This is a genomic window from Flavobacterium hauense (assembly GCF_054457175.1).
In genome coordinates this window covers 1-57,671 of sequence record NZ_JBTKVX010000024.1, presented here as the reverse complement: position 1 = coordinate 57,671, position 57,671 = coordinate 1, and the positions used below count along the sequence as shown (strand labels likewise).

43 protein-coding genes are annotated in these 57,671 nt (G+C 40.7%); 21 read left to right on the top strand and 22 right to left on the bottom strand.

Annotation, left to right across the window (positions count from 1 at the left end; translation table 11 throughout):
- Positions 1-6: 6 nt before the first annotated feature.
- The 6 genes from ACX0HA_RS15425 (at position 7) to ACX0HA_RS15400 (ending at position 13,476) form a co-directional block, all read left to right on the top strand.
- Positions 7-447, top strand: coding sequence for a T9SS type A sorting domain-containing protein (locus ACX0HA_RS15425; RefSeq protein ID WP_458846200.1), 441 nt, complete (start codon positions 7-9; stop codon positions 445-447).
- Positions 448-470: 23 nt separating this feature from the next.
- Positions 471-8,435 carry an RHS repeat-associated core domain-containing protein gene (locus ACX0HA_RS15420; RefSeq protein WP_458846199.1) on the top strand — a complete coding sequence of 2,655 codons (7,965 nt, stop codon included), beginning with the start codon at positions 471-473 and terminating at the stop codon, positions 8,433-8,435.
- 3 nt (positions 8,436-8,438) lie between these two features.
- Positions 8,439-9,128, top strand: a complete 690-nt coding sequence (locus ACX0HA_RS15415; protein ID WP_458846198.1) for a hypothetical protein — start codon at positions 8,439-8,441, stop codon at positions 9,126-9,128.
- A gap of 426 nt (positions 9,129-9,554) precedes the next feature.
- Positions 9,555-10,481, top strand: a complete 927-nt coding sequence (locus tag ACX0HA_RS15410; RefSeq protein ID WP_458846197.1) for a hypothetical protein — start codon at positions 9,555-9,557, stop codon at positions 10,479-10,481.
- Positions 10,482-10,491: 10 nt separating this feature from the next.
- Positions 10,492-11,136 (top strand): hypothetical protein, encoded by a 645-nt coding sequence (locus tag ACX0HA_RS15405; RefSeq protein ID WP_458846196.1) that lies wholly within the window; start codon positions 10,492-10,494, stop codon positions 11,134-11,136.
- A gap of 399 nt (positions 11,137-11,535) precedes the next feature.
- Positions 11,536-13,476: an oleate hydratase gene (locus ACX0HA_RS15400; RefSeq protein ID WP_458846195.1), complete on the top strand. Its 1,941-nt coding sequence runs from the start codon at positions 11,536-11,538 to the stop codon at positions 13,474-13,476.
- A gap of 53 nt (positions 13,477-13,529) precedes the next feature.
- On the opposite strand, the gene ACX0HA_RS15395 is transcribed toward ACX0HA_RS15400, so the two are convergent.
- A complete protein-coding gene (locus ACX0HA_RS15395; protein WP_458846194.1) occupies positions 13,530-13,868 on the bottom strand; it encodes a hypothetical protein in 339 nt (112 codons plus the stop codon).
- A 199-nt stretch (positions 13,869-14,067) separates the two neighbouring features.
- Here ACX0HA_RS15395 and ACX0HA_RS15390 point away from each other — a divergent pair, with 199 nt between their 5' ends.
- A complete protein-coding gene (locus tag ACX0HA_RS15390) occupies positions 14,068-14,538 on the top strand; it encodes an OsmC family protein (RefSeq protein WP_458846193.1) in 471 nt (156 codons plus the stop codon).
- Positions 14,539-14,582: 44 nt separating this feature from the next.
- Here the strand turns inward: ACX0HA_RS15390 and ACX0HA_RS15385 are convergent, their stop codons facing one another.
- From ACX0HA_RS15385 to ACX0HA_RS15345, 9 genes are all read right to left on the bottom strand, one after another.
- On the bottom strand, positions 14,583-14,828 hold the full coding sequence (locus tag ACX0HA_RS15385) for a hypothetical protein (protein WP_458846192.1): 246 nt from the start codon (positions 14,826-14,828) through the stop codon (positions 14,583-14,585).
- A 186-nt stretch (positions 14,829-15,014) separates the two neighbouring features.
- Positions 15,015-16,211, bottom strand: coding sequence for an NO-inducible flavohemoprotein (gene hmpA / locus ACX0HA_RS15380; protein WP_458846191.1), 1,197 nt, complete (start codon positions 16,209-16,211; stop codon positions 15,015-15,017).
- Positions 16,212-16,226: 15 nt separating this feature from the next.
- On the bottom strand, positions 16,227-16,520 hold the full coding sequence (locus tag ACX0HA_RS15375; RefSeq protein WP_458846190.1) for a hypothetical protein: 294 nt from the start codon (positions 16,518-16,520) through the stop codon (positions 16,227-16,229).
- A gap of 83 nt (positions 16,521-16,603) precedes the next feature.
- A complete protein-coding gene (locus tag ACX0HA_RS15370) occupies positions 16,604-17,197 on the bottom strand; it encodes a Crp/Fnr family transcriptional regulator (protein WP_458846189.1) in 594 nt (197 codons plus the stop codon).
- Positions 17,198-17,281: 84 nt separating this feature from the next.
- Positions 17,282-17,785 (bottom strand): DinB family protein, encoded by a 504-nt coding sequence (locus tag ACX0HA_RS15365; RefSeq protein ID WP_458846188.1) that lies wholly within the window; start codon positions 17,783-17,785, stop codon positions 17,282-17,284.
- A 605-nt stretch (positions 17,786-18,390) separates the two neighbouring features.
- On the bottom strand, positions 18,391-19,044 hold the full coding sequence (gene pdeM, locus ACX0HA_RS15360) for a ligase-associated DNA damage response endonuclease PdeM (protein WP_458846187.1): 654 nt from the start codon (positions 19,042-19,044) through the stop codon (positions 18,391-18,393).
- 105 nt (positions 19,045-19,149) lie between these two features.
- On the bottom strand, positions 19,150-21,615 hold the full coding sequence (locus ACX0HA_RS15355; protein WP_458846186.1) for a ligase-associated DNA damage response DEXH box helicase: 2,466 nt from the start codon (positions 21,613-21,615) through the stop codon (positions 19,150-19,152).
- A 75-nt stretch (positions 21,616-21,690) separates the two neighbouring features.
- Positions 21,691-23,295, bottom strand: coding sequence for an ATP-dependent DNA ligase (locus tag ACX0HA_RS15350; RefSeq protein WP_458846185.1), 1,605 nt, complete (start codon positions 23,293-23,295; stop codon positions 21,691-21,693).
- Complete coding sequence (locus ACX0HA_RS15345; protein ID WP_458846184.1) at positions 23,292-24,335, bottom strand: ligase-associated DNA damage response exonuclease; 1,044 nt, start codon at positions 24,333-24,335, stop codon at positions 23,292-23,294. Before ACX0HA_RS15345 ends, ACX0HA_RS15350 begins: the two co-directional genes overlap by 4 nt.
- Positions 24,336-24,510: 175 nt before the next feature.
- Between ACX0HA_RS15345 and ACX0HA_RS15340 the strand changes: the two genes are divergently transcribed.
- Positions 24,511-26,007 carry a tetratricopeptide repeat protein gene (locus tag ACX0HA_RS15340; protein WP_458846183.1) on the top strand — a complete coding sequence of 499 codons (1,497 nt, stop codon included), beginning with the start codon at positions 24,511-24,513 and terminating at the stop codon, positions 26,005-26,007.
- A gap of 93 nt (positions 26,008-26,100) precedes the next feature.
- On the opposite strand, the gene ACX0HA_RS15335 is transcribed toward ACX0HA_RS15340, so the two are convergent.
- Positions 26,101-26,313 (bottom strand): hypothetical protein, encoded by a 213-nt coding sequence (locus ACX0HA_RS15335; protein WP_458846182.1) that lies wholly within the window; start codon positions 26,311-26,313, stop codon positions 26,101-26,103.
- A gap of 150 nt (positions 26,314-26,463) precedes the next feature.
- On the opposite strand from ACX0HA_RS15335, the gene ACX0HA_RS15330 reads away from it, so the two are divergent.
- The 3 genes from ACX0HA_RS15330 (at position 26,464) to dcm (ending at position 28,767) form a co-directional block, all read left to right on the top strand.
- Positions 26,464-26,910 (top strand): hypothetical protein, encoded by a 447-nt coding sequence (locus ACX0HA_RS15330; protein ID WP_458846181.1) that lies wholly within the window; start codon positions 26,464-26,466, stop codon positions 26,908-26,910.
- Positions 26,861-27,421: a very short patch repair endonuclease gene (locus ACX0HA_RS15325; protein ID WP_458846180.1), complete on the top strand. Its 561-nt coding sequence runs from the start codon at positions 26,861-26,863 to the stop codon at positions 27,419-27,421. Before ACX0HA_RS15330 ends, ACX0HA_RS15325 begins: the two co-directional genes overlap by 50 nt.
- A 77-nt stretch (positions 27,422-27,498) precedes the next feature.
- Positions 27,499-28,767 carry a DNA (cytosine-5-)-methyltransferase gene (gene dcm / locus ACX0HA_RS15320; protein WP_458846179.1) on the top strand — a complete coding sequence of 423 codons (1,269 nt, stop codon included), beginning with the start codon at positions 27,499-27,501 and terminating at the stop codon, positions 28,765-28,767.
- Here the strand turns inward: dcm and ACX0HA_RS15315 are convergent.
- Positions 28,710-29,435 carry a PmeII family type II restriction endonuclease gene (locus tag ACX0HA_RS15315; protein WP_458846178.1) on the bottom strand — a complete coding sequence of 242 codons (726 nt, stop codon included), beginning with the start codon at positions 29,433-29,435 and terminating at the stop codon, positions 28,710-28,712. The genes dcm and ACX0HA_RS15315 overlap by 58 nt on opposite strands.
- A 135-nt stretch (positions 29,436-29,570) precedes the next feature.
- Positions 29,571-29,810 carry a hypothetical protein gene (locus tag ACX0HA_RS15310; protein ID WP_458846177.1) on the bottom strand — a complete coding sequence of 80 codons (240 nt, stop codon included), beginning with the start codon at positions 29,808-29,810 and terminating at the stop codon, positions 29,571-29,573.
- 405 nt (positions 29,811-30,215) lie between these two features.
- Here ACX0HA_RS15310 and ACX0HA_RS15305 point away from each other — a divergent pair, with 405 nt between their 5' ends.
- Complete coding sequence (locus ACX0HA_RS15305; RefSeq protein WP_458846176.1) at positions 30,216-31,565, top strand: ammonium transporter; 1,350 nt, start codon at positions 30,216-30,218, stop codon at positions 31,563-31,565.
- 42 nt (positions 31,566-31,607) lie between these two features.
- Positions 31,608-32,132, top strand: coding sequence for a nuclear transport factor 2 family protein (locus ACX0HA_RS15300; protein ID WP_458846175.1), 525 nt, complete (start codon positions 31,608-31,610; stop codon positions 32,130-32,132).
- Between the two features lie 67 nt (positions 32,133-32,199).
- Here the strand turns inward: ACX0HA_RS15300 and ACX0HA_RS15295 are convergent, their stop codons facing one another.
- Positions 32,200-33,150: an L-threonine 3-dehydrogenase gene (locus ACX0HA_RS15295; RefSeq protein WP_458846174.1), complete on the bottom strand. Its 951-nt coding sequence runs from the start codon at positions 33,148-33,150 to the stop codon at positions 32,200-32,202.
- A gap of 233 nt (positions 33,151-33,383) precedes the next feature.
- Between ACX0HA_RS15295 and ACX0HA_RS15290 the strand changes: the two genes are divergently transcribed.
- From ACX0HA_RS15290 to ACX0HA_RS15280, 3 genes are all read left to right on the top strand, one after another.
- A complete protein-coding gene (locus ACX0HA_RS15290; RefSeq protein WP_458846173.1) occupies positions 33,384-34,055 on the top strand; it encodes a hypothetical protein in 672 nt (223 codons plus the stop codon).
- 59 nt (positions 34,056-34,114) lie between these two features.
- Positions 34,115-37,423, top strand: a complete 3,309-nt coding sequence (mfd, locus tag ACX0HA_RS15285; RefSeq protein WP_458846212.1) for a transcription-repair coupling factor — start codon at positions 34,115-34,117, stop codon at positions 37,421-37,423.
- Between the two features lie 207 nt (positions 37,424-37,630).
- The gene (locus tag ACX0HA_RS15280; protein ID WP_458846172.1) at positions 37,631-38,023 is read left to right on the top strand and encodes a hypothetical protein; all 393 of its coding nucleotides are present in this window, start codon (positions 37,631-37,633) and stop codon (positions 38,021-38,023) included.
- Positions 38,024-38,077: 54 nt separating this feature from the next.
- On the opposite strand, the gene ACX0HA_RS15275 is transcribed toward ACX0HA_RS15280, so the two are convergent.
- The 6 genes from ACX0HA_RS15275 to ACX0HA_RS15250 form a co-directional block, all read right to left on the bottom strand.
- Complete coding sequence (locus ACX0HA_RS15275; protein ID WP_458846171.1) at positions 38,078-39,196, bottom strand: MBL fold metallo-hydrolase; 1,119 nt, start codon at positions 39,194-39,196, stop codon at positions 38,078-38,080.
- Positions 39,197-39,248: 52 nt separating this feature from the next.
- Positions 39,249-39,827, bottom strand: coding sequence for a TetR/AcrR family transcriptional regulator (locus ACX0HA_RS15270; protein WP_458846170.1), 579 nt, complete (start codon positions 39,825-39,827; stop codon positions 39,249-39,251).
- Positions 39,828-39,915: 88 nt separating this feature from the next.
- A complete protein-coding gene (locus ACX0HA_RS15265; RefSeq protein WP_458846169.1) occupies positions 39,916-42,072 on the bottom strand; it encodes a M12 family metallo-peptidase in 2,157 nt (718 codons plus the stop codon).
- Between the two features lie 19 nt (positions 42,073-42,091).
- Positions 42,092-42,751 carry an aspartate kinase gene (locus tag ACX0HA_RS15260; RefSeq protein WP_458846168.1) on the bottom strand — a complete coding sequence of 220 codons (660 nt, stop codon included), beginning with the start codon at positions 42,749-42,751 and terminating at the stop codon, positions 42,092-42,094.
- A 237-nt stretch (positions 42,752-42,988) separates the two neighbouring features.
- Positions 42,989-43,348 carry a YraN family protein gene (locus tag ACX0HA_RS15255; RefSeq protein ID WP_458846167.1) on the bottom strand — a complete coding sequence of 120 codons (360 nt, stop codon included), beginning with the start codon at positions 43,346-43,348 and terminating at the stop codon, positions 42,989-42,991.
- Positions 43,348-44,238: a S66 peptidase family protein gene (locus ACX0HA_RS15250; RefSeq protein WP_458846166.1), complete on the bottom strand. Its 891-nt coding sequence runs from the start codon at positions 44,236-44,238 to the stop codon at positions 43,348-43,350. Before ACX0HA_RS15250 ends, ACX0HA_RS15255 begins: the two co-directional genes overlap by 1 nt.
- 241 nt (positions 44,239-44,479) lie before the next feature.
- Between ACX0HA_RS15250 and metG the strand changes: the two genes are divergently transcribed.
- On the top strand, positions 44,480-46,543 hold the full coding sequence (gene metG, locus ACX0HA_RS15245) for a methionine--tRNA ligase (RefSeq protein ID WP_458846165.1): 2,064 nt from the start codon (positions 44,480-44,482) through the stop codon (positions 46,541-46,543).
- Positions 46,544-46,748: 205 nt separating this feature from the next.
- Complete coding sequence (locus ACX0HA_RS15240; RefSeq protein ID WP_458846164.1) at positions 46,749-53,627, top strand: T9SS type A sorting domain-containing protein; 6,879 nt, start codon at positions 46,749-46,751, stop codon at positions 53,625-53,627.
- Between the two features lie 77 nt (positions 53,628-53,704).
- On the opposite strand, the gene ACX0HA_RS15235 is transcribed toward ACX0HA_RS15240, so the two are convergent.
- Positions 53,705-54,538 carry an alpha/beta fold hydrolase gene (locus ACX0HA_RS15235; protein WP_458846163.1) on the bottom strand — a complete coding sequence of 278 codons (834 nt, stop codon included), beginning with the start codon at positions 54,536-54,538 and terminating at the stop codon, positions 53,705-53,707.
- Between the two features lie 111 nt (positions 54,539-54,649).
- On the opposite strand from ACX0HA_RS15235, the gene ACX0HA_RS15230 reads away from it, so the two are divergent.
- A complete protein-coding gene (locus ACX0HA_RS15230) occupies positions 54,650-54,967 on the top strand; it encodes a hypothetical protein (RefSeq protein ID WP_458846162.1) in 318 nt (105 codons plus the stop codon).
- Between the two features lie 37 nt (positions 54,968-55,004).
- Entirely contained in the window at positions 55,005-55,904 is a 900-nt protein-coding gene (locus tag ACX0HA_RS15225) for a histone deacetylase family protein (RefSeq protein ID WP_458846161.1), read from the top strand.
- A gap of 289 nt (positions 55,905-56,193) precedes the next feature.
- Here ACX0HA_RS15225 and ACX0HA_RS15220 read toward each other — a convergent pair whose 3' ends face one another.
- A complete protein-coding gene (locus ACX0HA_RS15220; RefSeq protein ID WP_458846160.1) occupies positions 56,194-56,526 on the bottom strand; it encodes a single-stranded DNA-binding protein in 333 nt (110 codons plus the stop codon).
- 193 nt (positions 56,527-56,719) lie between these two features.
- On the opposite strand from ACX0HA_RS15220, the gene ACX0HA_RS15215 reads away from it, so the two are divergent.
- A partial coding sequence (locus tag ACX0HA_RS15215; RefSeq protein ID WP_458846159.1) for a GNAT family N-acetyltransferase occupies positions 56,720-57,671 on the top strand: 952 nt, incomplete at its 3' end.

Below are 57,671 nucleotides of genomic sequence, written 5' to 3'. Positions count from 1 at the left end.
CACGTTATGAAAAGCCTTTTCCTAGTTTTCTTTTTAATAGCAGCTTTATTCGACAGCAATGCACAAACAGTAAGTTTCGATTATGACAGTGCAGGTAATCAAGTTGCAAGATATGTCTGCGTAAATTGTAATGGCAGAATAATTAAGGATACAATAACTGTTACTGAAGCTACTATCGATTCTGATGAAATTCATCAATCGAAAATAGTCTACTATCCTAATCCAGTTCAGGAAGAATTAAATATTCAATGGATGAATGGTATTAATGCTTCAGTTTCGAGTATCGAAGTATTTTCCATGACTGGCCAATTGTTAGGTATTTATAACGGGTTAGAAAATTTACAATCTACTGCTATTGGGTTCGGAAACTACCCACAGGGATTTTATAACCTTACAATGTATTTTACCGACGGAAAAAAAGAAACAATTAAAGTCGTAAAAAAATAATTAATATTCCTTTCACCTACTATATGAAGTCCATTTATACTTTTTTTATTTCACTTTGTTTTACAATCGCCTTAGCGCAAGACAGAATACCGACATTTTATCCTGTTATGGTAAAATGTGTGGGAGATCCTGTATCACCTTTACCAACAACTTCCCTTGAAGGAATAACAGGTATATGGTCACCGGAAATATATAGCTACGGAGAATTTGTTTACACCTTCACTCCTAATCCCGGACAAAACGCTAAAGATGCATATATGCAGATTCTAATACCCGAACTTCTATTACCAAGTTTTAATGAGGTTCCCACTATTTGTGCAGGTGATTATTTGTATGAATTACCAACAGTTTCAAAGGAGAATATCACAGGGTTTTGGGAACCGGCATTAAATAATCTGGAAACTACTACATATACTTTTACCCCTTATCCGGGACAATGTGCCTCGCAATCAACACTGACAATTTCAGTTAATCCTGCACTCATACCGTCGTTCTCTGAAATATACTCTGTATCTATATGTAGCGGCACTTATTTAAATCCCTTGCCAACTACTTCCTTAGAAGGTGTAGAAGGATCCTGGAGTCCCCCACTGGACAAATATGCTACTACAACGTATACGTTTACTCCTAATCCTGGACAATGTGCAGATAATGTTCAGGTTACAATAGTTGTTAATTCTCCTATAACACCTTCTTTCGAAGACATTTTTCCAATTTGTTCAGAGAATGACATAAACGTATTACCGAGTGTCTCTCTTGAAGGGATATATGGGAGTTGGTCACCTGAATTTGATAGTAAAAATTCCACATTATACACCTTTTTAGCCGATGAAGGCCAATGTGCGGGAACCACTACCCTAAGATTGGACGTTATCACTAGCGATATCCCGACCTTTGAAGAAGTTCAACCAGTATGCTCAGGTGAGTACCTTTCGGAGTTGCCAACAGTCTCGCTCGAAGGAATTTCAGGGTCATGGTCTCCTGAATTGGATAATACCGCGACAACAACATATACGTTCACGCCAGACGCTGGACTATGTACATCGAATGCAACATTAACAATAGTTATTGATCCTAACATACCACATTTTGATGAGATATTACCAATTTGTTCAGGTGATAACCTTTCGGAACTAACAACCTCTTCACAAGAGGGAATAACAGGCTCATGGTTTCCCCCCAATGTAGACACCAAGCTGACAACAACTTACACGTTTACTCCGGACGAAGACCAGTGCGCTTCTCCTGCATTTTTAACAATTGTTGTTAATCAGTATGAAGCGGATTTTAAAAATCTAGCTATATGTAGTGGTACACCAATTGAAGAACTTCCTTCCCAGTCGCCAAATGGGGTATCTGGATACTGGAGAGAATTAGATGAAAGCTCATACATTTTTTATCCTGATGAAAATCAATGTGCACAAAACAATGTGGTTGTTAAAGTGATATCACCTATTAAACCAGAGTTTATAGAAGTCAGCCCAATCGAAGTTGGTGCTATGACAGATGATTTATTGCCCAATATATCATTAAATGGAATAGCTGGTGAATGGTCTCCTGAACTAAATAATACTGAAACTACTACATATACATTTACTCCGAGTCCAGGGCAATGTGCAGAGGCTATACAAATGAAAATTTTAGTGGCATCGGCTAGATTTAATTCTCCTTTAGACTATTCAGAAGAACAATCAGAAGGACTTGCTAACGTTGTTTCTCTTATAACCTCAGCTACGGGTAACTCTGGCGAAGTCGGCATCACATCGGGTGAGGTTTCAGTTTCTCCGTCTGGTGCAGGTTTGTATAATATCCCAATAAATGTACCCCCGGGAATCAAGGGAGTAGCCCCTCAAATCTCTCTATCATACAATAGCCAGTCAGGAATGGGTATTGCCGGATATGGTTGGAATTTAGGTGGTTTGTCCGCAATTACAAGGATACCATCGACAAAATTTCACGATGATATTATCGATCCGGTTGACTTTGATGACTATGATCGCTTCGCTCTTGATGGACAAAGATTGATATTAAAGACAGGTGTCTACGGAGGAGCTAATTCAACTTATGAAACAGAACAATTCTCCAATATCAGAATAACGTATACGGGTTCCCATTTTAAAGTCGAATATCCTGATGGCGCAGTAGCTTACTACGGTCAAACCGCTGATTCAAAAGCCGCTATAACATATCATATTACTTACTGGGAAAATTTGCAATCCTTACGTGTTACCTATAACTATACAAAATCAGTAAATCTATCATACATAAATACAATTAAATACGGCTCAAGGGGAACAACTACGCCTATAAATGAAATTAAGTTCAATTACACGAACAGAGTCAGAGAAGAACAATATTATATTGCTGGTGTAGATTTCAAGGACAATAAAATACTAGAGTCAATAAATATAAAAGGAAATAATGTTCCCTATAAAAATTATGTTCTGTCTTATGATCAGGCTCTCAAATATCATAGGCTGAAAAAGGTAACTGAAAAAAATGGAAACTCTTCCAAATCATACAACCCTACTACTTTTGAATATGAAAATGAAAACTTTTCCATAAATACTGTAAGATCAACGACTCCAAATTTTATTGATAACGTCCCTTTTCAGAACAGTTATGAGTACTTTACAAGTGGATTTTGGTTTCTGGATCCGGGAGGCTTACGATTTAAACCGAAGGATGTCATAAACGGTGATTTTGACGGTGATGGAGACCAGGATTTTATTTATAAGAAAAAATTGTATAGAAAAATTGATGATTCTGGGGCGCAACCAATTGTAGTAGACTTTGCTGGTTTAATTGATTACGACATATTTTCACAATTCCCTATTAGGACGTTAAGTAAAAAATCAGTTGGGACTTATCAGGTACTCAACAGGGATACTTGGTGTTTCGAAAAAATTAAAGAAATTGGTTCAGACACTACAACGCTCGAATTTCTCATCTATGGTAAAAATGAAAATGATGATAGTGTAACCAAATTATATTCAAAAGAAGTTACTGTCAAAGGTAGTACTCCTGAAGAGCTTACAGGCGATTTCAATGGTGACGGATTTACCGATCGATTACTTCTTAAGCACAACACAGCTTCTTCACGGGAACTTTACTTTGTAAATTTAGACCCAAGGATTTCAGTCGATTATATTAAAAATTTAGGTGTTATTCATAATGTATCTCCGAAATTTAACTTAGAAAAAGAGTCACATATTTATATTGCGGATATGAATGCCGATGGGAAATCTGATATTGTTGTATTTCAAGGCACTACAAATAAAATAGTTATTTATTCATTGGGTGATAATGATAATTTAATCACTTTATGGGAAACACCAATTAATTACTTAACTCCGAATAATAAAATATTTTACGAACAAATTCTTGTCCGAAGAATTTATGAGGAAACACATTCATTCATGTACAACATATACGATAAGTATTATTATGATCCGATTTTTGCCGATTTGAATGGAGATGGCAACACTGACATAGTTCTACGCGGGCTCGAAAGAAAAGTCCTAATATCTACAGGAGTAGGTCTAAAAAGTGAAGCTCTTCCAAATACATTTCCTCCTTCAAAAGAAAGTAACATATTTATACCGACCGATTTTGACAATGATGGGAAAACAAATATTGTTGCCTTTAGAAAGATCGGAAATAGCAAATGGACTGTAAATAATCTTTCAAGAACATATAATGGTACATGGACTTCATATTGGGATACCTTTACTAATAGTGATCCGTCTCATTGCAGTTCTACAATTACGGATATGCTGCCTTTTATGGTAAAAACAAGTAAAGTGTATACTGACCATCCACAGATTTTAGGTATGGAATGTCAGTATAAAGACGGTTGCTATAGAAATTTCAAAATAGGATTCTATACCAATATGAACTCCTGTTCAACTAATAAATCGCTACAAAAAATTACTTCTGGTAATGGAATGAGGGATTATTTATACTATGATCAGTTGGTACCTGGAGGCGTTTGTTATAAACCAGCAGGTCAAATAGAGAGTTATCCTAATTATGACATAGGAGGAAGCTCTACATTGAGGGCGGTGGAGCACATCTCAAAAGAGGTAACACCTGGATCATTTAAACATCAATTCTTTAGATATATGGGTGCCACAGCAAACAGCGAAGGTTTGGGCTTTCTTGGTTTCCGATCATTAATAAAAACGAACTGGTTTTCAGATGTAACTAAAGTTATATCAACAATAACTGTAAACGATATGTCCCTTAGAGGAAATCCTGTAATGAGTTTTTCAATAAATGGATTAGCGTCACCGGATAAAGTATTGTTACCAGGCGATCCATATATCAGTAAAACTTTATACACCTACAATAATAATTTGGCGCAGAATCCGCTCCAAAGTAACAAAGTGTTTAAACTTAGAAACACTTTCACTCAGATTTTTAACGGGTTAGAAGGGACTATAAATGATATTACTTCTACTTACGATGAATATAACCTAAAAAGTACTAAGACAGTATTACGAGGTAATGACTCACCTGTAAATAAAACAATTGAAGAGGTATATAGTTACGATAACCTGATATCATCACCTTATCTTATTGGTAGGCCTAAATCTAAATTTGTCACATCTAAACTTGGAAGTGATACGTCTGTAAATGAAGAAGTATACACTTTTGAAAATGATTTATTAAAGGAAACAAAACAGAGAAGTACAAACTCTGGAGTCGCTACAATTTACCTGACAGAGAAAAATAGTTATGATGTTTATGGAAATATAATAAATAAGACAATTTCTGCACCCAATCTAACTGATAGAATCAGTTTGTTCGAGTACGATGCGCAAACCCATAGATTCTTAACTAAGACAACCGATATGGTTGGATTGGAAACTGTTTTTACTTATAATTTAAGTACTGGACAATTACTTTCAGAGATTAGTCCTTCAGCAACTGGATTTCCTAAAAAAAATATATACAGTTATGATACATGGGGCAAACTGACAAATACTACAAATTATCTCGGAAATACTACGGTTCTTTCGTCTACTATAACATATAAAAATATTTCAGAAGGAGTTCAACAAAGCGTCTGGGCGAATGACGGCAGTGAAAGTAAAGTAATTCTTGACTATTCGGGGCGAAAATTACACGAATTAAATAAGAATATAAATAATAAGTGGTCCTGCATATCTACTCAATACGACTTCAACAATCAACCCTTAAAGATAAGTTTACCTTATTTTATCGAGGGTAATAACTACGGAAATTTTAAAGTATGGAATGAATTTCAATACGACCGTTACGGCCGGGTAATACAATCAAATAATTTAAAGACATCATCCTCTAATGGTAAACAGACTTTATATAGTTATACAGGTTTATCTGTTATGGAAAATGATGGACAAAAACAAAAAACAACTCTAAAAAACAATTATGGCAGCATTAGCCAGATTAGTGAGTCAGGGGGTGAAACCATAAATTATAAATATTTTGCAAATGGAAGCCTAAAATCGACAGAAACAGGGGGTGCAGAAACACTTATTGAACAAGATGGTTTCGGTAGGAGGAAAACTTTAATTGATCCATCTGCGGGAACATATAGATATATGTATACTAATTTCGGAGATCTTGTGTCTGAAGAGATAGAAGATAAAGGTATTACCGAATACGTCTTGGATAATTATGGAAGAATAACTGAGAAAAAAATAAAAGGTTATGGAAATGATATTACTGATAGCAAAATTCAGTACGGCTATAATAATTACAATTTGGTAAATTCAGTATTGTTGATAGATGAGGCTAATGATTATAGAATTAGTTACAGCTACGAATATGATAACTTTTTGAGACTAAAAAAAACCAGGGAAGCTAGAACATCAAGTGTAAATTCTAAAAAATTCTTTGATTTCCAAAGAGAATATTTGTATGATGGCTTCAGTCGAGCGGATAGAGAAAAGTACTATGCTAAAGATGTACGCACTGGGAAGTTGCTCGAAAAATGGATTAAAACATATTACAAGAATGGTTCTAAACACCAGTTGTTTGATATGTTGAATAGTACAACCGTCGGTAACACCAAACTTTGGCAAACAAATTTAACGGAACCGGGAGGAAGAGTTACCACCGCAACCTTAGGAAATAATGTCGAGATCTTGAATGCAATTGGCAATAATGGGATTCCCATTTTAACGGTACATAGCAAAGGGGCAAACAATGTAATTTTTTTACATACAATTTTTTCCGCTACGACAGGAAACTTGTCTTCAAGAAAGTATATGCTGGGTAACACAAATTGGAATGAAAACCTTTCCTATGATAGCTTTGACAGACTAACCGAATTTAAAAATAATGCCGGATATCAATCTCAGTTATATAATGCTAATGGAACTATTTCAAAAAATAATGCGGGTGCGTATGAATACCATGCGCAAGGTAAGCCTTATACTCAAACAGCTCTAAGTGGTTCAGATCCTGCAACATTAAATTTCTACAGGAATAACCGACAAGATATTGATTATAATGTATTTAATAGCCCAGTATCTATATCTCAAAATGAAACCGAGCGAATCAATTTTGAGTATAACGCATTTAACCAAAGAGCAGTGATGTACTATGGGAATCTGGAAGAAAATAAAAATGACAGAATTATGCGTAAATTTTACAGCTCTGATGGGAGTATGGAAGTGCGTAGAAGAACTGTATCAGGTAGTAATACAAATGAATTTACATTTTATATAGGAGGGGATGGTTATACAGCCCCGGTAGTATTCAGAGGAGATGGTAGTAACAAGGCATACTATTATCTACACAGGGATTATCAAGGTAGTATATTGGCAATAACTAATAGCACCGGAAATGTAATAGAACAGAGACTATTTGATGTATGGGGCAATGTAATCGGCTATAAGGGCACTAGCACCACGATTCCGACTTCTAGTACATCTCTATTCCTTGATCGCGGTTATACGGGCCATGAGCATTTGTTAGGGGTTGATCTTATAAATATGAATGGCAGAATTTATGATCCGAAATTACATCGTTTTTTACAGCCTGATGACAATATACAAGATCCAACAAATCCACAAAATTTTAATAGATTTGGCTACTGTTTAAATAATCCGACCAAGTACTCAGATCCAACTGGAGAATGGTGGGATATAGCTCTAGGCTTTGTGTTCTCCGCTTATGTACATGGAGCGCAAGCTACAGGCCAGGCTAATCCGTTGAAATGGAATGCGGGACAAATTATCAATGCAGTAGGAGCCCCTGCATCTCAAGTATTATCGCTGGGAGCAACTAATTTTGCAAACGCATATGTAGATAATTATAATAAAGAATCGCTGCTGAGTGGCACAGTTGGAAGTATACCTGTAGATTACTCTTTTATTAAAGTAGATTACTCTTGGAGCCAGCTAAAAAGCGACTATCTCCGCATGGGACGTAGGGCTGACTCGTGGGCTGAAGGAGAAGGAGGACAAGCTTTTGGTCAATTTGTAGCAGGGATGAACCCTATAATAAGTGGTTACAATGCTTATTTAGGAGTGACGGAAGGTAAAGACATGTATGGTAACGAGATGGATAATGGAGATACTGCTCTTACAATAGCAAGTCTAATTCCATATGGAAAGTTTACCAAATATCTTAAATTTGGAAGTTTTACTGACGATGCTTTGAAAATGGGAAATGATTTTGCAGAAGCGATTAAATTTTCAACTTCATCCAAATCTTTAAAATACGCTAGAAACTACACTATTTATAATTCTAAAGGAGAACTTTATAAATTTGGTGTAAGTGGTGCTGATCTAGTTAGGTATAACAGGTCTTTAAAACAAGCTGGACCTGGAGCTTATGGTAAATATTCAGATGCAATTTATAAATATCAAGCTCATATAAATGAAAAATATTTAAGAAGTTTGCATTATAATTCTACAGGACAATATACCATACCTGGGATGAAAATCCCTTATCCAATTGATTTTGCTACAGGAAGACCAATAAAACCATAAATTATGAATATAGAAAGGACTCTGTTTTGGTTTAATGATAAAGAATCACTTATAAATATCAATGATGATTTTTTTGGAATAGGCATTTTATTGAATAGATTATTGAATGAAATTTATAACGGGAAAAAAATTAAATTTATAAATATTGAATTTAATACCGAAGAAACGTATAATTTATACCCTATTATGCCAAAGGATAGTCCATATTATTATGGTGGACATTTAACCTATTATGGAATATTTGACTTATCTGAATTTAATACGCTAAGCATAGAAGGAAAAACTAAATACATTTGGGATAAAGCGTATCATTATCTTACTAAATCAGCTGAAGAAATGAAGAATAGAGATTTGTTGGAAGCCGCGAAATATGCTTACAATAAAGGTTTAAAAATCGGTCTTAATCCAGATTACAGAATTGTGGAAACTGATGTAATTATTTCCGGCGAAACTATAAAAGCAGCAGTCTGGATAAATTTTAAAGAAGATGGCATGTATTCTACCTTTACGCTAGAAAAAGAAGGATTTATAATTTTTGAAAAGAACATCGACAAGACGAAGAAAGGAATAGAATTTTTCTTAGAGATGTATAAAGCAATAAGTTTTGAGAATAATATTTTTATAGTTAAAGGAAGAAAAGATGTAGAATATCTTCCTTTAAAGATTTCTTTAAAAGAAAATATTTTAAAATAACTACTGAAAGAGGAAAAGACAAAATATTTATTTTATCTAGATAAGCAATCACTCCAGGTATCTTGCTCTTAGAGGCTTTGCCTAAACTGGTAAAGTAAATTTCGCGCTATCGTTTTTTTGATGAATGTCGAGAAAATAAAGTGAATATGAAAGGTGAAAATTTATATACATAAGTAGAAGAATTATTAAGCGAGCTTTATAAAAATAAGAAGTCAACAACAGAAAGTACTAAAACTTATATGATGAGATTTTTAAAAAAAAAGTGGCTTACAAGGTGATTCCATAGTACAATTTGAATATGGGCAACAATTCGAAGAGTATATTTTTTTTATGTAGATTCGAACTACGATGCAAAAAAATGTTTCTTTTTGTAGTCAAATATTTTTTGATACATATAATGTCCCTTCCTGAAATAAGTCGCCTTTTATGTCAACTTATTTCAGGAAGGGACATAGATTTGGCTACTGTTTAAATAATCCGAACAAGTACTCAGATCCAACTGGAGAATGGTGGGATATAGCTCTAGGCTTTGTGTTCTCCGCTTATGTACATGGAGCGCAAGCTACAGGCCAGGCTAATCCGTTGAAATGGAATGCGGGACAAATAATCAATGCAGTAGGAGCCCCTGCATCTCAAGTATTATCGCTGGGAGCAACTAATTTTGCAAACGCATATGTAGATAATTATAATAAAGAATCGCTGCTGAGTGGCACAGTTGGAAGTATACCTGTAGATTACTCTTTTATTAAAGTAGATTACTCTTGGAGCCAGCTAAAAAGTGACTATCTCCGCATGGGACGTAGGGCTGACTCGTGGGCTGAAGGAGAAGGGGGACAAGCTTTTGGTCAATTTGTAGCAGGGATGAACCCTATAATAAGTGGTTACAATGCTTATTTAGGAGTGACGGAAGGTAAAGACATGTATGGTAACGAGATGGATAATGGAGATACTGCTCTTACAATAGCAAGTCTAATTCCGTATGGAAAATTTACCAAATATCTTAAATTTGGAAGTTTTACTGACGATGTAACAAAGGGAATTAGTTCATTGTTTAAAGGTAAAACATTCCAACAGTACAAAGCTATGAGAGGCGGGACAGAAACGCTAGCTATGATAGAAACTAGTACTGGTATACAAAGAATAAGTACTGAATTTCATCATGTTTTCATCAGCCAACGTATGCAAAAAGCATACAATATCCCTAACTTTGCTGTTAATAATAGAATAAATGTCTGGAAATTAAATACCATTCAACACTCACTAATTGATCCCTATAGATATAATTTTTTGAGAGCAGGTATTAAACCTCAGGTTGGATGGTTTAATGAATACAATTGGTTTACAAAATTTTAAATATAATTATATGTTTGGATTATTTAAAAGAACTAAAATTGAGATTTGGGAAATTCAATTACTAAAAAAAGCATTAGAAAAGCTACCAAAAGAATATTCCAGTTTAATAGATCAAATTAATGATGGTCTGCTTAAGGGAGTATTAATACACGCTAGTGATATCAATGGTTATATCGCTTTTACATATAATTCTAATGTACTAAAAAAATATGAAATAAAAAATGAGTCCGGTTTTAAATTAGGCAACATTAGAGTATTCGATAAAAAGTCTTTAAGATTTTTAATATTGACTATATATGTATCTAGTGGGACTATTAATGGATATGCCTTGACAGGGGGAAAAAAATATGATCTTGACTTAAACAATTTAGATATTTCCTCCTTGAAAAAAGAATATAATGTAAATTATGATTACAAACAAATTTTAAATATTCTTGATGTAAACGAAAGGGAGCTTATTAATTCATCCAATATTTATTCGGTTTATTTAGGGGATAAAGAATTTTTTAACATAAGAGAGTTAGAAGATGGAAATTTTGTTGGCATGGATAAAGAGAATAATATATATAAAATTACTCATGATCCATTTGAAACAACTATCATAGAAAGGAATAAGCTAATCGACATTCTTAATGGGAAACTAGATCTTAATTAATTTAAAGTTAGCTATGGTTCCAACATTCTCAATCTTATTCAAATAAAAATGTGTCATTGTAAGGAAGAATCTATACATACGAGATACGTATTTTAAATCAAAAAGTTCGAATTTAATTCATCCAAGGCTACAAGACCCGCTTCATGCAAATGGAGCGGGTTTTTTGTTTACAACAATAATCCTTACTGAACTTTTGATCCAAATTCCCCCGATAGCTATCGGGGTTGGCGAGGCTACAACAAAAGCCGCACAGTAATGTGCATGTAACTCATTATAAACCTAAAACCGCTATTTTCCTACTCAAAACACTGAATTACAACATAATATTAACATTTATTGTTATACATAGGCTTTTAAATTATAGTAATTTTATGACTAATAATTTTAAAAAGTCCTTTTATGAGCATCGATACTTCAAAATTCGACAAGGCACTAAAAGCTTCGGCACAATATGGAAAGGTAGATCACCAACCCGATTCAAGCAAAGAGGTACAGCGCAATACCCCAGAAAAGACAATGCCTTTTTCAGACCAGATTGGCAATTACCAGCGTAATAAAGCCATTCCCATAAAATCATTTGATAACAGCAAAGTGTATATTATAGGCAGTGGCATTGCCGGAATGTCGGCAGCCTACTATTTTATGCGTGACGGAAGGATTCCCGGTGAGAACATCATATTTATAGACCAGGCACATGTTGAAGGAGGGTCGCTTGATGGTGCCGGAAATGCCGAACAGGGTTTCATCATCCGCGGTGGCCGTGAAATGGATATGACCTATGAAAACCTATGGGATATGTTCCAGGATATTCCGGCATTCGAACTTCCTGAGCCCTACAGCGTACTCGACGAATACCGCTTGGTAAACGATAACGACCCTAACTTCTCTAAAGCAAGGCTTATTCATAACAAAGGCGAAATAAAGGATTTCAGCAAATTCGGGCTTAATAAAAAAGATCAGCTGGCCATCGTTAAACTGCTCATGAAGAAAAAAGAAGAGCTTGACGACCTGACCATACAGGATTATTTTAGCGAATCTTTCCTTGACAGTAACTTTTGGTTCTTTTGGCGTACCATGTTTGCTTTCGAGAACTGGCACAGCCTGCTGGAGTGCAAGTTATACATGCACCGCTTTTTACACGCTATAGACGGTATGAAAGACTTTTCGTGTCTTGTTTTCCCTAAATACAACCAGTACGACTCGTTTATAACACCTTTGAGAAGATACCTTGTAAGCAAAGGGGTTCAGATACGTCTCAACACCCTTGTAAAAGATCTTGACATTCATAGCAACACCGACGGAAAGGCAGTAAAAGGCATAATTACTGAACAGGAAGGAATTGACGGCATGATACCGGTAGGCAAAGATGATTATGTTATCGTGACCACCGGATCAATGACGGAAGATACTTTTTATGGTACCAACACAACAGCACCAATAGCCGGCATAAACAATGATGATAGCGGATTGAGCGACGGTTGGAAACTATGGAAAAACCTTGCGGCAAAATCACCCGTATTTGGCAAGCCCGAAAAATTCTGCAGCGACATCAAAAAATCGTCATGGGAATCGGCAACGCTAACCTGCAGGCCATCGGCATTTGTAGAGAAACTCAAACAATTATCGGTAAACGACCCCTATTCAGGCAGGACCGTAACCGGAGGCATCATTACCATTACCGATTCTAACTGGTTAATGAGCTTTACCTGCAACAGGCAGCCCCACTTCCCTACACAGCCCGACGACGTGCTGGTAATATGGATTTATTCCCTGTTTATGGATAAGGAAGGAAACTACATAAAGAAAACAATGCCTGAATGTACCGGGAATGAACTTTTGGCAGAACTTTGCCATCATTTAGGCATTATAGACCAACTGGACAATGTAATAGACAACACAATAGTTCGTAGTTCGTTCATGCCATATATCACCTCCATGTTTATGCCAAGAGCAAAAGGTGACCGCCCTAGGGTAGTGCCTGAAGGATGTACTAATTTGGGGTTGGTAGGCCAGTTTGTAGAAACCAACAACGATATCGTATTTACGATGGAAAGCTCGGTACGTACTGCAAGGATTGCCGTATACCACCTGCTGAACCTCAACAAGCAGGTTCCGGATATCATTCCGCTGCAATATGACATTCGCCACTTACTAAAAGCGGTGCAGTCATTAAACGATTACCAGCCTTTTCCGGGTGAGGGTATTTTGAGAAGAGTACTTAAAGGAACCTATTTTGAGCATGTGCTAGCCGAAAATGAGCAGGAACACGAAGAGCACGAATCATTTTTCATGGAGCAAGTCGGTAAATTCCAGGACTGGATAAAAGGACTTAAACACTAAAAAAAGAAAGAGGCCATTGGCCTCTTTCTCGTCTTCAGATGTATGTGGGTTTGTTAAGCCGCAACTTCTTTTATAAATTCGCCGGTGCTTTTAAAATAAGCAGCAACGTTTTTACCATCTTTGGTCAGTACAAATTTATAATCGGTACCATCCTGGGCTTTAAGTGCTTCTACAAGTTCAAAGCCTTTGTATTTTGCGACAGCCTGTTTTAATACTTCAGGAGCAATCTCATCTTGTTTAATCTTGGCATATTCTTTCTCCTGGTTAGGTGTTTGTGATACCTGTGCAGGAGTCGCTGTTGTAGTTACCGGTTGTGTAGTTTGTACAGTTTCTGTTTGTGCGCTTGCCGCAAGTCCTAAAACTAATGCAGCTGCTAAAAATAAATTCTTCATAATGTGTTCTTTTTCAATATTGTAATGCATAAGAATATGAAAGAATCATACCAATCAGCCCAGAAAATACATAAACAACTAATTTACAGGAATTTATACGTTTCCGATATTTTAAATTTTTGTGAGGAATTCCACATTTTTTGGGGATAAGTCCACATAATTCGCTGCATTTTGTACCTTTCTGATGAAATTCAGTCCCATGAAAACACATCATTATAACACTACAGTAAACTGGACAGGCAATTCCGGTAAAGGCACAGAAAATTATAAGGCATACACCCGTGACTACACTATTGCTGCCAACGGAAAACCCGAAATAAACGGCTCATCTGATCCTGCATTTCTCGGAGATCACACCCGCTACAATCCCGAAGAGCTATTGCTGGCATCATTATCTTCCTGCCACATGCTTTGGTATCTGCATTTATGTTCTGAAGCAGGCATAATTGTTACTTCCTATATCGACAGAGCCCAAGGCACCATGGCCGAAACTCCCGATGGCAGCGGGCATTTTACCGGTGTTACGCTAAAGCCTGACGTAATTGTAGCCAATGCTTCAATGATCTCCAAAGCAAACGAACTGCATCATAAAGCTAATACGATGTGCTTTATAGCCAACTCCTGTAACTTCCCTGTACTGCACGAACTGTCGTGCATTGCCGAAAAATAAAAAAGCCCCTTAAAAGAGGCTTTAGCACTATTGGGTTTTAGCTATTAATGTATAAAAAAGATATTCGTTATGATTGCTGTTACACTCAGGGCAACACTAAAGAGTAAAGTGTTGAACACTACTTTAGGTGTCATTTGGGCCAAAACCGTTCCGTTGAAAATGCTACAAAAGATTACCACAAAGAACAGCTGAACCATCTGTAAAGGTGAGTTACCGTGTTGAAGTATCAGCATGGCGGCAAAACCACCAAGCCCACTCTGCAGTAAAACTGCCAGTGTACTAAATCCCATGAAACCCCTTGTGTATGTGTCTAGATATTTTTGATATGTGCTCATGACTAAAAGTGTATTTAAATTTATAATACAAATTTACAATACTGGTTATCATACAATTATGACATTTATCATATTCTGTTATTTTTGTTTGTATATATTAAATACCAAAAGCAAAACCCCGCTGCTAACGGGGCTAAGGAGCTAGTTTAAAGTAAAACTCTGGGGGCCGAACTCTTCGTAGAAGATATTTGCCTTGTCCACATTAAGGTTAATGAGCGACTGGTATTGTGTTTTAATGAATAGTTCCGGTCCGCAGATGTAATAATGGGCATTTTCAAGCAATATGGCTTCTTTGCAATGGTTCAGGTCTACCCTTCCTGTTATTACGTTTTCTGAATTACCCTCAGGATTTTCATTAAACAAGTATGTCTCCAGCCAGTCTCCTTCTTGTTCGATTGTGCTCACCACATCTTTAAAGGCATGTACAGCAGCATTTCGATAACCATGCACCCAAATGGTTTTGTTTTGGGCATTATTCTTATTGGTTTCCAGCATGCTAAGCATTGGTGTTACTCCAATACCACCGCTTATCAGTACAATTGGGGTGCCTGCAGGTTTTAAAGAAAAGATACCCGCAGGTGCCGAAAGCATTACGGTATCACCCTCTTGCTTTTTGTGCATTGTATTCGACACCATTCCTGCCGGATTCTCTCCTATAGCGGCTTCCTTTTTTACCGATATCCTGTAATATTCAGGGCTATGTGCGCCCGAAAGGCTATACTGCCTCGGCTGTCTTAATCCCAATTCTTCAACAAAAACCTGCACGCTTATATACTGCCCGGCTTTATAATCAGCTATTGGGTTGCCATCCGAAGGATATAAATAGAAGGATTTAATTTCTGCCGATTCCTCTGCTATCTCCTTTATGGTAAATTCCCTCCAGCCGTTCCATCCCCCAGGTGTTTCAATATTGGTTTTATACATTTCCTGTTCCAGTCCGGTCATAATCGCTGCAAGTTCGTTGTAGGCCACAGTCCAGGCTTCAAGTAATTCCGGTGTGGCAGCATCGCCCAGCACCTCGCTTATGGAAGCGATAAGATTTTCGCCTACAATGGCATACTGTTCCGGTTGTATGTTCAGGCTTACGTGCTTGTTGCCTATTCCTTTGAGCACATCGATAAGTACCGCCGGGTTGTCTATATGTTGGGCATAAGCCAGTACAGCTCCTGCAAGAGCTTCTTTTTGGCGGCCGTTGGCCTGGTTGCCCATGTTGAATGTTTCTTTAAGTTCGGGATTTCGGCTTAGCATTCTCTTGTAAAAATGTGCCGTGAGTACCGCACCTGCAGCCTGTAATGTAGGCACGGTAGCGGTAACCAGTTCTTTCTGTCTGCTGTTCATGTTGTATATTTAAAATTATGGGTGGATAAAGAATATATTGGCTATAAGAATAATGGTGTTTATAAACACGCTCGCAAGCAGCAGGTTAAAAACAACTTTGGGTTTTTGCTGAGACAATACGCTACCGTTAAAGATCATACACAGTATAACAACAAAGAACAACTGCACCATCTGGGCGGGAGAAGTTCCGTTTTTCAAAACATACATTGCTACGGCAGAACCCCAACAACTCTGGAATAAAATAGCAATGGTGTTAAAACCTATGTAACCCCTTGCATAATTGTCTAAATATTTTTGATAAGTGCTCATGACTAAGTGTATTATAATTTATATACACAAAGTTATGGCGGGTGTAAGGGTGGGGTTTATGACCTACATCATAAGAAGAAAAATTATCTGAAAATTTTTCTGTCGGTAATGGTCAGGAAGCCTTTTTTCTCTAAAGTCTTTATGGCACGAATCACGGTTTCCACGCGCAGACCGGTAAGGTCGGCTATCTGCTGGCGGGTTAATGCTACCTTGTATTGTTCTTCCGGCTTAAGGCCAACAATCTCTTTAAAATAGTCGATAAGCTTAATAATGCGGTGCTCGGCATCCTGAGATGATAGCTCCGATGCCATTATCGATTTAAAATAAAGGCGCTGCGAAAGCGCAACACTCATGGCAAGATTAACGTCGGGATTTTTGCGAAGCATCTCAAAGAAAGCTTCTTTAGACATTAGCAGCACTTCGGCATCGGTAATGGCTTCGGCATTCGCCGGATAAGGTTTGTCAATAAAGAGTGGCGGTTCACCAAAACTCATTCCCGGGGTAAATATCCCCTGAATAAACTCCTTGCCCTCATCGTTAAAATTATTCATCTTTACCTCGCCGGCAGTTACCTGATAGTAGTATTTAGGCTTTTCTCCTGCATAAAAAAGTGTCTCCCCTTTTTTAATGTGGAGTTTGCGGGCACCAAATTCTAACAGTACACTTTCGTTTATCATGGGTAAAGATTAGTGAGGTAAAGGTAAAAATAAAAGCCGCTTTATGGCGGCTTTTATTGTAATTGATTGATGATGAACTCAGTATTATGGCCTTTCCCAGAAATAAGGTGGCTCAATGCCCAACGCACGCAGGTATACATACCCCTGTCCGCGGTGGTGTATCTCATTATCTATAAAGTATAATAACGTTCCGTATACAGGACCCGGATATTGTCCGAATGCGATGGTCGTTTCCTGAAAACGTTCCGGAGTCATTTGTACCCAAAGCGTATCTATTACTTTAGTTGTCTCGTCCCAAAGAGCCAGCAGGTCTTCTTTAGTTGTTGGCATGCCTACACCTGAGTGATGCGGCAGGTCGGCCATGTCTTTCCATACATTTGTTACAAGCCCAAGTATGCCCGGATTAGAAAGGTCGATTATTTCCATTGCCAGCTGAGAGAACGTCCTCATCCCCCCTATGGCGAATGTAAAGAGTTCTTTTTCAGGAAAAGCCTCAATTGTTCTGCGGGTAAGCGCTCTGTGCCCCTGCCAGTGTTTTAATAATGCTTCTGAAGAAATTACTGTTGATGTTGCTGTTTTAGTTTCCATAATTTTAAATTTTAAATGTTTGATGATGATTATGAAGCAAATTTAGGAGTGCCAAGTGACAGCCCTATGTCAACAGGTTTTTAGAAAGCAATTTTTTTTTGAGGAAGTTTTTTTTGGGGAATACTCATTATCACAACAAGCAATGATGCGGCAGTGGAAAAACAAATTCCGGCAAATAAAACAATTTGCTTAGAATTTCAGTTTACGATAGGTAAATAGCTTATCTGTAAATAATAGTATGCAGGTTGTTGCAGGTTGCGATAACGTAACGATATTTAATTCACCAAAAAGTGAATTTTTAAACAACTGACTTACAGTAACAATAAGAGTTACACATGGATTGTCAACACGCTTGTCAACGCCTTTTTATTCATTTTTACGGTTACTAGACATACTTTTACCATGCCTAAGGATAAGGAAAAATATTGTTGGGGAATATTTAGTACTTACCGAAGCAAAACATAAACTACGATAGTTAATTTTAGGTTTCAGCGAGCCCCTTTAATAGCTTAAAGGGGCTTAAATTTAATAAGAATGCTGCCCCCAACCGCGTCCAACATATTCTTACCTGTAGTCTTTCCCAACTACAGGTTTTTTATTTATACTCAATTGACCGGTCTGCTTTTTTGCACCTCAACAACATCTTCTTTTGTTATCACATATACTCTGTCTTCTTCTTTAGGTTCCATAACGTAAGTTCCGGTAAATTCGCCAAAGGCAGGTAATATGAGTTGGTTTGGCATGCAAAAGAAACATGGCAGCTTTAAGAACTGCCTGCCTTTACCTGCGAGCAATACAGCCGGATGTATATGTCCCGATATCGTATAAAAATTTACCCTTTCTTCAGGATCGTGCCTCAGCAGGAAACCGTCAATAGTCCATTCGCTTACAACGGTTATACCTAACTCTTCATATTTGTAAGGTGAAATGATATCGTGGTTGCCCGCGACCAGGATTATAGGCAATTGTGTACGCTGTGTCCATTCTTCAAAAAGCAGCCATTCGTTATTAAGCGTACTGTGAAAAAGGTCGCCTAAAAAACAGATACTTTCAGGATTAAAATACTCCACAGCGTTATCCAGCTTTACAAAGTTTTGAAACATAGCCCCTCCCGGCAATGCCGAGCCGTACTTCCTGAAGTGCGAGATCTTTCCCAAATGCACATCGCTGATGAGGAGCATGCGTTTCTCTACCCAGTACATAGCGCCCGAGCAGTGCAATACAAATGTGTTATTGTTTATGGTGGTTTCTAATGTCATTTTGTTCTTAACCTGCAAGGTCTGGAGTACCTTGTAGGTTTTACATTTATACCTACAAGGTTTTGAAAACCTTGCAGGAGATTAAAATAGCTTTTCTCAATACTTCTAACTCCCCTTCATATAACTCGCGGTCATTTTCTTTATCCTCTCGGCGAGCGTTTCACTGGTAAGCCTTTCCCGCAATCGGTCGGTTATGATAGGAAAGCTGAAAGGCGTTGGCTTTTCGCATTGCTTCCATACTATTTCCTGCTGCTGTATGCGTTCCAGCGCTATTATCAGGCGGCCTTCTTCCAGCTGGTGCTCAAAGGTCTCACGATAGGCCTGCTGAAATAACAAATTATCAGGCTCATAGTCACGGAACACCTCAAAAATAAGCTGCGAACTGCTTTGCAGGTGCTTGGTCTTGACAATTTTGCCGGGATAACCGGTAAAAACCAGTCCGGCAATAACGGCTATATCCCTGAATTTTCGCCTTGCCATTTCGGTCGCGTTAAGGCTGGCCTGTAAATCGTGATGCAGGTACTGTGGTGTAAATAGTTCGTTGTCCAAAACCTGCTGCATGTCTATTTCTTTATCCGAGAGCAATTCAAACCCATAGTCATTGTAAGCCAGGGAAAAACTAATTGGCGACAGCAGGCTGATGCGATAGGCCATTAAACTGGCTAATGCTTCGTGTACATAGCGCCCTTCAAACGGATAGAATATCGCATGATGACCTTCACGCGTCTTAAAGGTCTCTATCAAAAATTCATTTGCCTGCGGTACTATCGATTCCTTTCGCTGACGTTTGAACATAGGCGAAAGCGAACGCAGCTCTTTAGACATATCATGCCCATTAGCAGCATACAGCTCTTCGCGCAACAGCTCACTCATTTGGGCCGATAGGGTCATCCTGCCTCCCATCCAGCTGGCATGTTTTGCCTTAGCGCCGGGGTCGGCACGACTTACCAGTACTTCTGTATTTTTTATACGTCGAAGTTCAAGTTTACGACCGGCAAAAATAAATACATCGCCAGGATTGAGTTTAGAGATAAACCATTCTTCAATAGTACCGATAAAACCACCGCTAAAGTATTTTACATTCATGACTGCATCGCCTACAATGGTACCCATTTGCATACGGTGTCGCAAGGCAACCGCTTTACTTTGCACTTTAAATTTGCCGTCTGCTTCTATCTCTACCTTTTTGTATTCGTCATACGCCTGAAGGCTTTGGCTGCCCTTGGTAATGAAGTTTAAGCAAAATTGCCATTCTTCAGCTGTTATCCCCTGAAAACAAAAAGTGCTTTTTACTTCCTTAAATATCACGTCGGGATAAAATCCGTCAGATACCGAAAGGGTAACAAGGTATTGTATTAATACATCCCAACTGTTCAGATAAGGCACGCGGTCTTCTACCACCGTTTCCTGCACTGCCCTTTTTAGTGCCGAGGCCTCCACCAGCTCTATCGCATGCGTCGCCAAAAAGTAAATGTTGCTCTCCTGTCCGGGACGGTGACCGCTACGGCCGGCACGCTGCAAGAATCGGGCTACGCCTTTCGGGCCACCTATCTGTATTACGGTTTCAACAGGTGCAAAGTCGACTCCCAAATCGAGACTTGAGGTACATACTACCGCACGCAGCTGCTCATCGCGAATGGCCTGCTCTACCCATTGCCGCGTTTCCCTGCTGATGCTGCCGTGGTGCATGGCCATGTCTCCCGCAAATTCGGGATATTTATCCAGCAGGGCCTGAAACCATATTTCACACTGCGCCCGTACATTGGTAAATATCAGTGTCGTACGACTTTGTTTTATTATTTTGGCAACTTCATCAATCAAATGTAATCCCATGTGCCCCCTCCAGGGGTAGGCATCCATCTTATCGGGGATTATAGAAAGTACGTTTATCTTTTTGTTGATGTGTGCCCTGATAAGGGTGGCGTTTTCCAGTGCTTTCGACTCCGGTCCAAGCAGCACTTCCATAGCCTGCTGCAGGTTGCCAATAGTTGCAGATATTCCCCAAATACGCAGCTTAGGGGCAATGGCTTTCAATCTGGACAGTGCCAGTTCTACCTGAACGCCGCGTTTGGTGCCTAAGAGTTCGTGCCACTCGTCAATGATGATAGCACTACATCCCTTAAACACGGCATCATACCCTTTTGAGGCCAGTAATAGCTGAAGGCTCTCCGGCGTGGTAATGAGCAGGTCTGGCATTTTTGTCTTCTGCCTGCTGCGCTCTGCCGAAGTGGTATCTCCAGTTCGCACTCCTACGGTAAGCTGTGTCCCAAGATCATCTGCCACCCGTTCGGCAGCCTGCTTTATTTCGATGGATAGTGCGCGTAATGGCGTAATCCAAATTGCTTTCAGTCCGGGTTTATGTTTTGTCTTATAATCAGGGTTACTTTTAATATAGTCCAATACTATGGGAAACCACATGGCATAGGTCTTTCCACTCCCGGTGGGCGCGTTCAGCAGGCCATGTTTTCCTTGCAGGAAAGCGGTCCAGGTTTGTGTCTGAAAGGGAAATGGTTTCCATCCGCGGCCTTCAAACCAGCCAGTTGCTATGTCGTATAATTGTTCCCTGTTCATGTTTGTATATCATAATCGATCTGTCATTGCGAAGGAGCTTGCGGAGCGCTTACCTCCTCGCAATCACAAAACGCGCTACTTCGGAATCATGTCTTTCAAATCTTCAATAGTATTGGCTTCTTCAATAGTTTTGTCGTGGCGCCAGCGCAGTATTCGCGGAAAGCGTGTTGCCACACCACTTTTATGCCTCCCCGAGAGGGATATCCCTTCAAATCCTATCTCAAACACCAGCTTTGGTACTACACTGCGCACCGGCCCGAAACGTTCCAACGTATTCTTTTTAATATAATCGTCTACCTGGCGGAATTCAGCATCGGTCAGTCCTGAATAGGCTTTGGCAAAAGTGACAAGTTCCCGCGTTCCGTCTTCATTAGTTTGCCACAATGCAAACGTATAATCGGTAAAAAGGTTAGAACGCCTTCCGCTGCCGCGCATGGCATAAGTAAGCACGGCATCAATGGCAAACGGGTCGAGTTTCCATTTCCACCAGTCACCCTTCTTGCGGCCAACGAGATAGGGAGAATCTTTTCGTTTGAACATTAAACCCTCACTTCGCAGTTCACGTGCCTTTTGCTTTTCAGGCTGGGCATCGGTCCAATTATTAAAAGTTATCCTTTCCGAAAGCTGTAAGGGCAAAGCAAATGTTTTTACATTTTCATATAATTTCTCAAGCAACTGCCTGCGTTCTTCAAAAGGCTTCTGACGGATGTCTTCACCATTCCATTCCAGCAGGTCGTATGCTTTAATGATGACCGGAGTTTTTTTGAGCAATGCGGGCGAAACGGTCTTGCGGCCAATTCTTGTTTGCAGGTCATTAAAACTTCCTATAGCGTCATCAACCCAGGGCAGTATTTCACCATCGATTACGGTGCCATCAGGAATCAACCCTAAAAAACTGTTGAACTCGGGATACTTATCGGTCACCAGTTCTTCCCCACGGCTCCATACATAAAGGTGCCCGTTGCGTACTATCGTCTGCGAACGGATACCATCCCATTTATGTTCGGCACTCCATTGGGAGACATCCCCCAGCGATTCCGGTTCGCCTTCTATGGCATACGCAAGATAAAAAGGGTAAGGTTTCGACTGAAAGTCCTGCGCTTTTTCTTCTAACACCAAATCCTGAAAGCTGATACGATCAGGATTCCAGTCGCCCATAAGTTTGTAGGCAAGAATATCCTCGTCAACCCCTGTAGCTTTAGATAGTGCGCGGGTCATCAGTTTTTGGCTTACGCCAATCCGGAAGCTTCCTGTAATCAATTTGGTAAAAACAAACCGTTCATAGTAATTCAGAGCAAGCCAGTTGGTATGCAGATACTCTCGTTTCTCTTCGTCGGTTTTCTTTTTCAGGGCGATCATATCCTGAACATACTCGGTCAGGCTCTTATCGGAATGCTCTTTGGAGGTAGGAATAACAAGAGCTATCGTCTCTGCCAAATCTCCCACAATATGGTACGATTCCTCAAACAGCCATAACGGAATGTTAGCCAGTTCGGCCGCCCATATTCGCAAGAGTGTTGTATTTACCGGCCTTGGAGGCCGGCGGTGCGATAGTATTGCAATCGTCCATACTTTATCAGGATCACTCGCATTACGAAAGTATTCAGTCAGTGCATCCACCTTTACCGATGTTTTGTTGGAACTGTCCAATGCTTTTATGAGTTCGGCAAAATTCCTCATGCGTCGCCTCCTTCCTCTTCGCTAATCTCAGCCGGCGTTTTTAGTTCAGCATCACCTTCGTCGCCTTCATACTGGGTATGTTCGGTACGGGCATCGTAGCCCTGTTCGCGCAAATAGGCCGAAAATATATCACTATACCCGTGGGTACAAAGTATCTTTTCTGCACCGGTGGCTTTTATACTGTCAAGCAGTCCCTGCCAGTCGCAATGGTCGCTCAGTACAAATCCTTTGTCAATAGCCCTTCGTCGCCTTGCCCCTCGAAAAGCCATCCACCCGCTTGCCGATCCGGTAACAAAAGGTGTCATTCGGCGAATCCAAGGACTGCCATGTGCACTAGGCGGTGCCAGGACAATATTTCCAGCAATATCTTCTTTTTTTGTATCTCGTGTAATTAGAGTCGTTGGAGGGAAATCGACCATAGGACGCAATACTTCGGTCATATTCTCCACAGCACCATGGGTGTATATTTTTCCAATATCAGTATCTAAATATTTGAGCAGCCTTTGGGCTTTGCCCAGCGTATATCCAAAGAGGATTGAGGTCTTGCCTTCGGCCTTATTCTGTGCCCACCAATTGTTTACCTCAGTCATTACTTCTGCCTGAGGAGTCCATTTAAAGGCAGGAAGCCCAAAGGTATTTTCGGTAATAAATGTGTGGCATTTTACAACTTCATAAGGAGTAGATATTCCGTCATCTTCGGTTTTGTAGTCACCGGTAAAGACCCACACCTCCCCTTTATATTCAACGCGCACCTGTGCACTGCCTATAATGTGTCCCGCGGGATGAAAAGAGAATTTTACCCCGTTTATGGTAAAGGTTTCTGCCCAGTCTTTTCCGGTTACGGTAATTTCGCCAAGGCGATGCCTTATGATAGGCACATTCATATGATGGGTAATATAGTATTTATGCCCCCAACGGGCGTGGTCACTGTGGCCATGCGTGATGATAGCATTATCTACCGGCCGCCATGGGTCGAGATACACATTGGCCTTGGCACAATAGATACCTTTATCGTTAAAAGCCAGGAGGGGTTGTTTCATAAATCATTTTTAGCGGCCTCATAAAGTTACGACCGCTACACTGATTACACTATGCATTTCAGGGAAGTTTAACTTTTGTTAAACGAAAATAAAATTGTTAATCTTTTCAGGATTTGAAATAATAAGCAGCCTGCTATTGCAATTTAGTGCGCTTAAAATGTAAATTTGGCACAGCATGAAAAAAATTATAATTACACTACCCCATATAGTATTTACCTGCATAATAATGCTGTTTTTTGCTTCATGCACTAAAGACGAAAAACACAAGGCTACAGTTGGAATTACCCAATCGATGCGTACCACCGAAGGAGAAAACAACAAAGGTATCAACCAATGGCAGAAAGGAAATTACTCTGATGCCCTTGAGCATTTCACGAAATCCTATAATCTGGCAAAAAAGAATAAAGACACCGTACTTATAGGCACGTTGCTTAACAACATGGGACTCGTTAACTGGAGCATGGGCAATAACGATGCTGCGATGGAATGTTACAAAGAGGCTTCAGTAATAGCGGAACAATTAGGTGATAAATCGTTACTTGGACTTACACATACCAACCAGTCACTGATATTAAAACAGGAGAAAAAATTTGATGAGGCTTTTGAACATAATAACAAAGCCATAGCCCTGTTTAAAGAACTGAACGATTCGCGCAGTCTCGCCATAGCCTATAACAATCAGGGGCAGCTGTACCGTGCCAGCGGACAGCTGGATGCTGCATTAGACAATTACTTTCTTTCATTAGGTTATTGCAACCCAAAAGAATATCCCGAAGGAGAGGCCATTGCTTTTCAGAATCTCGCCTCTGTATACCGGGAAAAAGGAGCTATAAACAAAGCGTTAAAACCGGCACACCTTGCGCTGAAGCTGAGCTATAAACTGGGCAACAAAGTCAGGATAAGCGAGGCCTGTTTAGAACTGAGCTGGCTGCACGAAAAGCTACACAGGAACGATTCCGCGTTGTATTATTTTAAAAAGCATTATGATCTTACGGCAGAGATCATGTACAAAAACCAAGATAAGCAACTGGCCAAAAACCAGGCAAAACTGGGAATGGAAGTCAAGAACCTGCGTATAGATAATCTGCAGAAAGAGAAAGAAATTGCCAAAAACCAACTTTTGGTTATAATAGCAGGCATAGTAGTATTGTTGGTGCTTATAGGCTTCTTTGTCTACCGATATTTTTCGATAATGCGTTTCAAAAAGCGACAGCTGGAACTGGAGCTGTTAAATTCGCAACAGATTATTGAGATTAAGGAACAGGAACTGAAAACATATATCATTGACCTTTCGAAAAAGAATGCGGTCATCAGCAGCCTGCAAGAAGAAACGACGGAAACTGAGGTTCCGGTCAACCCTACGGAAGAAGAAATCGCCATATTACTGGAACAAAAGATACTTACAGATGATGACTGGGAAACGTTCAGAGCACGATTTATGGCTATTTACCCGGGCTTTTTTGCCCGAATTAAAGCAAACGGCATACAACTTACCGAAGCCGAAACACGTCTGTTGGTACTCATGCGCCTTGAACTTAACAGCAAGGATATGGCCAACATATTAGGTATTTCTCCCCAAAGCGTACGCGTCTGCAAAATGAGATTAAAGAAAAAACTTCCTGCTGATAAATATGAATCGGTAGAGGATTTTCTTGCTGAATTAACGCGGTAACTCCGTAGCCACAAATTACATAAATCAGCACCAATTGAGCATCCATAAACACACTGGCTGCCAACTTTAAAACTTAAACTTTAAACCAGTGAATTACAATTCAGGATGCTGTTCAAGATAGTCTTTCAGCATTTCTTCCAGCGTTTGGTAATATTTGCCAAGTGCATCGGCATCCACTTCAGGGTGCTCCAGTGTCGGAAGGGTTTCCTGTACTTCACTCAGGTATTTGGAGAGCTGCGGATAGCGTTCCTGGATAAGTACGGTAATCTTTAATATCTTTTCGGTAAGCTCTTTTTTGGTTTCCATAAATGGCAGATTTTTAAGTAGTAGCGTAAATTTAGTAATAATTTTCGTGTTTTACACCAATTGCAGAATTCCTAAAAATTTCATAACACATCTGAATTGGCACAGATGTTGGATTTAGGCTTGTAACTAACAATCTAAATCGAAAAAGAAATGAGAACACTAAACACCATACTGATCGCAATAACACTTATTGTTTCAGGCAGCACACAGGCACAGGTATCTGTTGGGCTTAATGTAAATATAGGTTCGCCTCCCGCATGGGCACCTCCACCGCCGGTACACACCGAAGTGCGATACTATTACCTCCCGGAGATCCAGACCTACTACGACTGCAACACGAGACACTACATCTATATGGACAACGGACGCTGGGCACGCCGTACCTACCTGCCCGTTGCTTACAGGAGATATGACCTGTACCGAGGGCCAAAAGTAATGGTGAACAACTATTATGGTGCTTCTCCTTATACTCACTACAAGCCATACAAAACAAAATATAAGCCTTCTAAACATTACAGGCATGATAACCGTCACCACGACAAACATCATGACGATCATCGCGATGACCACCGTGGCAGAGGCCATGGAAGGCATTAAAAGGAAAACCGGCTCAGGCCGGTTTTTTTTTGTGTTTTGGCATATATATTGCATTTATAAAATTATGGATGAGATAATGAAAAGGGAGCAAAGAAGCAAAATAATGCGTGCTATTAAAAGCAAAAATACTTCTGCTGAAGTTACTTTAGCAAAATCATTATGGCATAAAGGATACAGATATAGAAAGAATGACAAAAGATTTTTTGGGTCACCTGATTTGGTTTTCCAAAAATATAAAATAGCAATATTCATTGATAGTGAGTTTTTCCATGGGTTTAATTGGGAAGAAAAGAAATTAAAATTGAAAGATAATCGCGAATATTGGATATCAAAAATTGAACGCAATATGCTTCGTGACAAAATGGTAAATGAATATTTGTTATCAAAAGGTTGGAAAGTCATGAGATTTTGGAGTTTAGAAATCAAAAGAAATGTACGGCCTTGTGTAAGAAAAATAGAAACAGAAATTATAGATTCTCATAACAAAATATTTTTTCTTAACCCCATATAAATTCGATAAAATATTTTTTTATTTTGAGTTTTTATATTTAAATTTGTAACCAATGTACAACTTTGTCCAACTTGGTTATGAGTAAAAAATATACAGTATCTGAAGCATCAAAATTAATAGATAAAAGCTCAAAAACCTTAAGAAGGTGGGATGAAGAAGGAAAGTTGGTTGCTTTTCGTGAGCCAATTAGCAATCACAGATATTACACGCCTGAATTGTTATTACCTTTCACTGACGATTCTGCTGAAATTTATGGAAATGAAATTTCAAACAAAATTGAGCCACATAATAATTACACAGTCCTAGAGTTGTTCGCGGGCGCAGGGGGGCTTGCAATAGGTTTAGAACAAGCAGGCATTAAATGTGTTGCCCTAAATGAAATTGACAAATGGGCTTGCCAAACTCTTCGCTCTAATAGACCAAACTGGAATGTTTTGGAGGGAGATATAAAAAATTTTGACTTCTCAAAATATGAGAATGAAGTGGATATCGTTACTGGCGGATTTCCATGTCAATCATTTAGTTATGCAGGAAAAAGACTCGGCCTTGAGGACGCAAGGGGTACTTTATTTTATGAATTTGCACGTGCGGTAAATGAAGTCAAACCCTTGATCTGCGTGGGTGAAAATGTAAAAGGCCTACTAAATCATGACAATGGAAATACGCTACAAGGCATGATCTCCATTTTAGATGAAATAGGATATAGAGTTATGCCAGTTCAAGTTTTAAAAGCAATTAATTATAATGTACCTCAGAAAAGAGAACGACTAATATTAGTTGGCGTGAGAAAGGATATTGAAATCAATTATGAATATCCAAAGCCCTATAAAAAAATATACAATCTTTCAGATGCTTTAAAAAAAGGAAAACTTTTTGATTCAGATGTACCACAATCCATCGGAGCGAAATACCCTAATAGCAAAAAAGAAGTGCTTGAACTTGTTCCTCAAAAAGGCTATTGGCGTGATTTACCAATAGAATTGCAAAAACAATTTATGGGTAAGAGTTTTTACTTAGGTGGTGGAAAAACCGGAATGGCGAGGAGAATTGGATGGGATGAACCTTGCCTTACACTCACTTGTAGCCCCGCTCAAAAACAAACAGAAAGATGTCATCCTGAAGAAACACGACCTTTCACCGTAAGGGAATATGCCCGAATCCAAACATTTCCCGATAATTGGGAATTCAAAGGCTCGGCTGCACATCAATATAAGCAAATAGGAAATGCTGTTCCTGTAAATTTAGGGAAGGAAGTTGGTTATTCCGTTATTAAATTTTTAAATCAATATTATGAGGGTAAGTTAAATTCAAATAATTTGGAATCTTTAATCTCTTCAGCTAGTTGAAAAAGACCTTGATTAAAAAAATCATTAGCATCTAAATTAGATATCGTCTCATGCAACGCTAAAACCAGTTTATTGTAAAAATCCGGAAATCCAGTAACTCTGTACCAGAAATTTTCTCCTATGTATACTGGATGAATATTATCAATTGCTTTGTAATGCATACTTAATTGATCAGCTTCACCATAAAGAACTCCCACAATAAAATCTGAATTACTAATCCCTTTAAATGCGCTATTAGTTCTTGCTAGATTAATTGTATCAGTAAATTTTTTAATCAATGGCTTCACATCTTCAGAGTTAATTGTATTTGGCCCCGATTTAAGCTGACACCATTTTTTTCTTCCATCAACTTTATCAAAAAACTCAATATCCATTCCTGGTATTAAAGATCCTTCCGCAATATTAAGCAAAACAAACATCATCTGAATTCTCGTACCAAAAGATGTATTAATTGATGTCCCTAAAACTCTTGGATAATAAAGCGCTTTGGCAACACCCATAGGGCTATATTTATCATCCAATACTTTTGAAAGATATTTAACAACAATAGGGTTAATATTATATGATTTTAGCTTAGAATGAATTTTTAAGCTGGCCTTCATGTGTTGTTCGAAAATATTCTCTCTAAAGTATTCAACTATTGTTGAAAGTAATTCCTTTTCAGTCATCTCTATATATTTGCCTCAAATGTAAATAGAAATCTTACTCCAATCATCCATTTCCTCATAAAACTTAAACGGCTGCATTGCCATTATCAAAGAGACAATTAGCAATGTAGCCGCTGGGGTTTAAGCCACCTGAGCTTACTGGAGATCTACCCTTAGCTTGTGACCCGTAAAGGCCTCGATAGCTTCCTGGTAATCGATCTCATCCCAGTTGGTCTCCTCATGCATGCCTTCAAATTCTTTTGCCCAAAGTATAAATTCGGCAATGTCAGTTCTTGAGTCGCCTGAGAAGAAACCCTTTTGCCCGGCAATAAATGCGATGTCGGCAATGGCTTCGAAGAGTTTAAAGTCTTCAACGGTGTGTTGCAGTGTGTTCATAAGATTGGATGCGATTGGTTTATTGATGGTACAATTTTATAAAAATACTCAACACAAATGTTAATTTACTTTAACAAGTTATTAACATTAACAACTTATTTAGCAAGCAGTTGCGCTGAGAATGATTTCAAATTAACAAATCATTAACTATCAATTATTTTGCCAAATTTTTACATAAAGGCACATTTTGAGTTTAATTGCTTAAAAAAGTCACCAAATTGTGACTAACACCCGTTTTTATAAACTTTTCTTAGCATCAGCACATTTAAAATTAATATTCCTGACAATCTGAAAAAAAACGGATCTATTTTTAGGCGCAAATTACAAAACCCCTAAAAATATCACCCTAAAACACACCATACTACTATATTTTATAATTTTAACCCCATTAAATATAGGGTAAAAATGGAAAAGAAATTAGAAAAACGATGGGTAGCCGCCTTTTTAATAACTGCTGCAGTTGCAATAGCCGGACTTTTTTGGGAGCATGCAACAGTAACCGAAAAATCGACACAATTTAACTCGACAGACTCAATTGTACCATCAGATGTGGCATGGTTACTCACGGCTTCCTGCCTTGTTTTGCTCATGACACCGGGATTGTCATTCTTTTATGGTGGCATGGTGGGCAAAAAAAACGTGATCTCTACCATGCTCAAGAGTTTTATCTGCCTTGGCGTAATAAGTCTACTGTGGGTCGTTGTGGGCTTCAGCTTGTCTTTCGGCAGTCCGTTAGGTATTGAGATAGGCGGTGTGCATTATGGACTCATTGGTAATCCGTCCGACTTTGCTTTCTTTGACTATGTCGACGAGCATCCGCATGCTAAAATGGCAACGACAATTCCATTTATACTATTTGCCCTTTTCCAAATGAAGTTTGCCATCATAACCCCTGCCATTATCACGGGAGCACTGGCTGAGCGCATTCGTTTTATATCCTTTCTGTTATTTATCTGCCTGTTCTCGCTTCTTATCTATGCTCCACTATGCCACATGGTATGGCATCCTAATGGCCTTTTGGGAAGTTACTTTCACGTAAAAGATTTTGCCGGCGGAACCGTAGTGCACATGAGCGCCGGTTTTGCGGCTATTGCGGGCGTACTTTGCCTTGGTAAGCGTAAACACCTCGAATACATTCCTACCAACATTCCGTTTGTATTATTGGGCACAGGCATGCTTTGGTTTGGGTGGTTTGGCTTTAATGCAGGGTCGGCACTGGCGGCCAACCATACCGCTGCCATGGCGTTTGCCACTACAACTATTGCTTCGGCTTCGGCCATGCTTACCTGGGTTTTCTTCGACAGACTTAACGGGAGGAAAGTCTCGGCACTGGGAGCTTGTATCGGCGCAGTTGTAGGGCTTGTTGCCATCACGCCCGCTGCGGGATTTGTATCAGTTCCTAAGAGTATCTTTTTTGGTTTTGCTGCTGCCATAGTATCGAATACAATGGTAAACTGGAAACCACTGAAACGCATAGATGACACCCTCGATGTATTTGCCTGCCACGGTGTGGGAGGTATTATGGGCATGATACTCACGGCCATCTTTGCCGAAGGCGAGAACGCGAGCCTGCTTCACGGCGGGTGGGGCATCTTTAGTCATCATATGATGGCAATGGCTTTGGTTGCGGCCTTTTCATTCTTTGGCGCAATGCTATTATATAAGGTGACGAACTTCTTTATTCCACTACGTGTTTCGGAAGAAGCCGAGCAACTGGGACTTGATCTTTCGCAGCACAATGAGATGCTGGGGTGATTTGAATGGGATAATTTTTTTACATTTATCAAAAACTTATCCATGAAAAAACTATACCTTTTCTTATCCGTTGCATCAATTGTGGCGACAACTGCATTCTTTACTACGGAGACTGCCGTAAACACCACTGACGAAACCAAAGCTATTACTACATTGCTTAACGACTGGCATGTTGCTGCAGCCAAAGGTGACTATAATGGCTATTTCGGGAAAATTGCCGAAGACGGCATTTACATTGGTACCGACGCTACCGAGAACTGGAACAAAAAAGCTTTTGAGGCCTTTTCAAAACCCTATTTTGATAAAGGTAAAGCGTGGGACTTCAAACCTTTGGAGCGCCACATTTATTTCAGTAAGGACGGAAAAACGGCATGGTTTGACGAATTGCTTGATACCTGGATGAAAGTGTGCCAGGGTTCAGGTGTCCTTGAAAAACAGGGCAAGGAATGGAAGATAAAGCACTATGTACTGTCTATGACGGTGCCTAACGATGCAGCAGACGCTGTAATCCCTATAAAAGCGAAATATGAAGATGCTCTGATTGAGAAACTGAAAGCGAAGAAGTAAAACCACTATAAAACAAAAACGCAGATGAAATTCATCTGCGTTTTTGTTTTATAATCCTGATTCGGAATTAGCCATTTACTTTCTCGCTTAAATGCTCGAGCATATCGGTAGTCATGGCGTTCAGGTCAAAGTCGTGTTTCCAGCCCCAGTCCTGTCTTGCGCTGCTGTCATCAATGCTTTGCGGCCAGCTGTCAGCAATCTTCTGGCGGAAGTCCGGTGCATAATCTATCGTGAAATCAGGAATTTCTTTTCTGATGGCGTCTGCAATTTCTTTTGGCGTAAAGTCCATAGCCGACAGGTTATAAGACGAACGTATCTTGATGTTCTCAGCAGGTGCCTGCATGATCTCGATCGTAGCACGGATAGCGTCATCCATGTACATCATTGGCAGACGTGTCTCTTCGCTAAGGAAACAGGTATATTTTCCGTCAGCCAAAGCTTTGTGGTAGATATCAACGGCATAATCAGTAGTGCCACCGCCCGGAAGCGTAGACCAACTGATAAGGCCCGGGTAACGGATGCTTCTAATGTCTACTCCATAAATGTTATGATAGTATTCAGCCCATCTTTCGCCCGATTGCTTTGAGATTCCATATACTGTTGATGGTTCCATTACTGTATATTGCGGCGTATTCTGTTTTGGAGTTGTAGGCCCGAAAACTGCAATACTCGAAGGCCAGAATATTTTTTTGATCTTGCCTGCTTTAGCCAGGTTGAGCACGTGGAAAAGTGAGTTCATGTTAAGATCCCATGCAAAGGCAGGGTTCTTTTCGGCAGTAGCCGAAAGCAGAGCTGCCATAAGATATACTTCTTCTACCCCATTGCTCTCAATTACAGTTTCGATCTGGTTAAAATCAAGGGCATTTACTACTTCAAATGGCCCGGAAGCCACAAATTCAGGATCACCTTTACGTATGTCTGAAGCAATTACTTCATTAGTACCATATACCTCCCTTAGTTTTTTGGTCAGTTCCGTACCTATTTGGCCGCAAGCGCCTATGATTAAAATCTTTGCCATAGTTGTTGTATTTGTAGGGCACAAATATAATGCTTTCACATTATGAATTTCATTCACTCAGCACCCTGTTGCAACAATTTTTTAAAAGATTGTGATTTAGTGAGCCTCACAAATGCATTATCTTGAAATTTTATCCCGAAATCACTAATTATTAATTCTTTCTAAAGAATTAATGACGGGCAACCGCATATTGCGGTAACATTTGTAAATTTGCTTTCTTTCAACCCTGAAACATGAAACACCTGAAACTCATTGTGCTTTGCTGTTCTACGGCACTTTTTTTCTCATGCAAGGATGATGATGCCCAACGCCGTGCTGAAAACATCAAGACAGAAAAACAGAACGATTCCATATTAAAGGTCATAAGTGAGAACTGGCGCTTCAACATACCTCCTGTAAATGATAAAGTGGCAGCACAAATAGCAGGCTGGAACGAATGGCAGCAATTTATTGCCGAGGTAATGCAAAAACCCACGGGCTCCCTTAGCGCTTACAGGCAAAAATCAAAAACCCTTGTTACCAAAGCAGAACAGCTTAAAAGCAACATTCCCGGCTTTTTTGACAAGCCACAGGTACGCAGCCGCATCGGAGTGCTTAATACAAAAGTTAAATCGCTTAACACGTATATAAACGTAGAGGTCATTCCTGATAAAAAAGTGGCAGCACTTATTAAAGAGATCACCCACGAAACAACCTCGCTGCAAAACCAGATGAACGAACTTATCGTTATAAGCGAGATCCCTAAAGAAATTGGTGAAGAAGAAATGCTAAGAGCACTCGATACCGTGCGTATGGCTAATCCCGAAATGCAACAACAACCGCCTGCATCGACACCGTCGCAGCCACCGATGAGATCTGTAATAACAAGACCGGGCTTTGGCAGGCATTCCGGAAACAAACAATAAGAACTGCTTTGAAACCCGAAATTTTAGATAAATACAGCCAGTCGGCCAAAGTAAAGCAAATCGTTACTGCGATACAGCAGCGCGAAAACAAGATCCATGTAAAAGGACTTCTGGGTTCTGCATTGTCTTTTGTGACCGATCCGCTTTTCCGACAAAGTGAACTGCCTTTCCTTCTTATCCTTAAAGATAAAGAAGAGGCCGCCTATTACCTTAACGACCTTGAACAACTCATAGGCGATCAGGACGTATTATTCTATCCAGGATCTTTCAGGCGGCCTTACCAGATCGAGGAAACTGATAATGCCAACATACTCCTGCGCGCCGAAGTGCTTAACCGTATCAACTCCCGCAAAAAACCGGCAATTATTGTTTCCTATGCCGAAGCATTGTTCGAAAAAGTGGTAACCCGCAAAGAGCTTGAAAAGAATACGCTTAAAGTTGCAACAGGCGACCAGATATCGATAGACTTCATTAACGAAGTATTGTTTGAATATGAGTTTCGCCGTGTAGACTTCGTTACCGAACCTGGAGAATTTTCTGTGCGCGGGGGTATCGTCGACGTATTTTCTTTTTCTAATGACAACCCTTACCGTATAGAATTCTTCGGAAACGAAGTAGACAGTATACGTACGTTTGATGTTGCTTCTCAGCTTTCGCTGGATAAAAAAAATAAGATCACGGTAATCCCAAATGTTGAAAACAAGCAGCTTCAGGAAAAACGTGAAAGCTTTCTGGAATACATCAACGAGAAAACAGTAATCCTGATTCAGAATACCGAAGCGCTTCTCGCTCAGCTCGATGTTTTGTACCAAAAAGCCAATGAGGCATTTGATAAGCTTTCGAAAGACATTAAACATGCCACACCCGAAGAGCTTTTCCTGAACCAGCAGACATTCGTAAAAAAATCATTGGACTTTACCATTGTAGAGTTGGGATCCAAAGCCATATACAGGGCACAAAAAACATTTGAATATCACATACAGCCACAGCCGTCATTCAACAAACAGTTTGAGCTGCTGCTGAACAACCTGAGCGATAACCACCGTAACGGCTTTAAAAACTATATCTTCTGCTCGAATGAGGCACAGACCAAGCGTTTTCATGATATTTTTGAAAGCCTTGATGAAGCCGGACACGAAGACTTCCGCAAGCAATACAAGACCATTGTTTTTCCTATCTATGAAGGATTCGTAGACGAAGAAAACCAGATTGCCTGCTACACCGACCACCAGATATTTGAGCGTTACCATAAATTCAGCATTAAGAATGGCTACTCTAAAAAAGGTGCCATTACGCTTAAGGAACTAAACTCATTATCCGTGGGCGACTATGTAACCCATATTGACCATGGTATCGGTAAATTTGGTGGACTGCAGAAAATCCAGGTAGAAGGAAAGACACAGGAGGCCATTAAACTTGTATATGCCGATAACGATATTGTATATGTAAGCATTCACTCGCTGCACAAAATATCAAAATACAACGGTAAGGATGGCGCTCCGCCAAAAATATATAAACTCGGCAGCAATGCCTGGAAAGTGCTCAAGCAGAAAACAAAGGCACGTGTTAAACATATTGCCTTTAACCTGATACAGCTTTATGCAAAACGAAAGTTAGAAAAAGGCTTTCAGTTTGCACCGGACAGTTACCTGCAGGCCGAGCTTGAATCATCTTTTATCTATGAAGATACGCCGGACCAGATCACTGCCACCCGCGATGTAAAAACCGATATGGAAAGCGAACGCCCCATGGATCGCCTGGTATGTGGTGATGTAGGCTTTGGTAAGACCGAGGTTGCCATTCGCGCAGCTTTTAAAGCCGTAGACAATGGCAAACAGGTCGCGATACTTGTTCCTACTACCATACTGGCTTATCAGCATTACAGAACCTTTAGCGAAAGGCTTAAAGATATGCCCGTAAGTGTGGGTTACGTGAACCGTTTCCGGACAGCAAAACAAAAATCAGAAACGCTAAAAGATCTTGCCGAAGGAAAACTGGATATACTTATCGGGACACACCAGTTAGTCAATAAAAATGTACAATTCAAGAACCTGGGGCTGCTGATTGTTGACGAAGAGCAAAAATTTGGCGTAAACGTAAAAGATAAGTTAAAGACAATTGCCCAAAATGTAGATACCCTTACACTGACTGCAACGCCTATACCGAGAACGCTCCAGTTCTCATTGATGGCTGCGAGGGACTTATCGGTAATTACTACTCCACCACCCAACCGTTATCCTATCGAAACGCAGGTTGTGGGCTTTAACGAAGAAATTATACGTGATGCTGTATCCTATGAGATTCAGCGTGGCGGCCAGGTATTCTTTATCAACAACCGAATTGAGAATATTAAAGAGGTTGCCGGAATGATACAACGCCTTGTTCCCGGTGCAAGGGTTGGCGTAGGCCATGGGCAGATGGAAGGCAAAAAATTAGAAGAACTGATGCTGGCCTTCATGAACGGCGAGTTTGATGTATTGGTGGCAACCACTATCATCGAAAGCGGACTTGACGTGCCTAATGCCAATACGATATTCATTAACAATGCCAATAACTTTGGGCTGTCCGATCTTCACCAAATGCGTGGGCGCGTAGGCCGAAGCAACAAAAAAGCCTTCTGCTATTTCATTACGCCCCCCTATTCGGCAATGACCGAAGATGCGCGTAAGCGTATTCAGGCATTGGAACAATTCAGCGAACTGGGCAGTGGTTTCAACATCGCGATGAAAGATCTTGAAATTCGTGGCGCAGGAGACCTCCTTGGCGGCGAACAAAGCGGTTTTATCAACGAGATCGGATTTGATACTTACCAGAAGATCATGAATGAGGCCATTGATGAGCTTAAAGAAAATGAGTTCAAAGACCTGTATGATGATGGCGACGAAGAAAACGAAAAAGACTTTGTAAAAGACATCCAGATCGATACTGATTTTGAGCTGCTTTTCCCTGACGAATATGTAAACAATATTACCGAACGCCTTAACCTATACAATGAACTTGGCGCCGTTAAAGACGAAGAAGGCCTGCAGGCTTTTGAGGCTAAGCTTATTGACCGTTTCGGGCCGTTGCCAAAACAGGCGCAGGCACTAATGATTAGTATGCGCATCAAATGGCTGGCTACTAAAATGGGACTTGAAAAAATAGTCCTGAAGCAGGGTAAAATGGTAGGCTACTTTGTAGGCGACCAGCAATCGGATTACTACCAGTCGGCATCTTTCCGAAAGGTGCTGGTGTTTGTGCAAAAATACCAGACCCTGGCAAAAATGAAAGAAAAGCAAACCAAGAACGGACTGAGACTACTCCTTACTTTTGAGAATGTAAAATCACTCAAAAAGGCACTGGAACTATTAGAGATGGTGTTTGAATAATTAAAGATAAACATTGATAAAAGGGAAGAGCTATCTGGACAGAAAGTTCTTTCCTTTCTTATTTGATTTATGTAAGTAAATTCTACTTGTTAAGACCTTCTTAAATTCTTCATAAATTGGTTAAAATTAGGTTAAATCCTACATTTTAAGATTGTTTAGAAATCGGGAAATATATATTTGCCAGCATAAACAATTAAAAAATATTTCATGAAAAATCCATTTATTTACCTGTTTGCGGTAGTTATGTCTACACTGTCGCTAACATCATGTTCAAGCGATGATGATAACGGATCTGTATCAAAATCAAGAGAAGTTAAATATGAACTTACCGGCTCTACTACTGCAACTGATATAAGTGCAGCAGTTATCACAAATGGGGGAAGCACTAATGTTGATATAGAATCACTGCCGTGGAACCATACTTTTACAGCAAATTCTAACACTTCAGGTGTAGGATTTGGTATTACCGGTTCTAATGCTACTCCCGGAGATAAACTGACCCTACACATTTATCAGGGTACCACTGAATTAGAATCTCTTGAAGTTACAGCTAACTCTGACGGAATTATTACCGGAACGCTGGCTGGTATTTTAAAGTAATAATTGAGTAATTATAATAAAAGGCGGTTAAGATATCTTAACCGCCTTTGTTTTTTATTCAAGCCCCTTCCACCATTCGGTGAAAGTTTCCTCTTTGGTAAGACTTGCCTTTTGGCCAATCATCGGAGTGATAAGCGGCATATTTTGTTTTTTGGCTTCTGCCGTAACCCTCAATATTGGTTCATCCCAATCGTGCAATGCGAGCGAGAACTTCGCCCAGTGTACCGGCATAAGCTTTTTAGCCTTCAGATCCTGTGCAGCTTTTACGGTTTGTTCCGGCATCATGTGAATGTATTTCCAGTATTCATTGTATTGCCCGCATTCTAATATTGCGACATCAAACGGTCCGTATTTATCACCTATCGCTTTAAAATGGGTATCATAACCCGAATCTCCTCCCAAAAACAAATTCATTGATGGGGTTTTCAATACAAATGAAGCCCATATTGCCGTATTTCGTTTCAGTCCACGTCCGGAGAAATGCCTTCCCGATGTAACATGCACCACAAAACCATCTCCCAGTTCTACGGCTTCGTTCCAGTCGCGCTCCTCGATTGTGGCAGGGTCAAATCCCCAACGCTCAAAGTGCTCTCCCGTACCCAAACCGGTAATGATTTTATTTACTTTCCCCTTCAGTTTAAGCACCGTTTCATAATCCAGGTGATCCCAGTGATCGTGTGAAATGAAAAGATAGTCTATCTCCGGAAAATCATCTACGGTATATACATCAGCTCCTGCAAATGCTTTGGTTGTAAAGCTTATTGGCGATGCCGCTCCGCTAAAAACCGGATCCATCAATATCGTCTTGCCATCTGCCTGTATAAAGTACGAAGAGTGCCCGAACCAAACTATCACATTTTCTTTAGGGTCAAGATGCAGCAAATCTGTTTTTTGCGAAGGCAGGGCAGCTTTCGGCTTGCTCCTTTTGCTCTTTGCAAAAAAGAACTTCCTCATAACGGTAAACATGCTCACACCTTCGGCAAGATCCGGTGTATGGCTAAGGTTTTGAAACTGCCCGTCTTTATAATTCGGAGACAACTCTATCTTTTTTAGCCTTTCACCCGTGGGCCTCCTCCCAAAACTCGATGTCTGTAAAAAAATCATTACCCCGGCAACAAGCAGTGCTATAATAACCAATAGTATCATAAATATCTTTTTTATCCTTTTTTTCATTTATAATTGATTCACATCAGAGTGACTAATCACTCTATACTAATTAAAAAAATTATGCCAGCATGGTGCACAGCATATCAAAACCATCGTCTATAATTTTTTGCTGTTCGTCGCCGTTCAGTTTTGCCTTGGTCAGGTACTGGCTGATGCCATATACATGACTGCTCATAAGGCTAAGTATAAAGTCAGTACTTCTTTTTTTGAATATCTTATTTTTAATGGCCTCCTCAATCTCATCACAGCTCTTGTTAAGCTGTTCTTTTATAACTTCAGGAGAGAGCAATGCCGCAAATGGCGAGGCGTGAAACTGCTGGATAAAATAAAACTCATTCTTATTATCCATAGACCACAAAATGATCTCGTTAAATTGTATCCTAAACCTGTCTTTTGGATCTTTGGCAAGAGCTGTCTTAGCCCCCAAATATTCGCCCATCCGTTTCTTGATGTCTATGTACAGGCTTATGACAAGGTCTTCTTTGGTAGCGTAGTAGTGAAAAAGCGTTCCGTTTGCTACACCCGCTTCTTTAGCAATCTTACTTGTAGGTGTACCATGAAAGCCATTCTCGACGAACAGCCTTAGGGCTGCCGCGAGTAAATCTTTTTGTTTATCATTTACAGATTGACTAATCACTCTACAAAAGTAATTAAATAATTTGAATTACAATACAGCAGACCAAAAATAAAAAACCCTCCTGTTTAAGGAGGGTTCTAAAAATATTTTATTGCTTTATAATCCTGAAGTTTGATTCTGAATTATTTCCGACTGCTTTAAAGAAATAGATTCCGTTGGCAAAAGGAGAAAGATCTACAGTAGTTTCTGTCGCTCCGGCCTTTGCACTAAGCAACAGCTGCCCTGCAACATTATATACAGAAATCTGGCTAATCTCTTCGTCTGCTTTGACAGTAACCATGCCTGTTGAAGGATTAGGATAATAATACAGGCCTCTGACAGCTATATCGTCCATTCCTGTTACAACAAGTGCCGTACAACTAACATTTGCTGTCCAGCCCGTTTCGTTGACTGATTCGTCAGATATGAATTCAAATGTTAGCGCACCATCAGCCGCAGTAGACTGCAGAAGGGGTATATTCACATTTCCGCTATACGAACCTATACGATTTATCACATTAACAACTGAACCTCTATAAACATTAAGGATATCATAACCTTGCTCTGTATCGAATTGAGTAAAGAGTACTTTTACTTTTTGTTCAGGATTAGCCGGCTTAAACACTCTTACTATATGCTCATTGTCGCCATAGTTTCTGATGGTATTTCCGCTATCAGTATATACCTGTCCTGCGCACCAGTCGGCATCAGATGCAAACAGTACCTTTGTAGGCTGCGAAGTGTTGTCTTCACAAACTTCCCTTACACCTGTAACATAATAGGTATTTGGATCCATACCTGTAATATTAACGTTATTGGATGTCGTCGGGTTCCACAGGTTAAAACTTGCAGAAGGAGCGGTGAAAGAAATTTCCCAAGGCCCTTCACTTTCGCTTGTCCAACTTATAGTAGCAGTAGAAGCTGTAATATTAGAAACCGCAAGCTCACTTACCGTATTTAAACATGGCCCGCCTATACAGCCGGTACCCACACACGATGAAAATTCGATAAAATCCTGCATCAACGCTGTAGGCTGTGGTCCAAAGCCGTTGGCCAAATTAATACCTACCTCCTGTAAAAGATGGCAATAACTCATGATCGTGCCTTGATTCTGCGGCAATATGCCCGAATTACAATCACCCTCAGAATTACCTGCATAATCGCCACACGCATCAATTTGAGTCTCGTTTCCATTCCATTCGCATGCATGTGTATGCGGCGAGCCAAACTGGTGCCCAAGCTCATGAGTCATGGCTTCTACATTCCACGAGAACAACGGAACATCTTCATACTCAAATTGTACATCTACATAACTCATGTTATACTGAGAACAAAGGCCGCCAAGTGGTGCAAGTCCTCCCAGTCCGCCTTCATCTATACCTATAAGCTGACCCACATTTGCCTCAAAAGAAGCCGACTGCAGGAACTGCATCAGGTAATCTTCAGAGTCATCTCCGAAGTAAGGATCCTGCTGAGACCAGATAAAGATTGAATGTAGCGCTACATTCATACCATCATTAGCATATAATGTCTGTATATTGTTGAATATGCCTTCAACCCAATTGGTTGTAGCCTGCATACTTTGCCCGTTTTGAAGATAGATTTCATAATCTACTTCAAAATATATGGTTACGCATTTATCAGTTTCGCCACTTTTAGTTGTAAACCCTTTCTTTTTTTCCTTTTTGCCGAAGTTTGGTACGTCAGCAGTACCGCATGTAAAGGTGTTAGCCTTCGTAAGCTGCCTGTCGGAATATATTATATAATCAGAAACGTTCCCCGAATTCTGCATCTTTCCTACAACCAGGTTGTTGAAATTGCTTCCGGATATTATACCGCTCATTTCATCAGTAAAGAAGCTAAATGAGGCCAGCGTTGACCCTTCGCCTTTTATAATACCCCTGTAATGTGCGCCTTCTTTTAAAGAGACATTCTGCTTTCCGTTAGTATCGACATGAAAACCATCTGTAGAAAGTTTTACTTTATACAATTGTATATGCAATACTTCAGAATTATAAGGGATATCCAGTTCAATAAATTCAGGTTTGGTATTGGCTATGGCGTTTACCACTTTAGCATCCATAGAAACATAGGTTGCATTTTTAACAGCGGCCGAAACAGCATCTTTGTTATTTACTTTAAATGGGCTAAAATTCCTGAAAACAGTATTTTTAGCGACCAGTTCATTAACTTTTTTAGCAATTTGTTTCTGCCCATAAAAAGGCAGCATGCACATAAGGGCAATAATAGTAATTACTCTTTTCACGATATGTATTTGGGATTGGTTAAAGGTTTTTAAGATCTTTTATAACCTTGAATGCAAGGTCTACCTCCTGCTCGCTTACCAGTATGGTAAATTCATAAGAAGTTGAGATTACTTCGCAAATGATGATACCTTCCCACGCCAGACGCTGGAAAATATAATAGTATACACCAGGTGTAGATATATTGTCTTTAGGAAGCTTAACAGTAATCGAAGCAAGATCATCAGTACGCTCAATTTGTTTTTCGTCGGCAAAAAGCCTGTCAACAATAGCATTCATAGAAGAGCTTACCACAATGTTGGTTTCGTTAACACCACGGGAAGATGTATAGAATACTTCCGGGTTAGCATTGATGTTTGCAATCAGCTCAGCCTGCCTGCTCAAAATAGTATCTGATACTGAAAAGGTATAATCAGTAAGCGATGAGCGAACTGTTATTTCTCCTATAGCTCTTAATACCTTTACAATTTTATGGTTTACCCTAAAATCAAGATCTTCCGAAAGTCTCTTTAGCGACATTACTACAGCACCTTGCTTAACATCTTTACCCAGTTCCTGTTCAAGTTCAGGCATCATGTTACGCGCTAATGAAGTAAGGTTAATAATGCCTTGCGATAATGCGCTTAATAAAAATGGTTTTGTCTTAATGTAGTGTTCTACTACCGATGAAATTGTCTTCATAGCGTAAGTGGTTAGTTTGTAGGTAATTTGCGAGCAAATATAAAAAAATAAAACAATTTGTTACAAATTTAACAAAGCAAAATTTAACAAAAGATTATTATTCAATAGTTTTTTTAAAAGAAAACGCAATGAAATAAGGCTCTTCAGGGACAGGGCTAAAATAACATTTTTTTAAATAGAGTAGACTTTTTGCGTTGTTTTTTTGATTCCGGCACGAAAAATCACAACTCATATTGCTTAGAAATAATAAAAAGCGTCTTCCAAATGTTCAATTTCGTATTCCTTTCCATTCTTGTAAACAGAAATAATATCGAAACGCGCATCTACATCCAAATCGTTTTCAATAATATACTCGTTAATGGCTTTTACCAGCAGCTGTATCTTTTTTGGTTTTACAAAATCCTGTGGAAGCCCGAATTCAATCGATGAACGCGTCTTAACCTCAACCACTGCCAAAACATTTCCTTTTTGGGCTATGATATCAATCTCAGCTTTCTGAAAGACATAGTTGCGCTGTAGTATCGTATAACCGTTTTTCTGAAGGAACTCCACCGCTTTTTCCTCCCCTGTTTTACCGAGTTCGTTATGCTCTGCCATTAGTCGAAGGTAATTTTAGTGCCTGTAGCAGTAACATCGAGCGTTAGCTGTTTTCCAAAAACAAGTGCCCGGTTGTCCTTAATATGTCCGGCAGGGAAATTAAAACAGATGGGTATGTTATACTCTTTGGTAATATCCTGAATGATCTCAAGTGCATCATGCCCCCACGGAATGTCGTTGTCGCGCATCTTGGTCATGCCTCCTATAACAATACCTTTTACATCCTTAAAATAGTCGTTACGTTTCAGGTTCATCATCATGCGGTCAATATGGTACAGGTATTCGTCCAGATCTTCGATAAAAATGATCTTTCCTTTATAATCAGCTTCCGACGGCGACCCCATAATACTATACAGTACCGAGAGGTTGCCTCCAATGAGTTCGCCATGCACCTTTCCGGTTTTGTTGAAAGCATGGGGCACAACGGTATATTCTATCTTACCTCCAAATAATCCTTTGCGCAGACCTTCAATGGCTTCGGGGGTTGCCCCTCCGGCACTAATGCAGGCAATGGAATGCAGGGTGGCAATATCAAAATTATTCACATGGCTGTGCATTACGGTAAAGTCACTAAAGCCAACAAGCCATTTGGGTTTCTTTTTGAACTTGGTAAAATCGAGCCGGTCTATCATCCGCACAGTGCCGTAGCCGCCTTTGGCTGTCCATATCGCTTTTATGGCAGGATTATCCAGCATGTTCTGGAAATCCTGGGCACGCTGCCAGTCCTGGCCTGCAAGCTGGTTATTATCCAACCCAACCGTTTTGCCTATGACTACATTAAGCCCCCAGCTTTTCAATAGCTTTATGGCCGGTTCAAGCGGCGCCATGTCTACTTTTCTGGCTGTAGCCAAAATGCCCACAGTGTCACCCTTCTTAAGATAAGAAGGCATTTTTACAGGGTTTTGAGCTTGTAATGTTATCGATAGGAGTAGAAGTAATGATAAAAGAATCCTTTGCATTTTTTTATAGGCTATACCACAAAGATAAACAAAGAACACACTAAGAAACACAAAGCATTGTAGTCCTTATAGAAAACTTTTGTGCCTTTTGTGGTTAAAATTAATGTACAAACTGCTGCGAAAATTTTTGGCCATTATTTCGTACTTTTGCATTTCTAATAAAATGAATGAGATGTTACAAGATCCAAAAAGATATACTGTTACTGCCGCTTTGCCTTATACTAACGGCCCCATACATATAGGCCACCTTGCCGGTGTTTATGTCCCTTCAGATATTTACTCACGCTTCCTGAGGCTTCAGGGTAAAGACGTGGCGTTTATCTGCGGAAGCGATGAGCACGGAGTTGCCATATCTATGAAAGCCAAGAAAGAAGGTATTACGCCGCAGGAAGTGATAGACAAATACCATGCTATCATTAAGCAGTCTTTTGAAGATTTCGGAATCTCTTTCGATAACTATTCGCGTACATCTGCAAAGATTCACCACGATACCGCATCGGAGTTTTTCAAAAAGCTATACGGCGAAGGCAAATTCATAGAAGAAGTTACTGAGCAGCTGTATGATGAAAAAGCAGACCAGTTCCTGGCTGACCGTTTTGTAACCGGAACCTGCCCTAAATGTAGCCATCCGGAAGCTTATGGCGACCAGTGCGAAAACTGTGGTACTTCCCTTAACGCTACTGACCTTATCAATCCTAAGTCTACCATAACAGGAACAACACCTGTATTAAAATCTACCAAACACTGGTTCCTGCCACTTGACCAATATGATGCATTCCTTCGCGAGTGGATTCTTGAAGGCCACAAGAACGACTGGAAACCTAATGTATACGGACAGGTAAAATCATGGCTGGAAGACGGGCTTAAGCCTCGTGCCGTAACCCGCGATCTTGACTGGGGTATCCCGGTTCCTGTAGAAGGTGCCGAGGGCAAAGTGCTTTATGTATGGTTTGATGCGCCTATCGGGTACATCTCATCGACTAAAGAATGGGCACAGCGCGAAGGTAAAGACTGGGAGCCATATTGGAAAAGTGAAGACACCAAACTGGTTCACTTTATCGGGAAAGACAATATCGTTTTTCATTGTGTGATATTCCCTGCGATGCTTAAAGCTGAGGGTTCTTACATTATGCCGGACAATGTTCCTGCTAATGAATTCCTGAACCTTGAAGGCAATAAACTGTCTACCTCCAAAAACTGGGCGGTGTGGTTACATGAGTACCTTCAGGATTTCCCTGGCCAGCAGGATGTACTGCGTTATTCGCTTACAGCAACTGCGCCTGAGACTAAAGATAACGACTTTACCTGGAAAGATTTCCAGGCAAGAAATAATAATGAGCTGGTAGCTATCTTCGGTAATTTCATTAACCGCGTGGTAGTGCTTACCAATAAATATTACGAAGGTGTAGTACCATCTCCTAACGCTTACAGCGATGTGGATGAGGCTACCCTTACCGAAATGCGTGCTTATCCTGCCGTGATCGCATCGTCTGTAGAACGTTACCGTTTCAGGGAAGCTTTGAGCGAGCTTATGAACCTTGCACGCCTTGGTAATAAATACCTTGCTGACGAAGAGCCCTGGAAAGTGATTAAGGAAGATCCGGCACGTGTACAGACACAAATGTATGTGGCACTTCAGATCGCTGCCGCATTATCAGTACTTTCTGAGCCATTCCTTCCATTTACGGCTGCCAAGCTTAAGAACATGCTGTCTATAAGTGAAGGTTCACTGAACTGGAATGATATTACATTAAAATCAGACCTTCTTGCTGCAGGAAACCAGATTGGCCAGGCCGAACTGCTTTTTGCCAAAATAGAAGATGAGGAAATACAAAAACAAATAGACCGCCTTGAGGCAACCAAAACCGCTAACATGGCAGAAAATAAAAAGGCTGAACCGCAAAAAGACCTTATTGCTTTTGAAGATTTCGCTAAAATGGATATTCGTACAGGAACCATTTTAGAGGCTGAAAAAATGCCGAAAGCCAACAAACTTTTAGTACTTAAAGTTGACACAGGTATCGATGTGCGTACTATCGTTTCGGGTATTGCCGAAAGCTTCACTCCTGAAGAAGTGATTGGCAAACGCGTTACCGTATTGGTTAACCTTGCGCCTCGTGCCCTTCGCGGCGTTGAAAGCCAGGGTATGATCCTGATGACGCAAAACGCCGAAGGCAAGTTGGTATTCGTCAACCCTGATACCGATGGTGTTGGAAACGGTGAAGTGATTAGTTAAATATAGTATTACAATATAGTAAGAAGCCCCATCACTGGGGCTTTTTTATTTTTAAAGAACTACTATTCAGACTAAAAACCAACACGCTGTGTATTACTATTTTAGGATTATTCTGTCAAAAGAATTTCTTGTTAAATATTTACCAAAAGAATTATCTTTGCTGTTAAAATTTTAATTAAGGACCTCCTAACCAAAACCTTACTGTATGAAAAACAATTACTTTTTCTTGTTTTTTTTATTTATCTCCGTATTACTTAATGCGCAATCCTTAGAACTTGAAGAACACTGGTGGATACCCAATGGAGATGTTTACACCGTTGTGAAAGACGGCAATACCGTTTATCTGGGCGGTAATTTTACATTATTTGGGCCAAGTATTCCTTATGGAACTTCTATTAGTACTGCAAACGGGCAGCCGGATCTGAATTTTATAAAACCTAACGGTGTAGTGAGAGCTGTAGTACCTGATGGTGCCGGTGGCTGGTATATTGGAGGACAATTTACTGCTGTAGGCGGAGAGGCAAGAAACAGGATTGCAAGAATAAACAGCGATGGATCACTGCATCCATGGAACCCCAATGCAAATAATGCAGTATTGGCAATTGCTGTAAGTGGCAATACTGTTTATGTGGGAGGTGATTTTACTAACATAGGCGGCCAAACAAGGAACAGGGTAGCTGCAATCGATGCAACAACAGGCCTTGCTGATTCCTGGAATCCAAATTCAAATGGCACTTTAACTACAATTGCTGTAAATGGCAGTACCATATATGTCGGAGGTGCATTTACTACGATAGGTGGTCAGACACGAAACAGGATAGCCCAAATCGATGCCGCAACAGGACTTGTTACTTCTTGGGATCCAAATACAAATGGTACTATATATACAATTCATGTAAATCCAACTACGGTATATGCCGGAGGTCTTTTTACCTCCATTGGAGGACAGACAAGAAACAGGATAGCAGCACTTGATGCCACTACCGGCCTTGCTACAGCATGGAATCCTAATGCAAATAGCACTGTATATGCAATTGATGTAAGTGGAACTACAGTATATGCCGGAGGTGATTTTACTACCATTGGAGGACAGACAAGAAACAGAGTAGCTGCCCTGGATACCACTACCGGTCTGGCTACAGCATGGAACCCTAATCCAAACAGTTTTGTACGTAGCCTTGTTGTAAATGGTACTACAGTATATGCCGGAGGTGATTTTACTACCATTGGAGGACAGACAAGAAACAGATTAGCCGCCCTGGATACCACTACCGGTCTGGCTACAGCATGGAACCCAAGTACATCAGGTCTTGTACGTGCTCTTGCTATAAATGGCACTAGTATATACGCTGGTGGAGATTTCACAACTATTGGAGCAGGACTGACACGAAACAATATAGCTGCCCTGGATGCCACTACCGGCCAGCTTACACCATGGAACCCCAATGCAAATAACACAGTACAATCAATTGTAGTGAATGGCGCTACGGTATATGCCGGAGGTCTTTTTATCTCCATTGGAGGACAGACACGAAACCGAATAGCTGCCCTGAATGCTACTACCGGCCTTGCTACAGCATGGAATCCTAATGCTAACAACAATGTATATTCTCTAGCCGTAAACGGAACTACTTTGTATGCTGGAGGCGCTTTTACCACTATAGGTGGGCAACCCAGAAATTATATTGCAGCATTGGATTCCGCAACAGGTCTTGCGAGTTCTTGGAATCCTAATGCTAATAATTATATAGAAACGATTGCAATAAATGGAGGCACGGTATATGCCGGAGGTAGCTTTACCACTATAGGTGGACAACCCAGAAATTATATTGCAGCATTGGATGACACAGCGGGGGTAGCCACTTCCTGGAACCCCAATGCAAATACATACATAAAGACAATTGCAGTAAATGGAGGCACGGTGTATGCCGGAGGTTTTTTTACCTCTATAGGTGGACAACCCAGAAATTATATTGCAGCATTGGATGACACAGCAGGGCTAGTCACCTCTTGGAACCCTAATGCAAGTAATGTTGTAACTACAATTGCTGTAAATGGCGGCACAGTATATGCAGGAGGAACTTTTAGCGTTATAGGTGGGCAAACCAGAAATAGGCTTGCTTCACTTGATGCTACGACAGGACTAGCTACTTTGTCGGATCCTAATTTAAACAATGTTGTAACGGCAATTGCTGTAAATGGCGGCACAGTATATGCAGGAGGGACTTTTACTGGTGGTATTTCAAGAAGAGGGTTTGCAGTTTTTAACTCATGTACAATTACTGCTTCAGCAGGCCCTCAGACAAATGTCCTATGCCACGGCAATACTACAGGTCAGGCTACAGTTAACGTAACAGGCGGTACGGGAGCATACAGCTATAGCTGGAATACCACTCCGGTACAAACTACAGCTACAGCTTCAAACCTTGCAGCCGGAACCTATATAGCGACAGTAACTGACGCTAACAATTGTACGGCAACCCAATCATTCACTATTACAGAACCTGCCACTGCGATTACTGCTACGGCAGGAACTCAGGTTGATGTTCTTTGCCACGGTGCTGCTACCGGCGAAGCTACGGTAAATGTTACAGGTGGTACAGCTCCTTATACCTATAGCTGGAATACTACACCGGTACAAACAACTGCTAACGCTACTGCCCTTGCAGCCGGTACTTATACGGTAACGGTAACCGATGCCAACCTTTGTACAACAACACAAGCCTTTACTATTACAGAGCTAACTGCACTTGTTGCTACGGCAGGAACTCAGGTGGATGTTCTTTGTCAGGGTGCTGCTACCGGCGAAGCTACGGTAAATGTTACAGGTGGTACAGCCCCTTATACCTATAGCTGGAATACTACACCGGTACAAACAACTGCTAACGCTACTGGCCTTACAATAGGTACGTATACGGTAACAGTTACAGATGCCAATTTGTGTACAACAATACAGAACTTTACGATTAGAGACCCATATTCATCAGGGACTATATATATTCAGGATTTTGAGGGAACATTCCCTTGGGGCATGACGGTAAATGCAATTAATGGAACTTCAAATGTTTGGTTTAAAAGAGGGAGTGCATCGGGAGGTAATCAGGCCGGAGGTACCGGATACTTCGCCAGTGCCGATTCTGATTATGTTTGTAGTGGTTCATGGGATACAGTATTGGTCACACCAACACTAGATTTTACAGGTCATACAGGCGTTTCACTTACTTTTAATAGCTCTTTCCTGGATTTTGTGGGTGCAGGCGAAATATGGGTAGATGTCAGTACAAACGGAGGTACAGCATGGACAACAGAATTTCATGAAACAAATGACATGACTACAGGTCCGATTACCGTAGATCTTGGGGATTATGATACAATGTCCAATGTATTGGTACGTTGGAGATATTCTGACAATAATGATGGTTGTGCATGGTACTGGAATATAGATGATATTTTAATACAAACTACAGGAGTACTACCACTTACTGTAACGGCAGGGCCTCAGACAAATGTTTTATGTCATGGCAATGCTACAGGTACAGCCACTCCTACTGTAACAGGTGGTATAGGAACTCTTGCTTACAGTTGGGATACTACTCCTGCTCAAACAAGCGCTACCGCTACAGGACTTGTTGCAGGTACTTATAATGTAACGGTAACCGATGGTAATGGGTGTTCAAAAACCCAGGCTTTCACGATCACACAACCTGCTGCACCACTTACAGCAACCGCAGGAACCCAGGTTAACGTCTTATGCTTTGGTAATACTACAGGTCAGGCTACAGTTAACGTAACAGGTGGAACAGGAGCCTACAGCTACAGCTGGAATACAACACCGGTTCAGACTACTGCAACTGCAACTAATCTTGCCGCAGGAACGTATACCGTAACAATAACCGACGCTAACCTTTGTACAACAACGCAAGGATTTACCATTACTGAACCTTCGGCTGCGATGACCCTTACACCAAACACAACCCAGACGGATGTATTGTGCAACGGTCAGGCTACAGGATCTGCCACAGTTGCTGTAACCGGCGGAACAGGAACGTATACTTACCTGTGGAGTAACACACAAACCACAAATACCATTACAGGCCTTACAGCCGGAACGTATAGCGTTGATGTAACCGATGCAAACGGATGTATATTAACCCAAAGTTATACCATTACCCAGCCATCAGCACTTACTGCTTCAGCAGGTACTCAGGTAGATGTTCTTTGCTTTGGCAATGCAACAGGTACTGCTACCGTAAATGTTACAGGCGGAACAGGAGCTTATACGTATAGCTGGAACACCATTCCGGTACAGACAGCTGCAACGGCAACAGGCCTTGCTGCAGGAACTTATAACGTAACAGTAACCGATGCTAATCTTTGTACAACAACGCAAAGCTTCACTATTACAGAACCTACATTACTTACGGCTTCAGCAGGAACCCAGACCAATGTATTATGCTTTGGCAATACAACAGGCCAGGCTACCGTAAATGCTACAGGCGGAACGGGAGCTTACAGCTACAGCTGGAACACGACACCGGTACAAACCACAGCAACGGCAACAGGTCTTGCAGCCGGAACGTATACTGTAACAGTAACCGATGCTAACCTTTGTACAACAACGCAAGGCTTCACAATAACACAGCCTGCTGCTTCGCTTACAGCTACTGCAGGGCCTCAGACAGATGTTCTGTGTTTTGGTAATGCAACAGGTTCAGCTACCGTAAATGTAACAGGCGGAACAGGAACATATACCTATAGCTGGGACACAACACCGGTACAGACAACTGCTACAGCAACAGGCCTTACAGCCGGTACGTATACCGTAACAGTAACTGACGCTAACATGTGTACAACAACGCAAAGCTTCACTATTACACAGCCGGCTGCACCGCTAACGCTAACGCCAAATACAACCCAGACCAATGTATTGTGTAATGGTCAGGCTACAGGATCTGCCACAGTTGCTGTAACCGGCGGAACAGGAGCTTATACTTACCTGTGGAGCAATTCACAAACCTCAAACACCATTACAGGTGTGACAGCCGGAACGTATAGCGTAACGGTAACCGATGCCAACGGATGTACAATATCAAACAGTTTTATTATTACCCAGCCTACAGCACTTGTTGCTACCGCAGGGCCTCAGACCAATGTACTGTGCTTTGGCAATACTACAGGTCAGGCTACAGTTAACGGTACAGGCGGAACAGGAGCGTATACCTATAGCTGGAACACTATACCGGTACAAACTGCTGCAACGGCAACTAATCTTGCAGCAGGAACGTATACGGTAACAGTAACCGACGCTAACCTTTGTACAACAACGCAAAGCTTCACTATAACACAGCCTTCTCAGGCACTAAGCATAACACCTAATACCTCACAGGTTAATGTATCATGTTTTGGAGGTACTAATGGTTCAGCAACCATAGCTGTAAACGGTGGAACAGGAACGTATACCTATAGTTGGAATACTACACCAGTTCAAACCAATGCTACAGCAACAGGCCTTACAGCCGGAACGTATAGTGTAACGGTAACCGATGCAAACGGATGTACGCTATCTAACAGCTTTACCATAACACAGCCTGCAGCACTTGTAGCTACGGCAGGACCTCAAACTAACGTATCTTGTTTTGGAGCAGCAAACGGGTCGGCTGCTGTAAACGTTACAGGAGGTACAGGAGCCTACTCTTATAGCTGGAATACGACTCCGGTACAAACTGCTGCTACCGCTTCAGGACTTGCAGCCGGCAGCTATACCGTAACTATAACCGATGCCAATGGTTGTACAACAACACAAATGTTCACTATTACACAGCCGCAGCAACTTACAGCAGGTGTAAATAATTTCACCAATGTGCTTTGCTTTGGAGCTGCTACAGGATCGGCAACTGTAACTGTTGCAGGAGGTACTTCACCCTACACTTATGCATGGAGTAACGGACAAACTGCAGCTACTGCTACCGGACTTACAGCAGGAACCTATACTGTAACTGTAACAGATGCCAACGGATGCCCAATCAATGCGGGAATAACCATTACACAACCATCAGCATTGGTTGCCACGGCAGGTGCACAAACCAACCTGCTATGTTTTGGTAACACTAACGGGTCGGCTACGGTAAATGTTACCGGAGGAACGGGAACCTATACTTACATCTGGAATACGACACCTGTACAAACAGCAGCCACTGCTTCAGGACTTACAGCAGGTATTTATACCGTAATGGTTACCGATGCCAACCTGTGTACAACAACACAGTCGTTTACCATTACACAGCCTCAGGCTGTTTCGGGTTACTTTACCGTTGCCAATTCCGATTGCCATGCAACCGGGTCGGCTACTGTTCACGCAGTAGGAGGCACTGCTCCATATACCTATCTGTGGTCTAATGGAACAGCAACACCAAACCTGCTGAATGCACTTCCGGGGACATATACGGTAACTATAACGGATGCAAATGGATGCTCGAATGTATTAAGCACGACAATTAATGGTACTGTACCTATCGTTATCATTTCTGCACCACAGTCGGTTCTCATTGACGGAGGGGAGACTGCAGTATTTACCGTACAGGCCCAGAATGCAACAACCTATCAGTGGCAGGTTAGTACAGACGGAGGGCAAACATTTACAAGCTTAAATTCTGGTGGCTCTATGCCGGGTTACTATGGTGTTGCAACAGCAACGCTTACTGTAGTGAATGCATATTATGCGATTAGTGGATATCAGTACAGGGTAGTATTGATGCAGCAAAACGGATGTTACATCTTGTCTGATGCAGCAGTGTTAACTGTAAATCCGCCGGTAGTGGGGACACCTGACATCAAACGACTGGAGATGACTATCTATCCTAATCCTGCTTCAACCGATGTATTTGTTAAAATCCCTGATTTTGGATTATTAGGTGATATAACGGTTGCTATGTACGACCTGAACGGAAGGATAGTAAGAACAGAAGAACTGATCACATCTGAAAATTATCGAATCGATGTTACAGGCCTTGAATCTGCTGTTTATATTATCAGCATAACTTCTGATGCTGGCAGAACTGATAAAAAGGTTACCATCAAAAAGTAATTAAAACTTTAAATTTATAAAAGAGCCGGCTCATAATGAGCCGGCTCTTTGTTTTTAATGTATTGTTATGAAATAAATCATTTCTTGAACCTATACTCATACTCCTTAAAGGGTTCCGATAAAAATTTATCGACAGCAACATTGAACGGTTCAGGATTTTGTCGTGGTACGCGATGGCCTTCTCCCGAAATAATTGCCAGATTCGCATTCGGGATATTCTTATAGATAAAGAGCGTGTGTTCCTCTTTTATCACATCCCTGTCGGTCGAAATAACCAGTACGGGAATCTTTATCTTTTGAAGGTCTTCTGCTGTGATATGCGGCTGAAATTCCATCATGCGATTCTTTTGCCTTTCCAGTTCCCAATCCTTTGAAGTGTCCTTAGCGGCCAGCATTTTCTCAGCATTAAGGCGCTCTGCTTTTATTTCGGTGATACCTTCAGGGTAGAGTCCGTCAGGCTGCATGTTGGCACTGAAGGCCACAATTTTCTTTAGATGTTCCGGTTGGTACATACCCATCATAATACCAATAATGCCTCCATCACTTTTCCCTATAACAGAAACCGATTCCAGTTTCATCTGGCGTATAAAAACAGCCATGTCATTAGCTTGCTGGCTATAGCTTAAGGTGTCTTTCCCCAGATCAGATTTTCCTCTTCCCCGGCAGTCAATAGCATATACTTTGTATTTTTTAGAGAAGAATTCTATTTGCGGAGCCCATCCTTTAATACCTGTTGAGTTTCCATGAATTAGCAATAAAGGCTCACCTTCTCCGTATGTTTCATAATAGTGTTTTACGCCATTTAGCGTAATGTATTTTCCAACTTCCTTATTATCTCCGTACTGAATTACAGTCTGTGCAGACAGGTGTAAACAGAAAATCAAAGCAAGAAGATGTAACGCGGTTTTCATAGGTTGGTGATTGATTGTGAATGCTCTAAGATAATATATCTCTTCTTTTGTTTTCAAGACAAGAGAAGAATTCCCTAACTTTATAGAACATAACCTCTTAATGGCATCGGTATGAATAGCAGCACAAAAGGCTTTCTGATCTTCATTGCAGTATTCTGTATTATCCTTGTATTGGGTGATATCTTCTTGTGGGTCAACATTACCAACCAATATTACGACCCGGACACTTTACGAAGAGAATATCTTGACAGATATCCATCGCAGGCCAGGAACATACAGGGGCTGAGCATACTCCCATTGATACTGCTGGTGTTTGCTTCGCTGGTGTTTATCCGTTCGGCAAAAACCAATTTCATTAAGGTAACTGCTGCAACTATTGCTGTAGTGCTGGCACTTATCATTATCTGGAAAATGTTTTACCTTATGTAAATACTTATATTATCTTCGCCCCTACGAAAAATTATTGATGCTCCCTATCGCTTACCATTCTATTTACAAACATCCGCTTCCGGAAGGACACCGCTTCCCGATGATAAAATATGAACTGCTGCCACAGCAGCTGCTTCATGAAGGTACGGCAATACCTGCTGATTTTCACGAGCCCGGCCTGCCTGATATGGCCAATATACTGGCAGTGCACGATAAAATCTATGTGGATGAACTGCTCAATCTAACGCTCGACCCACGAGCAGTGCGCAAGATTGGTTTTCCGCTTTCGGCAGAATTGGTAGAACGTGAATTGCGCATTGCACAGGGAACGATCTGGGGAGTGCATAAAGCTATTGAACATGGTATCGCCTTCAATATTGCCGGAGGTACGCATCATGCCTATAGCGACCACGGCGAAGCCTTCTGCCTATTGAACGACCAGGCTATCGGGGCTCAGTACCTCATCAATAACAATCTTGCCAAAAAGGTTCTGATTGTGGACCTCGATGTGCATCAGGGGAATGGCACTGCGGAGATCTTTACAGATAATGATGCTGTGTTTACCTTCTCTATGCACGGAAAGACCAACTATCCATTCAAAAAAGAAATATCCGACCTCGATATTGCCCTTCCGGACAATACAGGAGATGAAGAATACCTGTCAATACTCCATGAAACGCTTCCTAAACTCATCGACGAACAAAAACCGGATTTCATCTTTTACCTGAGCGGGGTAGACATACTGGCATCAGATAAGCTTGGCAAACTGGGCTGTTCGCTTAATGGATGTAAACAGCGCGATGCGTTTGTGTTATCGCTTTGCCGTAAATTAGAAATCCCGGTGCAGTGTAGTATGGGTGGTGGCTATAGCCCGGATATTAAGGTTATTATTGAGGCACATGCGAATACCTATAGAGTTGCGAGGGGATTATATTAGATTTTTCTCTTTCTTTTGTCTTGAAACAAAAGAAACAAAAATTCAAGGCTGGCACCTGTTTACGCTACAAATCATTCGCTTCGTCTAAAAGATTTGAACTCGCTTCGCTCAAACAGAAAATCTTTCTTAACGCCTCTTCTCATGATTTGCTTAACGCTAAACAGCTGATGCCTTAGCTCCAGTCATAACCTACAGCCGTAATCGGATATTGGGACAGGGGTGAAAATAAAAAAGCCCTTTCGCTGGGGGCAGTCGAAAGGGCCAAAACCTCCTTTATATAAAACCGGTTTTATTTACCTAAAAGCAGCACGTCACTAACAACAACCTCTGTAATGTAGCGTTTCTCTCCATTTTTGTCGTCGTAGCTGCGATGCGTCAGCTTGCCCTCTATGGCCAGCTCTTTACCTTTAGTGACATACTTCTCAATAATCTCGGCGGTCTTCCCCCAGGCGGTCACTGTGTGCCACTGGGTATCAGTTATGCGCTCGCCTTTGTCGTTGGTATAGCTCTCATTCGTTGCGAGTACCAGACGGGCAAGTTTTTTCCCGGCGTCAAAAATTTTGATCTCAGGGTCGGCTCCTGCGTTACCTATCAGCTGTACTTTGTTTTTTAATGCGTTCATGGCGTGTAAAAATTAAATTGTTATTGTTAAATCATTTCCTGCTGTACGAGATTATTTCGTAGTTTCAACATTGCAAAATTGCGCCGGCTGCCAAAACTTATTCGGTTGTTAACTGTTTATGGTCGGTTGTAGTTATTTGTAAACGTTTGTAAACGGAAAAATTATTTGTATATTTACATAATATCAGGAGATTATGCAGGCAGAGATAAACAAGGTAGAATTACGAAATTTAAGGATAGAAGATTATAAAGAGCTGCGCGTCTCGATGCAGCATGCCTATAAGGATGTAGATCTTGATATGGACGAACCCTATTGGGCTGAGAAAGACATCAAGCGCCTGCTTAAGATCTTCCCCGAAGGGCAACTGGTGGTTTTGGTAGACGACAAAGTGGTAGGGTCTGCGCTTTCGCTTATTGTTGACCATAAAAAAGCTACTGCAAACCATACCTACGAAAAGATTATCGGTAATTACACATTTGACACCCACGATTATGAGGGTGAGGTGCTTTATGGTATCGATGTATTCATAGATCCTGAATATCGTGGCCTTCGTTTGGGCAGGCGTTTGTATGAGGCCCGTAAAGAACTCTGCGAACAACTGAACCTGCGCTCGATCATTTTTGCGGGCAGGATGCCCGGTTTTGACGAACACGCTAACGAACTTACTCCAAAGGAATATATCGAAAAAGTACGTCTTAAAGAGATACACGATCCCGTACTGGCATTTCAGCTAAGCAATGATTTTCACGTAATAAGGATTATGCGCAATTATCTTGAGGGCGACAAAAACTCTCAGGATTATGCGGTGCTTATGGAGTGGAGCAACATTTATTATGATAAAAGTCCTGTACTTATCAATACCCGTAAGAGTATCATACGTTTAGGATTGGTACAGTGGCAAATGCGACCGCTGGCAAATGTAGAAGCGCTTTTTGAACAGGCCGAATTTTTTATCGATGCGGTGTCAGGCTATGGAAGCGATTTTGCCCTGTTCCCTGAACTATTTATCGCTCCGCTTATGGCCGACTTTAACCACCTGAGCGAGGCTGATGCCATCAGGGAAATTGCGCGCTATAGTGAACCTATCCGTAAACGTTTCCAGGAGATGGCTATTTCTTACAATATCAACATCATTACCGGAAGCA

Bases quoted from the DNA above. Each gene is read 5' to 3' on its own strand.
- ACX0HA_RS15410 (WP_458846197.1), top strand. From the start codon at position 9,555: ATGTCAACTTATTTCAGGAAGGGACATAGATTTGGCTACTGTTTAAAT.
- ACX0HA_RS15370 (WP_458846189.1), bottom strand. From the start codon at position 17,197: ATGATAAACGAAAGTGTACTGTTAGAATTTGGTGCCCGCAAACTCCAC.
- ACX0HA_RS15330 (WP_458846181.1), top strand. From the start codon at position 26,464: ATGAGAACACTAAACACCATACTGATCGCAATAACACTTATTGTTTCA.
- dcm (WP_458846179.1), top strand. From the start codon at position 27,499: ATGAGTAAAAAATATACAGTATCTGAAGCATCAAAATTAATAGATAAA.
- ACX0HA_RS15310 (WP_458846177.1), bottom strand. From the start codon at position 29,810: ATGAACACACTGCAACACACCGTTGAAGACTTTAAACTCTTCGAAGCC.
- metG (WP_458846165.1), top strand. From the start codon at position 44,480: ATGTTACAAGATCCAAAAAGATATACTGTTACTGCCGCTTTGCCTTAT.
- ACX0HA_RS15345 (WP_458846184.1), bottom strand. From the start codon at position 24,335: ATGAAACAACCCCTCCTGGCTTTTAACGATAAAGGTATCTATTGTGCC.
- ACX0HA_RS15400 (WP_458846195.1), top strand. From the start codon at position 11,536: ATGAGCATCGATACTTCAAAATTCGACAAGGCACTAAAAGCTTCGGCA.
- ACX0HA_RS15255 (WP_458846167.1), bottom strand. From the start codon at position 43,348: ATGGCAGAGCATAACGAACTCGGTAAAACAGGGGAGGAAAAAGCGGTG.
- ACX0HA_RS15250 (WP_458846166.1), bottom strand. From the start codon at position 44,238: ATGCCTTCTTATCTTAAGAAGGGTGACACTGTGGGCATTTTGGCTACA.
- ACX0HA_RS15315 (WP_458846178.1), bottom strand. From the start codon at position 29,435: ATGACTGAAAAGGAATTACTTTCAACAATAGTTGAATACTTTAGAGAG.
- ACX0HA_RS15415 (WP_458846198.1), top strand. From the start codon at position 8,439: ATGAATATAGAAAGGACTCTGTTTTGGTTTAATGATAAAGAATCACTT.
- ACX0HA_RS15425 (WP_458846200.1), top strand. From the start codon at position 7: ATGAAAAGCCTTTTCCTAGTTTTCTTTTTAATAGCAGCTTTATTCGAC.
- pdeM (WP_458846187.1), bottom strand. From the start codon at position 19,044: ATGACATTAGAAACCACCATAAACAATAACACATTTGTATTGCACTGC.
- ACX0HA_RS15290 (WP_458846173.1), top strand. From the start codon at position 33,384: ATGAAACACCTGAAACTCATTGTGCTTTGCTGTTCTACGGCACTTTTT.
- ACX0HA_RS15385 (WP_458846192.1), bottom strand. From the start codon at position 14,828: ATGGGATTTAGTACACTGGCAGTTTTACTGCAGAGTGGGCTTGGTGGT.
- ACX0HA_RS15240 (WP_458846164.1), top strand. From the start codon at position 46,749: ATGAAAAACAATTACTTTTTCTTGTTTTTTTTATTTATCTCCGTATTA.
- ACX0HA_RS15390 (WP_458846193.1), top strand. From the start codon at position 14,068: ATGAAAACACATCATTATAACACTACAGTAAACTGGACAGGCAATTCC.
- hmpA (WP_458846191.1), bottom strand. From the start codon at position 16,211: ATGAACAGCAGACAGAAAGAACTGGTTACCGCTACCGTGCCTACATTA.
- ACX0HA_RS15405 (WP_458846196.1), top strand. From the start codon at position 10,492: ATGTTTGGATTATTTAAAAGAACTAAAATTGAGATTTGGGAAATTCAA.
- ACX0HA_RS15325 (WP_458846180.1), top strand. From the start codon at position 26,861: ATGACGATCATCGCGATGACCACCGTGGCAGAGGCCATGGAAGGCATT.
- ACX0HA_RS15225 (WP_458846161.1), top strand. From the start codon at position 55,005: ATGCTCCCTATCGCTTACCATTCTATTTACAAACATCCGCTTCCGGAA.
- ACX0HA_RS15365 (WP_458846188.1), bottom strand. From the start codon at position 17,785: ATGGAAACTAAAACAGCAACATCAACAGTAATTTCTTCAGAAGCATTA.
- ACX0HA_RS15335 (WP_458846182.1), bottom strand. From the start codon at position 26,313: ATGGAAACCAAAAAAGAGCTTACCGAAAAGATATTAAAGATTACCGTA.
- ACX0HA_RS15220 (WP_458846160.1), bottom strand. From the start codon at position 56,526: ATGAACGCATTAAAAAACAAAGTACAGCTGATAGGTAACGCAGGAGCC.
- ACX0HA_RS15350 (WP_458846185.1), bottom strand. From the start codon at position 23,295: ATGAGGAATTTTGCCGAACTCATAAAAGCATTGGACAGTTCCAACAAA.
- ACX0HA_RS15300 (WP_458846175.1), top strand. From the start codon at position 31,608: ATGAAAAAACTATACCTTTTCTTATCCGTTGCATCAATTGTGGCGACA.
- ACX0HA_RS15375 (WP_458846190.1), bottom strand. From the start codon at position 16,520: ATGAGCACTTATCAAAAATATTTAGACAATTATGCAAGGGGTTACATA.
- ACX0HA_RS15305 (WP_458846176.1), top strand. From the start codon at position 30,216: ATGGAAAAGAAATTAGAAAAACGATGGGTAGCCGCCTTTTTAATAACT.
- ACX0HA_RS15355 (WP_458846186.1), bottom strand. From the start codon at position 21,615: ATGAACAGGGAACAATTATACGACATAGCAACTGGCTGGTTTGAAGGC.
- ACX0HA_RS15230 (WP_458846162.1), top strand. From the start codon at position 54,650: ATGAATAGCAGCACAAAAGGCTTTCTGATCTTCATTGCAGTATTCTGT.
- ACX0HA_RS15295 (WP_458846174.1), bottom strand. From the start codon at position 33,150: ATGGCAAAGATTTTAATCATAGGCGCTTGCGGCCAAATAGGTACGGAA.
- ACX0HA_RS15260 (WP_458846168.1), bottom strand. From the start codon at position 42,751: ATGAAGACAATTTCATCGGTAGTAGAACACTACATTAAGACAAAACCA.
- ACX0HA_RS15275 (WP_458846171.1), bottom strand. From the start codon at position 39,196: ATGAAAAAAAGGATAAAAAAGATATTTATGATACTATTGGTTATTATA.
- ACX0HA_RS15420 (WP_458846199.1), top strand. From the start codon at position 471: ATGAAGTCCATTTATACTTTTTTTATTTCACTTTGTTTTACAATCGCC.
- ACX0HA_RS15280 (WP_458846172.1), top strand. From the start codon at position 37,631: ATGAAAAATCCATTTATTTACCTGTTTGCGGTAGTTATGTCTACACTG.
- ACX0HA_RS15340 (WP_458846183.1), top strand. From the start codon at position 24,511: ATGAAAAAAATTATAATTACACTACCCCATATAGTATTTACCTGCATA.
- ACX0HA_RS15235 (WP_458846163.1), bottom strand. From the start codon at position 54,538: ATGAAAACCGCGTTACATCTTCTTGCTTTGATTTTCTGTTTACACCTG.
- ACX0HA_RS15395 (WP_458846194.1), bottom strand. From the start codon at position 13,868: ATGAAGAATTTATTTTTAGCAGCTGCATTAGTTTTAGGACTTGCGGCA.